We start from the raw sequence: 56,020 nt of genomic DNA, 5'->3' as shown, positions 1-56,020 counted from the left end.
ATCGCTTGAAGAGGCGATCTGCTTGCGGGGTGACAGCGGCCGACCGAGTTGCTATTTCCCGCCCATTCGTTACGGCGCTGCGCGCCGACCCTCCCCATCAAGGGGAGGGTAGGGAACCAATCAATGCCCGACTTGCTGCTCGAACTTCGCTCCGAGGAAATTCCCGCCCGCATGCAGCGCAAGGCTGCCGGCGACCTCAGGAAGATGCTGACCGACGGTCTGGTCGAGGCGGGCCTGACTTATGAGGCGGCGCGCGAATACTGGACACCGCGGCGCCTGGCCCTCGACATCCGTGGCTTGACTGCGCGCTCCAAGGATATCCACGAAGAGATCAAGGGGCCCTCGACCACGGCCCCCGAGCAGGCCGTGCAGGGCTTCCTGCGCAAGGCCGGTCTTTCGTCGATCGCGGACGCCCATGTCCATTCCGACCCGAAGAAGGGCGACTTCTACGTCGCCGATATCGTGAAGCCGGGTAGGGCAGCGGAAGAGATCATTGCCGAGCTGGTGCCGGGCATCATCAGGAACTTCCCTTGGCCGAAATCGATGCGCTGGGGGCCGGCCTCGGCGAAACCCGGCTCGCTGCGCTGGGTGCGGCCGCTGCAGTCGATCGTCTGCACCTTCGGCCCGGAGACCGAGGAGCCGGTGGTGGTCGATTTCGAGATCGACGGCATCCGCTCAGGCAACGTCACCTATGGCCATCGCTTCCACGCGCCGGGCCCGATCGCCGTGCGCCGCTTCGACGACTATGTGGCGAAGCTCGAAGCGGCCAAGGTCGTGCTCGATGCCGACCGCCGCAAGGAGATCATCCTGGCCGACGCCCGCAACACCGCCTTCGCCAACGGCCTCGACCTCGTCGAGGACGAGGGCCTGCTGGAGGAAGTCTCTGGCCTGGTCGAATGGCCGGTCGTGCTGATGGGCGAGTTCGAGCAGGATTTCCTCACCATTCCAGGCGAGGTCATCCGCCTCACCATCCGCGCCAACCAGAAGTGTTTCGTCACCCGGCCGCAGGCCGCGGGCGAAAACCTGTCGAACCGCTTCGTCCTGGTCGCCAACATCGAAGCGACCGACGGCGGCAAGGAAATCGCCTACGGCAACGGCAAGGTGGTGCGCGCCCGCCTGTCCGATGCGCTCTATTTCTGGAAGACCGACCAGGGCGATCTGCCCGACCTCGACCAGCTGAAGGAATCGGCGGCGAAGTTTGACCTGGATTTGAAGAAGCCGCTCGATCAGCGCATGGCGCGCCTCGATCATCTCAACGTCACCTTCCATGCCAAGCTGGGCACGCAAGGCGCGCGGGTCGCGCGTATCAAGCGGCTGGCTGAAGAGCTTGCGGCTGTGGTGGCGAAGTCGATCTCCCCCCTCGAGGGGGAGATGGCCGGCAGGCCAGAGGGGGTCGCCGCGCCTGAAGCGCCGACATCTTCTGCGGCGAGAGGCAGCGTCGGCGCTCTACGCGAGGCGACCCCCTCTGTCGCCTTCGGCGACATCTCCCCCTCGAGGGGGGAGATTACCGCGCTCGCAAGCCGGGCTGCCGTCTTAGCCAAGGCCGATCTGCAAACCGAAGTGGTCGGCGAGTTCCCCGAATTGCAGGGCGCCATGGGCCGCAAATACGCGCTGCTGCAAGGCGAGCACCCATCGGTCGCGGCGGCGGCCGAGGAGCATTACAAGCCGCAGGGTCCTTCCGACTGCGTGCCGACCGATCCGGTCTCGGTTGCGGTCGCGCTCGCCGACAAGCTCGACACGCTGACCGGCTTTTGGGCGATCGACGAGAAGCCGACCGGCAGCAAGGACCCCTTTGCGCTGCGGCGAGCCGCGCTTGGCGTTGTCAGAATCCTCATCGAGAACCGCATTCGTCTGGCGCTGAAGGCTATTTTCGGCAAGGCCTTTGGAAACTTCAAGAACGACGCGGATCAGTCGTCCGACCTCCTCGCCTTCTTCCACGACCGCTTGAAAGTCTACCTCCGCGACCAGGGCGCGCGGCACGACCTGATCGATGCCGTCATCACGCCGCAGTCCGACGACCTGCTGCAGATCGTTCGCCGCGTCGAGGCGCTGGGTTCCTTGCTCGACACTGACGAGGGCAAGAACCTGCTTGCCGGAACCAAGCGCGCCGCCAACATCCTTGCCGCCGAAGAGAAGAAGAAAACGCTCATCGCCGAAACCGTTGAGCCGGCTCTGTTCCGCGAGGGCGCGGAAAAGAAGCTCTATGCCGCGGTGAATCAGGCCGAGAAGGAAGCCGGCCAAGCAATTCAAAATGAAGATTTTTCCGCTGCCATGCTGGCGCTTAGCGTATTGCGCGAACCGGTTGATTCATTCTTTGAGGGCGTTCTCGTGAATGATGAGGACCAGGCCGTGCGCGCCAACCGTCTGGCGCTGCTCGCCCGCATCCGCGCCGCCACCGATCAGGTCGCGGATTTTTCAAAAATCGTCGGCTGACCGCGCGGAAATCGCGTCTCACATCGAGGCGGTATCCAGTGCCTACATCGCCTTGCCGACGCGCGGCAGCGGCTGGGCATTCGGCGGCTGCGCGCCGCCCGACGCATTGGCTGTCGCGGCCGGCTGGCTGCCGGTTTTGCTGGTGCCGTTCGAAGCGGTTGCGGTGCCGTTCGCGGGCACTGCCGGCGACGAGCCGTTCGCCGGCGCGGTGGCTGCCGGTGCGGTCGTCGGTGTTGCGGGCTTGGCCGCCGCGGTCGCCGCGGGTGTTGCGAAAGCGCCGCCGACGATGCCGCCGCGAATGATCATCGGGGCTTGCTGGTGCCCGGACTTCTCGGGAATTGCCGCGACCTTTTCGTCGGTGACGGCGGGCATGGGATCGCCAAGCGCTATGATCGACGGCGCCGAGGCCGCGGACAGCTTGGTCGGGTCGATCGCATTCAGCCTGATAACCGAAGGCGTCGAGGTCGAGGGTGCCACCACGACGATTGATGAAGCATGTGCCGCGCCGTTCATCGCCAGAAGGCTGATACCGAACGCTCCGAGCAAACGCATTACAAACTCCCAAGCCCGCAACCGCATTGAACCCGCACCCTAGGGCCGTCCGATTGAAGCCGGCTTGCATGGAAACTTAACATTTTAGGGATTGATAAATCGCCAATGCCCGCACTTGCCCGATGGAAGCGGCCGTATTACGGGACCGGCATGTTCAGGATTGGTGGCGGATTTGGCTGAGATACTGGCGATCGGCGAGGCTATGGAGCAGGCATTGGCGCTGCTCGAAGGCGGTGACGTCGTCGCCATCCCGACCGAAACAGTTTATGGCCTGGCGGGCGACGCCAGCAACGGCGTTGCCGTAGCGCGTATTTTCGAGGTCAAGGGCCGGCCGCGCTTCAATCCGCTGATCGCCCATGTCGCTGATCGCGCGATGGCGGACCGTATCGCCAGCTTCGACCCGCTGTCGGCAAAACTGGCCGAAGCCTTCTGGCCCGGTCCGCTGACGCTGGTGCTGCCGCAGCGCGCCGGCAACGGTATCCATCCGCTGGTCACCGCGGGGCTGGACACGATCGCGCTGCGCATGCCGCGTGGTTTCGGTGGCGAACTGATCTCGCGCCTCGGCAGGCCGCTCGCCGCCCCAAGCGCCAATTCCTCCGGAAAGATCAGCGGCACGACAGCGCAGGCGGTCGCCGCCGATCTCGGCGACAGGATCAGGCTGGTCGTTGATGGCGGCGCGACGCCGGTCGGCCTGGAATCGACTATTCTCAAGGTCGAGAACGGCAAGTTGCGGCTGCTGCGGCCCGGCGGCATCGGCGCGGAGGAGATCGAGACGGTGGCTGGCGCGAAATTGTCGCGCGGCGCCGGCGGCATCGAGGCGCCGGGCATGCTCGCCTCGCATTACGCGCCGGGCGCTGCGATGCGGCTCAACGTCGGGAAAATTGCCGAAGGCGAGGCGTTGCTTGCGTTCGGCGGCAACCGCGCCGAGGGCTGGGAACGGGCCGTTGCGCTGCGCAACCTATCCGAAAGGGGCGACCTGCGCGAAGCGGCAAGCAACCTCTTCGCCTATATGCAGGCGCTCGACCGTGTCGGCGCCGCGGCCATCGCCGTCGAGCCGATCCCGTTCGAGGGCCTGGGCGAGGCGATCAATGACCGGCTCGCCCGCGCCGCCGCGCCACGTGACAAGACCGCTGAGTCTATCTCTTTGTTTTGACGCAATTCCGGACGGAAACCGCTTCGCACTTTTCCTGGAATTGCTCTAGGTTCTCGCCATGAACGATCAGCCCTTCGATCTCGATCCCGCCATCATCAACCGTTTCGCGGCCATCGTCGGCGACAAATATGCATTGCGCGACCAGGCCGACATCGCGCCTTACATCACCGAGCGGCGCGGCCTATGGCACGGCCGGACATCGCTGGTGCTGCGCCCCGGCAGCGTCGAGGAAGTGAGCCGTATCATGCGCCTTGCGACCGAGACCGGAACGCCGATTGTGCCGCAAAGCGGCAACACCGGATTGGTCGGCGCCCAGGTGCCGGACAAATCCGGCCGCGACATCGTGCTCTCGCTATCGCGGCTGAACCGCATCCGCGAGATCGACGTTCTGTCGAACACGGTGACGGTCGAGGCCGGCGTCATCCTGCAGACGCTGCAGGAGGCGGCCGACGCCGCCGATCGGCTGTTTCCGCTCTCGCTCGCTGCCCAGGGCTCCTGCCAGATCGGCGGCAATCTCTCCTCCAACGCCGGCGGCACCGGTGTGCTTGCCTATGGCAATGCGCGCGAGCTCTGCCTCGGCGTTGAAGTGGTGCTGCCGACCGGCGAGGTGTTCGACGATTTGCGCAAGCTGAAGAAGGACAACACCGGCTACGATCTGAAGAACCTCTTCGTCGGTGCCGAAGGCACGCTCGGCATCATCACCGCCGCGGTGCTGAAACTCTTTCCGAAGCCGAAGGGCAGGGAGGTAGCCTTTGCCGGCCTGCCATCGTCGCCAAAAGACGCGCTGTCGCTGTTCACCCTGGCGATGGACAGGGCCGGCGCGTCGTTGACCGCTTTCGAGCTGATCGGCAAAAGGCCATACGATTTCACGCTCAAGCACGGGCAAGGCATCACGCGGCCGCTGGCCGACGACTGGCCGTGGTATGTGCTGATGCAGATCTCGTCCGGCCGCTCCGAGGAAGACGGCAGGGCGCTGATCGAAGAAATCCTGGCCGAGGCTCTCGAGCAGGGCATCGTCGGCGACGCGGTGGTGTCGGCAAGCCTTGCCCAGGGCGACGCCTTCTGGAATTTCCGCGAGACGCTTCCCGAGTGCCAGAAGCCCGAGGGCGCTTCGATCAAGCACGACATTTCGGTGCCGACCGCCTCGATCCCCGAGTTCATCGAAAAGGCGGCCGGCGTGGTGGAGGGGGTCTGCCCCGGCGCGCGCGTGGTCTGCTTCGGTCACATGGGCGACGGCAATCTGCACTACAACATCTCGCGTCCCGTGGATTGGCAGGACGAGGCGTTCCTCGAACTCTACCACCCTATGAACCACGCCGTGCACGATGTCGTGCGCTCCGTCCATGGCTCGATCTCGGCCGAGCACGGCATCGGCCAATTGAAGCGCGACGAGCTGATAGCCACGGCCCCGCCGATGGCGATCGACCTGATGCGCCGCGTGAAGGCGGCCTTCGATCCGGCCGGCATCATGAATCCCGGTAAGGTTATCTGATCCTTCCTGGATCCGGTGGCCGGTCGCATTCCGATAACCATCGGCTCAGATCAGCAAAATTTAACCGACTTTCTTAAGCGCGCCGGTAAGAAGCGAGCGCTAATATTTCTTCCCATAACGAGGCCGGAAAAACCGGCCCTGAGAGAACCGGAAAACGGCCCTCAGGACTAACAGGGAAGACATCGATGAACACTGGACTGAAGCCAGTCTGGGCCGGGCGCAACATGCGTCTCGACCCGTTTCGCCTGCCGCAGATGGTGAGCTACGCCACCCGCGACGACTATGGCGATGTGACCTTCACCATCGACCAGCGCGGCGCGGTCATCCGCCGTGTGCTGGAGATGAGCGGCGTGCCAGCGATCATCGCGCTGCCCCCCAATGCGTTCCGCGGCGTCGCCGCCCGCGCCATGGAGGATCCGGACGGCAATGTCACCGTGACGCTCGAACTCCTGCACAATGATCCGATGCTGTCGGTGCCGCTGCTTGTCGCCGACGATCTCGAGGACGTCGCCGCCGACTGGCGCGCCTGGGCCGACGCCTATCGCCTGCCGATGCTGCTGATCGAGGCCGATGGCATCGCCCGCACGCTGGAAGAATCGCTCGGCGCTGCCATCAAGGCGCTGCCGCCGCAGGAGCGCCGCAAGGGCCGCGCCTCCACCATGCGCCGCCCGCGCTTCCTCGCCCGCCGCAAGGCCGGCAATCTGGGGCTGAGACTGGTTATCGACGGCCAGGAGATTATCGCAAGGGAGTAGCGCGATTCTCCCTTCTCCCCTTGCGGGAGAAGGTGTCGCCGAAGGCGACGGATAAGGGGTGCTCCAGGGAATGCCAACGCCTCACTCCGCTGGAACACCCCTCATCCGTCTCGGCGCTGCGCGCCGATCCACCTTCTCCCACAACAAGGGGAGAAGGGAAAGCGGCGCCGCTACACCAGCGGCTTCAGCCATATCCACACCGAGCCGCCGATCAGGCCGAGGAAGATCAGCCAGCCGACCTGGTTGTTCGACTTGAACAATTTCAGGCACTGGTCCGGATTGTTGATGTCGAGCCGGATGATCTGGCGCGCCATATGTGCGCCGGCGGCGATCAGCCCGGCCAGCGCCACCACCGGCACCTGCGCCGAGGCAAAGGCGAGGGCGAAGCAGATCAGCGCGCCGCCATAGAGCCCGGTGAGCCAGGTCTTGGTGTTGTCGCCGAACAGCCGCGCCGTGGAGCGCACGCCGACGATGGCGTCATCTTCTTTGTCCTGATGAGCGTAGATCGTATCGTAGCCGATCACCCACAGGATCGAGCCGATATAGAGCATGATCGCCGGATCATCGATGTCGCCGAACTCGACCGCCCAGCCCATCAGCGCGCCCCAGGAGAAGGCCAGCCCCAGCACGAGTTGCGGCCAGTTGGTGATGCGCTTCATGAACGGGTAGACGGCGACGATCGCCAGCGAGGCGATGCCGAGCGGAATGGCGAAGCTGTTGAACTGCAACAGCACGGCAAGCCCGATGAGCGCCTGGATGATGACGAATGCCCAAGCCTGGCGGCGGGTCACCTTGCCGGCGGGCAGCGGCCGCGAGCGCGTGCGCTCGACCTGGTTGTCGATGTCCTCGTCTGCGAGGTCGTTATAGGTGCAGCCGGCGCCGCGCATGGCGACCGCGCCGATGAAGAACAACAGCAGATACCAAGGCGCCGGAAGCAACGTCAGCAGCGGGTCGGTCGGGCGCGGATAGGCGCCCGCGGCGAGCGCCGCCGACCACCAGCAGGGCCACAACAGCAGCTGCCAGCCGATAGGCCTGTCCCAGCGCGCAAGCTGCGCATAGGGCCACAGCCAGCGCGGCAGCACCCGATAGACCCAATGGCCGCTCGGCGCATCGGCGACGCGGCCCTGGATCGCTTTCGACTGGACGGTTTCCATCATGTTGAAGTGACAGTCGCGAGTGGCGCCGTCAAGCGGGACGCTGTGTCGCTTAACCAGTGAAAACATCGTGACCGGCAAACCATGCCTTGGCGACTTCGATGAAGGCAAGGGCCGCCTTCGACAGGCGCTGGCGCGTGTCGTGGGTGAGGATGATGCGCTGCATCGGCAGCGGATCGGAGAGCGGCTTGCAGACCAGCGGCAGGCCGTCATAGCTGCGGTCGCCATGGGGCCTCGTGTAGCTGACCGCGACGCCGAAGCCGTTGGCCACCATGGAGCGCTGCAGCTCGAACGAACTCGTCGTCGCCCGCGCGACCGGCGACAGGCCGCGGCTGAGGAAGAGGTCGAGCATATGCTGCCAGCTATGCGGCTGGTCGGTGGTGATCAGAGGATGCTGCGCGAGTTCTGCCAGGCTGACCGCGTGCTTGTCCGCCAGCTCATGGCCGGCCGGCAAAAGCGCGTGCGGCCGCAGCTCGTGCAGGAGAATGCGCTTGAAATGCCCGGGCAGGCCGAGATCGTAGGTGAGGCCGAGATCGACGGCGCTGTCGGCCAGGCGCCGCCCCAGCGTATCGAAGGTTTCATCGCCGATGACGACGGTGACAGCCGGGCAGCGCTCGGCGAAGGCGCGCATCAGCGCCGGCGCGAAATAGGGCGCCAGATCCTCGAAGCAGCCGCGCACCAGTTCGCCGCCGACATCGGCGTTGCGCGAACCGAGCGCCGCCAGTTCGTCCGCCTCGCCCAACACCTGCCTTGCCTTGGCCACAGCCCTGCGGCCGAAGGATGTCAGCGAAACGCCACTGCCGCGCTGGCGCACGAACAGTTTCTGGCCAAGGTCGGCCTCGACATTGTCGATCGCCACCGAGATCGACGGCTGCGACACGTTCAGCGCCTGGGCTGCCGCGGTCACGCTGCCATAGCGGGCGACGGCAACGACATAGCGCAACTGGGTGAGGGTCAGCCTCATAGGCACAAACTATAAATCAGATGACAAGTTATTATTTTACGCGATGTCGGGCGCTTGCGATAGTCGCGTCGCCCACGAGCAATTCCGGGAAATGTGCAGCCGTTTTCCGTCCGGATTACGTCAACAAAGAGATCGAGCGCCATGGCCAGCCCAAAGATCGATGCTTCGACGATTGCCGATTATCAGCGCGACGGCGCGGTCTGCATTCGCGGCGCCTTCAAGGACTGGGTCGACGTGATCGCCGACGGCATCGAGCGCAATATGCGCAACAGCAGCGCCACCGCTTCCGACATCGCCGGCGGCAAGGGCAGCTTCTTCGACGATTATTGCAACTGGGAGCGCATCCCGGAATTCGTCAGGATCGTCAGGGAATCGCCGGCCGCCGAGCTCGCGGCCGCGGTCATGCAGTCGCGCAGCGCCCAATTCTTTCACGACCACGTCCTAGTCAAGGAGCCCGGCACGCAGAAGCCGACGCCCTGGCACCAGGACATCCCCTATTACTTCGTCGACGGCAGCCAGACGGTTAGCTTCTGGATCCCGATCGATCCGGTGAAGGAAGCGACGCTGAGGCTGATCGCCGGCTCGCACAAATGGGAAAAGATGGTGCTGCCGGTGCGCTGGCTGAACGACGCCAATTTCTACGCTGGCGAGGGCGACTACCTGCCGGTGCCCGATCCCGACAACGACCCGTCGATGAAGGTTCTGGAATGGGAGATGGAGCCGGGCGACGCCATCCTCTTCGACTTCCGCACCGCGCATGGCGCGCGCGGCAACCTGACCGCGGCGCGGCGCCGGGCGCTGTCGCTGCGCTGGGTCGGCGACGACGCGCATTATGTCGAGCGTCCCGGCCGCACCTCGCCGCCCTATCCCGGCCACGACATGAAGCCCGGCCAGAAACTGCGCGAGGATTGGTTTCCCATCGTTTTCCAAAGCTGAGGCATTTTCCAGAGCTGAGCCGCTCTCCGAAGCTTCCGTTTTCCCCGACCGGTCAAATTCGGCACCTGTCTCATTGGCCTTGATGAGGCCCCTGTTCTCGTGCGCAATTGCCGCCAAAATGCCAAGACGCCTTGACCCGTCGCCCGCGGACCAATAGCGGGTTCAGGGAGACGATCAGCAAGAGGTGGCCATGAACGTTCTTCTTCTCGGTTCGGGTGGCCGCGAACATGCGGTGGCCTGGAAGATGTCCGCCTCGCCGCTGTTGACGAAGCTCTACGCCTTGCCCGGCAATCCGGGCATCGGCCGCATCGCCGAACCGGTGAAGCTCGACGTCGCCGACCATTCCACTGTGGCCGCCTTCTGCCAGGAAAAGAAGATCGATCTGGTGGTGGTCGGTCCGGAAGGGCCGCTGGTCGCCGGCATTGCCGATGATCTGCGCGCCTGGGGCATCCGCGTCTTCGGTCCGTCAAAGGCCGCGGCAAGGCTCGAAGGCTCGAAGGGCTTCACCAAGGATCTTTGCGCCAAGTTCAACATTCCGACCGCCGCCTATGGCCGTTTCAGCGACCTCGCCTCGGCGAAAGCCTATGTCAAGAAGACCGGGGCGCCGATCGTCATCAAGGCCGACGGGCTCGCCGCCGGCAAGGGCGTTACCATCGCCATGACGCTCGATGAGGCGAACGCCGCGCTGGAAGCCTGTTTCGACGGCGCCTTCGGCGCGGCCGGCGCCGAGGTCGTGGTCGAGGAATATCTGACCGGCGAGGAGGCGAGCTTCTTCTGCCTGTGCGACGGCGCCACCGCGCTGCCCTTCGGCACCGCGCAGGACCACAAGCGCGTCGGCGACGGCGATACCGGGCCGAACACCGGCGGCATGGGCGCCTATTCGCCGGCGCCGGTGATGACACCGGAAATGACCGAGCGCACCATGCGCGAGATCATCGAGCCGACCATGCGCGGCATGGCCAATCTCGGCGCGCCTTTCGCCGGCATCCTCTTTGCCGGCCTTATGATCACCGACCACGGCCCCAAGCTGATCGAATACAACACCCGTTTCGGCGACCCTGAATGCCAGGTGCTGATGATGCGGCTGAAGGACGACCTGCTCGTCCTGCTCAACGCCGCCGTCGACGGCCAGCTCGCGCATATGTCTATCCGCTGGAGCGACGAGACGGCGTTGACCGTGGTGATGGCGGCGCGGGGCTATCCCGGCACGCCGGAAAAAGGTTCGGTCATCCGCGGCCTCGACGAAGCGGAAGGCGAGGGCGTCCAGGTCTTCCACGCCGGCACCGCCATCAATGGCGGCGCGCTGGTCGCCAATGGCGGCCGCGTGCTCAACGTCACCGCGCTCGGCAAGACCGTCGGCGAGGCGCAGGCCAAGGCCTACGCGGCGATCGAGCAAATAGACTGGCCGCAAGGCTTTTATCGCCACGACATCGGCTGGCGCGCCGTCGAGCGCGAGAAGGCCGGGGCGTAATCCCGGAGTTCAGGCGGCCGCGCTCTTGCGCCGGCCTCGCGCCCAGGCCGGCAGCCAGTCGCCATGTGCGGCAAGCAGGTCGTCGACCAACGACCAGATCTGATCGAGGTCGAGCTCGGCCGCCGTGTGCGGGTCCATCATCGCCGCGTGGTAGATGTGCTCGCGGTTTTCGCTCATCAGCGCTCGCACCGTCAGCTCCTGCACATTGATATTGGTGCGGATCAGCGCCGTCAGCTGCGGCGGCAATTCGCCGATGTAAGTGGGCTGGATGCCGGAGGCATCGACCAGGCACGGCACTTCCGCCGCGCAGTCGAAAGGCAGCGAGGTGATGCAGCCATTGTTGCGCACATTGCCGTAGATAACCGACGGCTCGCCGGTCCACACCGAATTCATGATCGAGGAAGCATACTCCCTGGATTGCTCGACTTCGATTCGGTCGGCCGAGCGATAGGCCTCCGCCTGGCCCTTCCAGCGCTCGATCTGCTCGATGCAGCGTTTCGGATATTCGTCGAGCGGAATGCCGTATTTCTCGATCAGGTCGGGTCGGCCGTCCTTGATGAAATAGGGCGTGTATTCGGCGAAATGCTCGGAGCTCTCGGTGACGAAATAGCCGAGCCTGGTCAGCATCTCGTAGCGCACCTTGTTCGGGCAGCGCGGGTTCCAGCCGGGTTTTGGCGCACGACCCTCGCGATAGGCGCGCACGAGGTCGGGGTAGAGGTCGCGGTAGGTGCCGTCCGGCTGGCGATGCTCGAACTTCAAATAGAAGGCCATGTGATTGATGCCGGCCGAGCGGTAGCGGATCTCCTCATAGGGAAGGTCGAGATCGTGCGCCAATTCCATCGCCGTGCCCTGCACCGAGTGGCAGAGCCCGACCTGCTTGATCTTGGGATATTTCTCGGCGATCGCCCAGGTGTTGATCGCCATCGGGTTGACATATTGCAGCATGATCGCTTCGGGGCAGACTGCGAGCATGTCCTCGCAGATCTTCCATAGATGCGGCACGGTCCTCAGGCCCCGCATGATGCCGCCGACGCCGAGCGTGTCGGCGATCGTCTGGCGCAGGCCGTATTTCTTCGGCACCTCGAAATCGGTCACGGTGCAGGGCTCGTAGCCGCCGATCTGGAAGGCGACGACGACGAAGTCGGCACCGGAAAGCGCCTTGCGCTGGTCGGAATAGGTCTCGGCCTTCGCCTTGACGCCGAGCGTCGCGATCAGCTTGTTGACGACGATGGCGCTCTCTTCCAGCCGCTGCGGGTTGATGTCCATCAATGCGATCGTCGCGCCCGACAGCGCCGGCCGCTGCAGCACGTCGCCGACGATGTTCTTCATGAACACCGTCGAGCCGGCGCCGATGAACGCGATCCTGGGATTTCTTGCCACTGTAAAAACCTCCGGCACTTCTAGGCCACGTCGAAAGCGGCCCTGACGAGCCGTTCCGTGTAGGCGGTCTTGGGATTGGAAAGGACCTCGTCGACGGGTCCCTGTTCGACGATCTTGCCGTGCTGCATGACGATGACGCGATGGCACAGCGCTCGCACCACCTTGAGATCGTGCGAGATGAAGAGATAGCTGAGACCCCGCTCGTCCTGCAGCTTGCGCAACAGGTCGATGATCTGCGCCTGCACGGAAAGGTCGAGCGCCGAAGTCGGCTCGTCGAGCAGGATGAATTCGGGCTCCAGCGCAATCGCCCGCGCGATCGCGATGCGCTGCCGCTGGCCGCCGGAGAATTCATGCGGGAAGCGCGACAGGATATTGCCGGGCATGCCGGCGCTGACCAGCGCCTCGCGCACCCGCTCGTTCCGCTCGCGCCGCGTCGCACCCAGCCTGTTGACGACCAGCCCTTCCTCGATGATCTGGCCGATCGTCATGCGCGGGTTGAGCGAGGAGAACGGATCCTGGAACACGATCTGCATGCGCGAGCGCAGCGGCCGCATCTCGGCCCGCGCGAGACCCTGGATCGGCTGGTCGTCGAAACGGATCTCCCCGCGCTTGGCGTCGAGCAACCGAAGCAGGGCTTGCCCGAAAGTGGTCTTGCCGGAGCCGGATTCGCCGACCAGACCAAGGGTCTCATGGCGGCAAAGTTTCAGGCCGAGATCGTCGACCGCGACCAGCTCGCGCCAGTCCGGCTTCATGAAAGAGCCGTGGCGCAGCATGAAACAGACGCGCACCCCATTCGCCTCGAGGATCGTGCGGGACTGGTCGGGCAGCACCTTCGGCCGTCCGTGCGGCTCGGAGGCGAGCAGCCGCTGCGTGTAGGGATGTTGGGGATTGGCAAAGAGCCGCTCGGTGACGTTATGCTCGCGCATCTCGCCATGCTGCATGACATAGACGTAGTCGGAGAACTTGCGCACCACGGTGAGATCGTGCGTGATCAGGATCACCGCCATCCGCAGCTCTTTCTGCAGGTTGCGGATCAGGTTCAGGATCTGCGCCTGCACGGTGACGTCGAGCGCGGTGGTCGGCTCGTCGGCGATCAGCACGTCGGGTTCGTTGGCCAAGGCCATGGCGATCATGACACGCTGCCGCTGGCCGCCCGAGAGCTGATGTGGATACTGCTTGAGCCTTGCCTCCGGCTCGGGAATCTGGACATGCCGCAAAAGCTCGAGCGCTCGCGCCCAGGCCTTCTTGCGGCCGACTCTGCGATGCACCCTGATCGCCTCGACGATCTGGCTGCCGACCGTATAGATCGGGTTCAGCGAGCTCATCGGCTCCTGGAAGATCATCGAGATGCGGTTGCCGCGCAGCTTGCGCCGGGCGCTCTCGGGGAATTTCAGGATGTTCTGCCCGCAATAGTCGACGCACGACCGCGGCGAAACCGTCGCCCGGCGCGATAAAAGCCCCATGACGGTGCGCGCCGTCACCGACTTGCCTGAGCCGGACTCGCCGACGATTGCGATCGTCTCGCCGCGATAAAGCTGGAACGAGACGTCCTTTACCGCCTCGACGGTGCCGTGCTCGACCTTGAAGGCAACCTCGATGTTGCGCGCGTCGATGATGGGCTGTTCATGGCGCGCGTCATGGTCGAGCCGGACGGCTGGCGCGAAATTGTCTGCGAGCGCGATCGTAGTCATCCGGCCACCTCAATAGGGATCGACGGCATCGCGCAGGCCGTCGCCCAGCGCGTTGAAGGCAAAGACGGTGATCAGCACGAAGCCGACCGGCGACAGGATCCAGGGATAGGTGCCGATGACCGAATAGGTCGCCGTGTCCTGCAGCATCAACCCCCAGGAAATCAGCGGCGGCTTCACCGCGAAGCCGAGGAAGCCGAGAAAGGATTCGAGCAGCACCACGGTCGGGATCGCCAGCGTCACCGCGACGATCACGTGGCTCATCACATTGGGGAAGATGTGCTGCATGATGATGCGCCGGTCTGTGGCGCCCACCGCCATGGCGGCGCGCACATAGTCGATCCGCGCCAGCGCCAGTGTCTTGCCGCGCACTTCGCGCGACATCTGCGCCCAGCCCAGCGCCGACATGACGACGATGACGAAGGCGAGGAAGACATTCGTCGGTGCTGTCACGGGGATCAGCGTCGTCAGCGCGAGATAGAGCGGCAGTTGCGGGAAGGCGAGCACCAGCTCGACGAAGCGCTGCATCCAGACATCGAACTTGCCGCCGAAATAGCCGGAGACCATGCCGACGGTGGTGCCGATCACGGTGATGATGAAGACCACCGTCAGCGCGATCATCAGCGATACGCGCGAGCCGTGGATGGCGCGCGACAGCACGTCGCGGCCGAACTTGTCGGTGCCGAGGAAATGCACCGGCTGACCGTCCATCGAGCCGAAGAAGTGCCGGTTCGCAGGGATGAGCCCAAAGAGCTTGTAGGGCGCACCCTCGACGAAGAATCCGAGCAGCCGCGGATGGTCGTAGTCAGGCCCGACGATCGGCTGGAAGGTGACCGGATCGAGGTCGGTCGAATCGGCCAAGGCATAGATTCTCGGCCGCGCGACGAAATTGCCGTTCTTGTCGTGCAAGACGGGCAGTTGCGGCGGCGCGAAGGCCACATCGGTCGCCTTCGGATCGGAGGGCGCCAGGAAATCCGCGAATACCGCCATGACAAGCAGGAGCACGACCAGGCACAGCCCGGCCATTCCTGTCCAGGAACGCTTCAGGCGGCGCCAGACAAGGGCGATATAGCTCTCATTGCCTTGGGCGGGTTCTGCTACTGTGCCTTCGGCCGGCGGCGGGGGAGACGGGTCGCGCGCCAGCATCTAGCGCTCCCCGAACTGGCGGATGCGGGGATCGAGCAGCACGAGCAGCATGTCGGCAACGATGTTGCCGACGATCAGCGTCGCCGACAGCACCATCATGAAGGTCGCCGTGACATAGACGTCGCCTACCGCCATCGAGCCGACGATCGCCGGCCCGACGGTAGGCAGCGCGAAGATGATCGCCGTCTCGATCTCGCCGGTCAGCATGTAGGGCAGCACCACGCCCTGGTACATGACGAGAGGATGCAACGCGTTGGGCACGGCGTGCCGCATCACCACAGCGCCGCCGGTCAGGCCTTTGGCCTTGGCCGTCTCGACATATTGCGCGTTGAGCGTGTCGAGCAGATTGCCGCGCATCACGCGCATATTGTAGGCGAGCCCGCCGAAGGTCGCGATCGCCACAACCGGCCAGACGTGCTTGACCAGATCGACGAACTTCGCCCACGACCAGGGCGCGCCGCCATATTGCGGCGAGAAGAACGAGCCGATCTCAGAGACGTTGAACTGGAAGACCAGCAGATAGACGATGATCAGCGCCATCAGGAAGCGCGGCACCGTCATGCCGAGGAACGAGATCGCCGAAAGTGTCGAGTCGATCCAGCTATACTGCCTTGTCGCCGCCCATATGCCGAAGGTGATGCCGAGCACCGAGGCGAGCAGATGGCAGACCAGCGCCAGAAGCAAGGTGCGCGGCAGGCGCTCGCCCACCACATCGGCCACCGGCTTGTTGTAATAGAGGCTGTAGCCGAAATCGCCGCGCGTGACGATGTCGCCGATCCAGTTGAGATACTGGACGGGCAGCGGCTTATCGAGGCCGTGTTCGACACGGTAAGCCTGGGCTTGCGCATCCGCTTCGGCATAGGACGCGCCGCCCTGGTTGATCAGCTGCGATTTGATGTAGTCGGCATAGTCGCCAGGCGGCGCCTGGATGATGGCGAAGGTGACGAGGCTCAAGATTGCGAGGACGGGAAGCGCCGACGCTATGCGCATAAGCAGGAATCGCAACATCCGATGGTCCACTTCCCTTCTTCCCGGCCGCTTCTGGGGCGCCTCCGAGATTTGGTTATGTCCCGCCGCGCCAGCGGCGCGACCGGAGTTCTCTTCGTCAGGGGAGGTTAACTAGTTCATCGGGCCCTTGTCTCCGGGCTTGCCGGGAAGCTCCTCGGGGAAGAGCTCATACTTCGCTTCCTTGTCGGCGGCGACGAAGACGCGTTCGCGGATGATCGAATCCTCGGCCCAGTTGAACATGTAGATCGGCGTGCCCTGCGGGATGTTGGAGAAGCGCTTGTTGACGATCAGCGCTCCAGGATATTCCGTCAGGCCGACATTGTAGACGTTTTCCGTCGATATCTTCTGGAACTTTCGCATCAGGTCGGCGCGCTCGTCATTGTCCTGCGTCGCGACGAACTTGTTGACGATGTCGACAAGGTCCTTCTCGAACGGCATCAGGTCGACCTCCCCGCTTTCCGGCGCGCGATGGTTCCAGCTGGTCTTCGGACCGACGGGAGCGAGCTGCTCGGTGTTCTGCACCACGGAAGTCAGTTCGGTCTCATTGCGCCGGATCAGCCAGTCGAAGCGGCCGGAATATTGGGTTGCATCGCGCTGCGTGCCGTTGACGCCGTTGATGACCACCCTCAGCCCAAGCTTTTCCATTTGGGCGACGACGCCCTCGGCAAGGCTCTTGTCGGTCGTGTAGTCGTTGTTGACCAGCATCACGATCTCGACATTCTTGCCGCCGGCCGTACCGGCCGGGAAGTTCACGAAACCGTCGCCATCAGTGTCCTTGAGACCGGCCTTGGCAAGTTCGGCTTTGGCGCCTTTGAGATCGAAGGAATAGTAGACGGTCGATTTGCGGTCATAGAAGCTGGTGCCCGAGGAGAAGCCGCCCGGATAGATGGCGGTGAACGGGCCCTTGACCAGCGAGTCGCCGAGTGCCTTGCGGTCGAGCGCCATGGTGACCGCCTTGCGGAAATCCTCGTTGCGGTTGAGCTCACGCAGCGCTTGGCCGCGCTCGTCCGGGTTGCCCCAGCCATTGGCGGAAAAATTCATGCGCAGATTGTAACCGATGAGGCGGGGACCGAAGGCAAGCCGTGCCGGCGCGTTCTTCTCGGCGGCACGCTTCAGCGAGGCGACGAAGTTCTCCGGCTGCTCCAGGTTGGAGAAGTCGCCCGAGCCCGCCACCGCTTGGACGTCGCGATCGGCCCAGGTCGAGAGCTTGTATTGCAGCTCGTTGAGGTAGGGCAGTTGGTTGCCCTTCTCGTCGACCTTCCAATAGTAGGGATTGCGGCGCAGGACGATGATGTCGTCCGGCCGGTATGCTACCGGCACCCAGGCGCCCATCACCGGCATGTTCATGAATTCCGGCGGGAAGGCGTTCTTGAACTGGTCGTAGGTGTTCTTCGAATATTTCGGATGCTGCGGCTTCAATATGTGCGACGGGCCGGGGCAGAAAGTGCCATAGGCCATCGCAAAGAGATATTGCTTCGGGAACGCCGCCTTGAAGGTCCATTCCACGGTGTAGTCGTCGATCTTCTTAAGCGTCGTGCCGACGCCGAAGGTTTCCTGCGTCGCGCCGTTCAGCGGCGAGACGTTGGGATCGAGCACTTCGTCCTCCCAATAGAACATAACGTCGTCGGCGTTGAAGGGTGCGCCGTCCGACCATTTGGCGCCTTCGATCAGATGCATGGTGAGCTTGTGGCCGTCCTTCGACCATTCCCAGCTCTTGGCGAGGTTGGGCAGCGGCTCGATGTCCTTGGCTTCGACCTGGAACAGCGGCGCCGTGCGCGTCAGGCATTCGGACAGGCCGATGTCGATGCCGCCCCAGCCTTGCGTCTGGCCGGCGCCATAGTTCCAGCCTTCCGGCCTTCCGCCGATGACGTGGCGCATCGTGTCGCCATAGACGCCGATGCCGTCCGGCATGTTGCCCGTCCTGAAGACCAGGGGCTCCTTGGGCAGCCTGTCCTTGACCGGCGGCAGCTTGCCGGCCTTGACGTATTTCTCGGTCACCCAGCCCGGCTCGTGATATTCGGGCAGCGCCTTGAACTCCAGGATGGAGTCGCGCGCCACATAGTGGATCTTGCCCTCGGCCGGAAACGTCGCCGGTTCCGGCGGGATCGTCGGCTCGGATGCGAAAGCGTGTGCCGGAATGGCAGCGCTCACCGCCAGTCCGGCGGCAAAGCCAATTCTGCGTAAGGTCCTCATCGTCTCCTCCCAGTTGTTTTGGACGCCTGCTGCTGCCCGCCTCTTGTTCTGGACGGCTGATCTGGCGGACGCGCCTCCTGCATGTCCGCCTGCCTGCCCGTATCTCAGCCGGCCTGTTTGAGTGCCGCCTTTTCGGCGCGCAGTTCCTCGATCGAGCGCACGTTGCGCCTGGCCGCGCCGGCCCATTCGCGGGTCTTGACCTTGGCTTTCGAAAGCCGCTCCTTTGCCGCCGGAACGGCATCGGCATATTGCGGCAGCCAGGCGGCCTGGGCGACGACCATCTCGTCCACCATCTGCCAGACCTCTTCCGGCGTCGACACCGCGCCGACCAGCGGGTCATGCAGGACGGCGAGCTTCAACAGGTCGATGTCGCCGGCGATCGCGGCATGCACCGACATGCGCTGCACATTGATCGCGGCCATGCAGGTGGCCGCGCAGGCCTCCGGCAGCGTGATGCCGGCCGCCATGTTGATGCCGAAGCGGTCGACGAAACCGGGTGACTCGATGATGGCGTCCTGCGGCAGGTTGGTGATCACGCCGTTGTTCTTGACATTGAAGTGGCCGCGATAGACGCGGTTCGTCTCAAGCGCTTCGAGAATGTGGCTGGCATGCTCGTTGGAGCGCTTTGCCGGGTCGATCGGCTTCGACGCCGCTTCGAGGAATTGCGGATATTCCGTCTCGAACCAGTTGCGGGTCTCGGTCGAGTAGCGCAGATAACCGCCGGTCTCGCCATGAATCCAGTCCGACATGTCGATCCAGCGCGTGATCTCGTCGGGGCGCTTGCGATACCAAGGCAGATATTCGGAGAGATGCCCGTTGCTTTCGGTCGAATAGACGCCGAAGCGCTTCAAAACGTCGATGCGCAGCTTCTCCTGCTTCGAATAGACGGGGTGGGCCTCGAAGGCGGCGACCAGCTCGTCCTTGCCGATCGGCCGGCCGTTCAGCCTGAGCTCGATAAACCAGGTCTGATGGTTGATGCCGGAGCAGACATAGTCGAGCTCCTTGGGCGACTTTGCGCCGAGCACTTCGGCGATCTGCTCGGCGCCGTGCTGCACGCCGTGGCACAGGCCGACCGTGTCCACTTTGCCGTACTCAATCGCGGCCCAGGTGTTCATGGCCATAGGGTTGGCATAGTTCAGGAACTTGGCGCCGGTGTCGGCGACCTCGCGGATGTCCCGGCAGAAGTCGAGGATCACCGGAATGTTGCGCTGGCCGTAGAGGATGCCGCCGGCGCAGATCGTGTCGCCGACGCACTGGTCGATGCCATATTTGAGCGGGATGCGGATGTCGTCCGCATAGGCCTCCAGTCCGCCGACGCGCACGCAGCTGATGATGTAGCGCGCGCCCTCCAGCGCCTTGCGGCGGTCGGTCGTTGCCGTCACCTTGGTCGGCAGCTTGTTCGCTTCCACGATCCTGTCGAGGATCGCCTTGATCATCCCGAGATTGTGCTCGCTGATGTCGGTCAGCGCGCATTCGATGTCCTTGAATTCCGGCACGCACAGGATGTCGGTGAACAGCTTCTTGGTGAAGCCGACGCTGCCGGCGCCGATAATAGCGATTTTGAAACTCATCACCTTCACCTCGATCCAATCGAATGCTAGGCAAGGAGCAACGGAGGAGAACATGGCCGCACGCAACAGCGCGCATGCCAGTCAAGGCCGGAAATCCGGCTTTTCTCCTCCCACCCGCTCCTCGACCGCGGGTCTTTCGCGTTCTGAGAGGCCGGATTATGCGCTTATTCGCCGGCGCGACCAGAGAAGGATTATGCTTTCGAGGGTAATTTTGTGCTGCATGACCTGATCGCCAACGGAAAGCTGATGCGGACGATCTCGCTGCCGCGCGGCCGCCAGCGCCTGCACGCCATGCCGACCAGCACCGGCTATGAAGTGCGCGAGGCCGAGACCTACGACTGGGACGGGCGAAAGCGCGGCCAGACCCCGTTCACGGTTCTCCAGCATACGATCAGCGGCACCGGTCAGCTGCGTTACGAGAGCCGCAACTATCGTCTGCAGGCGAACGATACGCTGCTGGTTCTGGTGCCGCACAACCATCGCTACTGGTTGGCCAAGGGCGACCGCTGGGAATATTTCTGGATATCGATGAACGGCGAGGAGGCGCTTCGCGTCCACAAATCTATCCTCAGCGTCTCGGGCCCGGTGTTCCGGCTGCAGCCGGCGACCATCGATCACCTTGCCGATTGCAGCCTGCGGCTGATCAAGGGCGCCGCGTCGCCAGGCGCGGCCTCCGCGATCGCCTATGAGGCGGCGATGGCCCTCTATGACGATGTCTTCGGCTCGCATGCCTTCGCGGAGAAGCAGAGCGCCATGCAGCCTGTCATCGACCACATCAACGCCAATCTCGACAAGCCGCTGCCGGTGGCGGAGCTGGTCGAAATCAGCGGCCTCAGCCGCGCCCATTTCTCGCGCTGCTTCGCCGAGAGCGAAGGGCTGCCGCCGGCCGAATTCGTCTTGCAGCAGCGCCTGCAGCGCGCGGCGAAACTCCTGACCAAGGCGGATTTCCTGCCGGTGAAGGAGGTCGCGGTGCTGTGCGGCTTCGAGGATGCGAACTATTTTTCGAAGGTCTTTCGCCGCTGCTATGGCATCAACCCGACACAGTTTCGCACCACCGGCATGTATGCGAGCCTCGGCAGCCATCGCTGATGTCCCCCTGGGCTCTTGGAAGAATTCGGGCTTTGGAAGAAGTCAGCGCTTGGCGCTGTCGAGCGCCGTCGAGGCGGTGCTGACTGGATCGGCCGCGGAGGCGAAAGCCGCGTCGATCTGCTCGGGCGTGCGCTGTCCGGAGCGTTTCCAGGCGACATATTGCACGATGCCGAAGCTGGCACGCCGCGGCACCGTCTTCACCACCGGCATGCGGAACCCGTCGCGGAATTTCTGCCAGCGCGCGCCGAGGACCGCGACCATTTCCTCGACCGTCGGCGGCGTCGCCACGTCGGCATAGGTGATGGTGACCTTGCCGGCGAGGGCTCTTTCGCGCGAGAGTGGCACCGGGATCGAGGCGAGGTAATCGGCCGGCACGTCGAGCAGGCCGCCAAAGGCCCATTGCCGGCGCAGCTCATCGGCGCTCATCGGCGCGACGCTGACATCGATGTCATTGGGCGTGCCGGGCACGCGGTAGGGACAACGGAAGCGGCCGCAATTGGTGTGCGCCGAGAATTGCCAGAGCGCGTAGCCCTGCCAGTTGCCCATCGGGAAATGCACGTCGATGTCGGGCTTGTATCGCGCATACCAGAGCGGCAGCCGCGACAGGAGGCGATACTGGTAGCGGTTGTCGGCGATATACTGGGCGGTCTTGCCGTTGACATAGAGCACCGGGAAGCGGCCGAGGCGGCGATGCAGCTGGCGCACGAATTCCTCGGCGTCTTCCAGCGACATCCATTGCGTTGGATCGATGCCTTCGATGTCGAGGGCCATCAGCTCGTCCGGCGCCGGCTCGGCGAAATCGATGAAATTATTCGCCTGCTCGACCGGATTGCCGGGCCGCGCCATGTGATAGGCGCCCCATTTCAAGCCAAGCGCCTTGGCCACGACCTTGCGCGTCTGGAACAATTCGCGCGTCACCGCATAGCGCTTCCACTGCGCCTTGCAGAGTTTGACGTCGGCTTCGGCGCCGAAACAGACATAGGGCGGCGGCAATCCGTCGGACGCCTTGTTGATGAAGCCGGCGATGCGCTTGTCGGTGACGAGCTGCTGCCAGTCGATCGAATTGTATTCGTAGGCGTCGATCACCAGCGGGCGGTCGGCATTCTTCCACGGCTCGGAGAAATCCGAGGCCTTTGCCGCCGTGCCCAGCGCAACCGCCGCCGCGAGAAGCGCCAGGCGGCGAAGAGGGCGCGCCGGCTTTTTCAATCAGGGTGTCCCCACTGACCAGGAAACGATCCTGAACCGCTATGGTTAAGGAAGTGCTTCAGAACATCGGCTGCTTCGACCTCCTCCAAAACGTCAAAAAAGTATCAGTGGGGTGGACAAGCCGTGGTGGCAGGCGTTTCAATTGCCGCCTAAGCTTTCAATCACGGCGGCCAGTGGGAATACACGAGCCTGCCTGACGAAGCGCAGCAACCGGTCCCAAGACCGGACCCGCGCGGGGAGGAAATGAAGATGAATCCGGACCTGGAAGTCGTCCAGATCAGACAGGGAGAGTCGTTCAAGGCTTGGGCCCACGGCTACCCTTTCCGCACTGTCCGCTGGCACTTCCATCCCGAGTACGAGCTGCATCTGGTCGTGGCCACCACCGGCCGCTATTTCGTCGGCGACTTCATCGGCGAGTTCGAGCCGGGCAATCTGGTGCTCACCGGGCCCAACCTGCCGCACAACTGGGTCAGCGACGTGCCGCCGGGCGAGACCGTGCCGCTGCGCGGCCGAGTCGTGCAGTTCTCGGAAGAATTCATCGCCGGCGCCTCCGCTGCCTTGCCCGAACTTGCCGCCTGCGCCGGCATCCTCGAAACCAGCCGCCGCGGCGCGCTGTTCTCGCCGGCGACGGCTGAGCTCGTGGCGCCCCTGCTGGCGGAACTGACCGAGGCGCAGGGCGTGCGCCGCCTGTCGCTGTTCATGGCCGTGCTCGATATATTGAACCGCGCCGGCGACGTCCGCACGCTGGCCAGCGCGGGCTATCTGCCCGACCCTTCGGGCTTCATGTCGGCCGGCATCAACCAGGCGCTCGCTTACATCAACTGCCACCTGACCGAGCCGTTCAGCGAAGGCACTCTGGCCGAGATCGCCGGGCGCAGCCCGAGCGCCTTCTCGCGCAGCTTCCGCCGCCACACCGGGATGGCGCTGGTGCAGTATGTCAACCGTCTGCGCATCAACCTTGCCTGCCAGCTCTTGATGAGCGAGGCGCAGATGTCGATCACCGAAATCTGCTATGCCGCCGGCTACAACAACATCTCGAATTTCAATCGCCAGTTCCTGGCGCAAAAAGGCATGTCGCCTTCGCGCTTCAGGGCCTTGCTGGCTGAGAACGTCAACGCGGAGATTGCCGCCTAACAGGGAGGAGCGGGAGGAGCCTAAAGCGGTTCCGGTCAGAAAGATCTTTCGTCCGGAATTGCATCGACAAAGAAACATTCAGGGAAGGAAAGAGGCGGGGTGCAGGGCACCCTGTGCTGGGGTTCGTTTGCCCGAAATCCAGCACGTTCAGGAGGATGTCTGCGTGGTTAATCGGGATCCATCGATCCTCAGCCGCGATCATACTCCTTTCAACAGTTCGACATGCAGTCAAGGCCTGGCGCATGGTTCACCGCGCAGGTCCTCGTGAAACCATTTCTCGAAACGGAGACATTCGAATGACCAGACATGCTAGGAAATCGCCGTTTGCCTTGAAGTCGACAATCGCGGCCGTTTTCGCGGTCTCGCTGCTCGGCAGCACCGCGGCATTTGCCGACACCGTCACCGACGCCACGGTTGCCTTCCTGATGCCCGACCAGGCGTCGACCCGCTACGAGCAGCACGACTATCCCGGCTTCGTCGCCGAGATGAAGAAGCTCTGCCCTGGATGCAAGGTGATCTACCAGAACGCTGACGCCGATGCGGCGCGCCAGCAGCAGCAGTTCAATTCGGTGATCTCGCAGGGCGCCAAGGCCATCGTGCTCGACCCGGTCGATTCGACCGCCGCCGCCTCGCTGGTGAAGCTCGCGCAGAGCCAGGGCGTCAAGGTGATCGCCTATGACCGGCCCATCCCGACGGCGCCCGCCGATTTCTACGTGTCCTTCAACAATGAAGGCATCGGCAAGGCCATCGCCGACTCGCTGGTCGAGCACCTCAAGGCTTTGAAAGTCGATCCGGCCGGCGGCGGTCTGCTGCAGATCAACGGCTCGCCGACCGATGCTGCCGCCGGCCTGATCAAGAAGGGCATCCATGAGGGTCTCGACAACAGCGGCTATCCGATCCTGGCCGAGTTCGACACGCCGGAATGGGCGCCGCCGAAGGCGCAGCAATGGGCGAGCGGACAGATCACCCGCTTCGGCGCCAAGATCCTCGGCGTCGTCGCCGCCAATGACGGCACTGGCGGCGGCGCGATCGCCGCCTTCAAGGCGGCCGGCGTCGATCCGGTTCCGCCGGTGACCGGCAACGACGCGACGATCGCCGCGCTGCAGCTGATCATTGCCGGCGACCAGTACAACACCATCTCCAAGCCGAGCGAGATCGTTGCGGCCGCCGCGGCCAACGTGGCCGTCAAGCTCTTGTCGGGCGAGAAGCCGAAGGCCGAGATGACGCTTTACGACACACCCTCGCAGCTCTTCACGCCGGCGGTGGTGACGCAGGAGAACCTCAAGGCCGAGATCATCGACAAGAAGATCAACACGGCCGCCGAGCTCTGCGTCGACCGTTATGCCGAGGGCTGCAAGAAGCTCGGCATCACCAAGTGATCATAGGGCATCCGGCCGCCCCGTCGGCGGCCGGATGCCCAGGGAACGACAGTCAGAAAGGCGGCGCATGAGTGAGAGTCTTGAAGAGTCGGCTTCCGTCGGCGAGCTGGTGCTCAGCCTGCGCGGCATATCGAAGAATTTCGGCGCCGTTTCGGCGCTGACCGATATCGATTTCGACGTCCATGCCGGCGAAGTCGTCGCGCTGGTCGGCGACAACGGCGCCGGAAAGTCGACGCTGGTCAAGATCCTCGCCGGCGTGCACCAGCCGAGCTCGGGAACGATCAATTTCCGGGGCAAGTCGGTCACGCTGCCCGACCCGCGCGCAGCGCTGACGCTCGGCATCGCCACGGTATTCCAGGATCTCGCCCTCTGCGAGAATCTCGACGTCGTCGCCAACATTTTCCTCGGCAACGAGCTCAGCCCGCTGCGGCTGGACGAGGTGGCGATGGAGATGCGTGCCTGGACGCTGCTCAACGAATTGTCGGCGCGCATCCCGAGCGTGCGCGAGGCGGTCGCCTCGCTGTCGGGTGGCCAGCGCCAGACGGTCGCGATCGCGCGCTCGCTGTTGCTCGAGCCGAAACTCATCCTGCTCGATGAGCCGACCGCGGCGCTCGGCGTCGCCCAGACGGCGGAGGTGCTCAACCTGATCGACCGCGTCCGCTCGCGCGGCCTCGGCGTCGTAATGATCAGTCACAACATGGAGGATGTCCGCACCGTCGCCGACCGCATCGTGGTGCTGCGGCTGGGGCGCAACAACGGCGTCTTCGAGCCCGACGCCTCGAACCAGGATCTGGTGAGCGCCATTACGGGCGCCTCCAACAACGCGGTGTCGCGTCGCGCCGAGCGCTTGCGCATGGAGCGCGATCACACCGGCAGCGCACAGGCGGGGGAGCAGCGCCCATGACGGCAGAGAAAAGCCCCTCCGCCCCGCTGGCGCTCGACCGCGCCGACGCGCGAGTGAAGCATGAAGCAGGAGTCAGCGGAGCGGTTCGCGCCTTCCTCGACCGCGTGCGCAGCGGCGACCTCGGTTCGTTGCCGGTCATCGTCGGGCTCGTGGTCATCTGGACCGTCTTCACCAGTCTCAACCCGGTGTTCGTTTCCAGCAGTAATCTGGTCAATCTCTTGTTCGACTGCTCGACCGTCGGCGTCATCGCGCTCGGCATTGTCTGCGTGCTGATGGTCGGCGAGATCGATCTTTCCGTCGGCTCGATCAGCGGCTTCGCCTCGGCGATGGTCGGCACGCTCTGGGTCAACCAAGGCTGGCCGGTCGCGCTCGCCATCCTCGCCGCGTTGGCCTTCGGCGCTCTGATCGGCTCGCTCTATGCCCTTTTGTTCAACCGTCTGGGCATGCCGAGCTTCGTTTCGACGCTTGCCGGCCTGCTCGCGGTGCTGGGCATGCAGCTCTACATCCTCGGCTCCACCGGCTCGATCAACCTGCCATACGGATCGGCGCTGGTGGATTTCGGCCAACTGATGGTGATGCCGAAATGGATCTCGTACACGCTGGCGGCGATCCCGGGCCTGGCGATGCTGGTCAGCGGGCTTCGCACCTTTGCGCGCCGCCGCGCGGCCAACCTGTCGGCACCGTCCGTGACCGGGCTAATCGTCCGCGTCGCCATCATAACCGTCGGCCTCGAGCTGATCGTCGCCTACCTCAACCAGTCGCGCGGCATTCCGTGGATGTTCGGCCTCTTCGTCGGCCTCGTCGTGGCGATGAACTATGCGCTGACCCGGACCAAGTGGGGGCGTTCGATGACCGCCGTCGGCGGCAACCGCGAGGCGGCGCGGCGCGCCGGCATCAAGGTGCGCGCCATCTATCTCAGCGCCTTCGCGCTGTGCTCGCTCTTTGCCGCGCTGGGCGGCGTGCTGGCCGCCGCGCGACTCGCTTCCGCCAGCCAGCAGGCCGGCACCGGCGACGTCAACCTGAACGCCATCGCGGCCGCGGTCATCGGCGGCACCAGCCTGTTCGGCGGCCGCGGTAGCGCCTATTCGGCGCTGCTCGGAATCATTGTCATCCAGTCGATCGCCAGCGGCCTGACGCTGCTCGATCTGTCCTCGTCGCTTCGTTACATGATCACCGGTGCCGTTCTGGCCATCGCCGTGATCGTCGACTCCCTCGCGCGCCGCTCCCGTGCCTCGCACGGCCGCGCCTGAACAGTTCAAACGAGAAGGGTACACATGGCTCACAATCTTTCGGGAAAAGTCGCCGCGGTCACCGGCGCGGCATCGGGCATCGGTCTCGAATGCGCCAGGGCGATGCTTGCCGCCGGCGCCCGCGTCGTGCTGGTCGACCTCGCGGAGGACAGGCTGAAGGAGGTGGTCGCCGAGCTCGGCGACGGCGCGATCCCGCTGGTGGTCGATCTCACCAACCCGGCAAGCGTGGCGACCATGATGCCCGGCATCCTCGAAAAGGCTGGCCAGCTCGACATCTTCCACGCCAATGCCGGCTCCTATGTGGGCGGCGAGATCCTCAACGGCGATCCGGATGCCTGGGATCGCATGCTGAACCTCAACATCAACTCGGTGTTCCGCTCGGTGCACGCGGTGCTGCCGCATATGGTCGAACGCAAGACCGGCGACATCATTGTCACAAGTTCGATTGCGGGCCTCGTCCCCGTCGTCTGGGAGCCGGTCTACACGGCCTCGAAACACGCCATACAGGCCTTCGTCCATACGCTGCGCCGGCAGGTGGCCAAGCATGGCCTGCGCGTCGGCGCGGTGGCGCCCGGACCGGTGGTGACGGCGCTGATCAGCGATTGGCCGAAGCAGAAGCTCGAGGACGAGCTGGCGGCCGGCGGACTGATGCAGCCCACGGAGGTCGCGGACGCCGTCCTGTTCATGCTGACGCGGCCGAGAAACGTCACCATTCGGGATCTGGTGATCCTGCCGCAGAGCAATGATTTGTAGGCAATAGGAATTAGGCAGTAGGGAATAGGGAAAGAGGCGGTTGCCTCCGGCCATCCAACACGGACCATCTCCTACTGCCTACTGCCTACTGCCTACTGCCTACTGCCTTTGAGGTTCCCATGCCTTCCCACTTCCTCGGCATCGATGTCGGCACCGGCAGCGCGCGCGCCGGCGTCTTTGACGAGCGCGGCCAGCTGCTCGCTTCCGCCAAGCGCGACATCGCGCTCTTCGTCGAGCCCGGCGAGATCGCTGAGCAGTCCAGCCGGGACATCTGGCAGGCTGTATGCGCCAGCGTGCGCGAGGCGGTCGGGAAGGCGGGCGTCGATCCCCGGGAAATCGGCGGCATCGGCTTCGACGCGACCTGTTCGCTGGTGGTGGTCGGCGACGAGGGCGAACCTTTGCCGGTCGGCCGCGCGGGAGATAGCGACAGAAACATCATCGTCTGGATGGACCACCGCGCCCTCGACCAGACCAGGCGCATCAACGCCCTCAGGCACCCGGTCCTCGACTACGTCGGTGGCGTCATTTCGCCGGAAATGGAGACGCCGAAGCTTTTGTGGCTGAAGGAGAACCTGCCGGAGACCTTTGCCCAAGCGAGGCATTTCTTCGACCTCGCCGATTACCTCACCTGGCGCGCCACGGGCAGCCTTGCGCGTTCGGTCTGCACGCTCGCCTGCAAATGGACCTATCTCGGCCACGAGCGGCGCTGGGACGAAAGCTATTTCCATGCCGTGGGCCTCGGTGAACTTGCCGACGAGGGTTTTGCCCGCATCGGTACCGACGTGGTCGATCCCGGCACGGCGCTGGGCGCCGGCCTGACGGAAGCGGCCGCCGTTGAATTGGGATTGGTCGCGGGCACCGTGGTCGCTGCCGGGCTGATCGACGCCCATGCCGGCGGCGTCGGCACCGTGGGGGCCGCGGGCGAAGCCGGCACCATCTCGTCGCGCATGGCCTATGTGCTCGGCACCTCTGCCTGCACCATGGCAAGCAGCGAAGGTCCTGCTTTCGTGCCGGGCGTGTGGGGACCCTATTATTCCGCCATGGTGCCCGGGCTCTGGCTGAGCGAGGGCGGCCAGTCGGCGGCCGGCGCGGCCATCGATCTGCTGGTGCATTTCCACCCGGCCGAAGCCGAGGCCTCCGCGCGTGCCGCGGCCGAAGGCAAATCGCTGGTCGATTGGCTGGCCGCGGCAGCCACGGCGGGTTCGCCCGACCTGTCGGCCGCCGCCACGCTCGCGGGAAGCATCCATGTCGTCCCCGAATTCCTCGGCAATCGCTCACCCTTGGCCGATCCGGACGCGCGCGGCCTGATTGCCGGACTCGGCACCGACCGTTCCGTCGAAAGTCTCGTCGGCCTCTACGTGGCCGGGCTTTGCGGGCTCGGCTATGGCGTGCGCCAGATCGTGGCGGCGATGGCGTCATCCGGTCTTGCCGTCGATACCATCGTCATCAGCGGCGGCGCCGGGCAGTCGCCGCTGGTGCGGCAATTGCTTGCCGACGCCGCCGGCTTGGCGGTCGCCGCGTCGCAATCGCCCGAACCGGTGCTGCTGGGCGCTGCGATGCTCGGAGCTGTCGCGGCTGGCCGGTATGCGGACCTTTCGACCGCCATGCCTGCCATGTCCCGGCTAGGCGATGTCTTTACACCTGCGTCGGGTGACATGCGCGCTTGGCACGACAGACGTTACGAAGCCTTCCTGGCGCTGCAGGCGGTGGGCCGCAGCATACGTTGAGAGACCGTTTTGTTTCTGCGCAATTCCGGACGCTTGGACCAAGCGCGAAGGTTCAGGACGCTTGCCCCAACGAAGCAATCGCAGCCTCCGGAAATCAGCCGCAGCGTCCGAGCTTCGTCATCCACGGGCACGGAGCGGGAGCGCAGCGGACGCGTAGACCCGAGGATCCATTCCGTGACCTTTGCAGGCCACGGCCAATCTCAAGGTTGCAATTACCACTCAAAATTCTACGGCGAATTACATCCGGCTGGTAATCCAGGAAAAGTGGCACGCGGTTTTCCGATTGTCAGGCCCATCCTCGGGTCTGCGCGTCCGCTCCGCCCGTGAATGACGACGTCCACGCAAAATCCGCGTGACAAAATTTGACGTTTACGTAAAAAGAAGGCGCGAAATCGACGCGTGGTTTCGCTTCGGCCATGCGCTAGGATTGGCTGGAACGGAGGAGGAGCAGACATGTATCGCGCGCCGGTCGAGGACATCGCCTTCACGCTGAAGCAAGTGGCGGGGCTGAAGGCGGCGCTTGACGCGGGCATTTTCGGCGATCTCGGCGAGCACCTTGTCGACGCGATCCTGGCCGAGGCGGGTCGCTTCGCCAGCGAGGAGGTCGCTCCGCTCTACAAGATCGGCGACGAGCAAGGTGCTGTGCTGAAGGACGCCGCGGTCACCACGCCCCCCGGCTGGAAGGAGCTCTACCGGCGCTGGATCGAAGGCGGTTGGAACGCGCTGTCGGGTCCGGAAGAATTCGGCGGACAGGGCCTGCCGACCATGCTCGGCGTCGCCGCGCTCGAAATGTGGAACTCCGCCGCCATGGCCTTCGGCATCGGCCCAACGCTGACCATGGGCGCCGTCGAGGCGCTCGACAAACACGCCTCGGAGGACCTCAAGGCCAAATACCTCGCAAAACTCGTCTCCGGCGAGTGGATGGGCACGATGAACCTGACCGAGCCGCAGGCGGGCTCCGACCTCGCGGCCTTGCGCAGCCGCGCCGAGCCCGTCGGCGACGGCACCTACCGCATCTTCGGCCAGAAAATCTTCATCACCTATGGCGAGCATGATTTCACCGACAACATCGTGCATCTGGTGCTGGCCAGGCTGCCCGACGCGCCGGCCGGCACGCGCGGCATCTCGCTGTTTTTGGTGCCGAAGTTCTTCGTCAACGACGACGGCTCGCTCGGCGCCCGCAACGACGTCTTCTGTTCCGGCCTCGAGCACAAGCTCGGCATCCATGCCTCGCCTACCTGCACCATGATCTATGGCGACGGTTTTCGAGGCTCCGCACCGGGCGCCGTCGGCTGGCTGATCGGCGAGGAGAACAAGGGGCTGGCCTGCATGTTCACCATGATGAACAACGCCCGCCTTGCCGTCGGCATGCAGGGCGTGGCCGTGGCCGAGACCGCCACGCAGAAGGCGATCGCTTATGCCAATGAGCGCCGCCAGGGCAAGGCTTCGGCCTATTCGGGCTCCGGCATGGCGCCGATCGTCCATCACCCGGACGTGCAGCGCAATCTCTTGACCATGAAGGCGCTAACCCAGATCGCGCGCTCGATCAGCTATTCCTGCGCGCATGCGCTCGACCGCGCGCGTGTCGGCCATGGGGAGGCCGCCGCCAAATGGCATGACCGTGCCAGCCTGCTGACGCCGCTCGCAAAAGCCTTTTCCACCGATATCGGCGTCGAAGTCGCCTCCCTCGGCGTCCAAGTGCATGGCGGCGTGGGCTTTATCGAGGAGACGGGTGCCGCGGCGCTCTATCGCGATGCCCGCATCGCGCCGATCTATGAAGGCACCAACGGCATCCAGGCGATCGATCTTGTGGCGCGAAAGCTGCCGCTCGGCGGTGGCGAGCATGTGCATTCCTATATCGGCGAATTGAAAGCGGTGGCCGATGCGGTGCGCACCTCCAAGATCGACGGTTTCGGCCGCACCGCCGACAATCTCGACCGTGCGCTGGCCGATCTCGACGAGGCGACGCGCTTCCTGCAGAAGCTCACGGCCGATGGCAAAGCCGACGCAGCCATGGCCGGCGCCACGCCCTATCTGCGCCTGATCTCGCTCGCTGCCGGCGGCGCCTATCTGGCGCAAGGCGGGCTGGCCGACCGCGACCGCATCGCCCTTTGCCGCTTCTTCGCCGAAAACCTGCTCGGCGAGACGCGCGCGCTCAAGGATCGCGTCATCGGTGGCGCCGAAAGCCTCGCCGTCGCCGGCAAGGCGCTGATTTCCGCTTAAGCATCCTGACGTTCAAAGGACCAACCGTGACAGACCACATCCTCGTCGAGCGCCAAGGCGCCGTGCAGATCATCCGCATCAACCGCCCGGACAAAAAGAACGCGCTGACGCGCGCCATGTATGCGAAAATGTCGGCGGCGCTCGCCGAAGGCGACGCCGATCCGGCGGTCCGCGTCCATGCCTTCCTCGGCGTTCCGGGCGCCTTCTCCTCCGGCAACGACCTTGCCGATTTCCTGGTCATCGCCGAAGGTGGCGAGGGCGGCAACGAGGTCTGGGATTTCCTGATGGCGCTGGCCAAGGCCGAAAAGCCGATGGTGTCGGGCGTCGACGGCATTGCGGTGGGCATCGGCACCACGCTCAATTTGCATTGCGACTTGACTTTCGCCACCCCGCGCACGCTGTTCCGCACGCCCTTCGTCGATCTCGGCCTGGTACCTGAAGCCGGCTCCAGCCTGATCGCGCCGCGGCTGCTTGGCCGGCAAGGCGCCTTCGCGCTGCTCGGCCTCGGCGAAGGCTTTTCGGCCGAGCGCGCCAAGGCCGCGGGGCTGATCTACGATGTCGTCGCGGAAGACTCCCTCGAAAGCGCGGTGTTGGCCGCCGCCAACGGCATCGCCGCCAAGCCGCCGCAGGCGCTGAAGATCGCGCGCGATCTGATGCGCGAGCCGCGCGAAGAATTGATCGCCCGCATCAAGGTCGAAAGCGAGCATTTCCGCGAGCGGCTGACCTCCGAAGAGGCGCGCGCTGCGCTCACCGCTTTCATGACCAGGAAGAAATAGGTCGCGCAGGCGGCCCTGTAGGGCGGATCACCCGCTCACCGGTGTTCGGTCGCGATGCGTATGCCGAGGCCGATCAGCACCATTCCGGTCAGGCCTTCGATGGTACGGCGAATCGACGGGCGGCGCAGGAAATCCCCAGCCTTGGCGACTGCGGTCGCATAGAGCGCGAGCCAGGTGAACGTCATGACGGCGAAGACCGCGCCCCGAGCAGCGCCGAAAAGCTCTCTCCGCCGGGCGGCACGAACTGTGGCAGCAAGCTGGCAAAAAATACCGCCATCTTCGGATTGCCAAGATCGCTGAGCAGCCCCTGGCGATAGGCGCTTGCCGCCGTCAGACGGCGCGCGGGCCTGGCCACGGTTTCCGTGTCCTGGCGATGAGGCGGCCGCAGCGCTTCCTGCAGGGCCTTGAAGCCGAGATAGATGAGATAGGCCGCGCCCGCATATTTGACGGCAAGGAACAGCGGTTCCGATGCGACAAGCAGCGCGACGATGCCGGCGCTGGTGGCCAGCGCCCAGATCGTCTGGCCGCTGGAGATGCCGAGCGCGGTGAACACGCCCGCCATGCGCCCGCCAAGCAGCGTGTTGCGGATGGTGATGGCAGTGTCCGGCCCAGGCGTGGCAAGCACGACGAACGAGACGCCGAGAAAGGCTAGGAAAAGGCTCATGCGTCTTTCCTTCCTACCCCAAAGGCAGCTTCAATCGCACACGCCATCCTCATAACGTCAAGGATATAGCCGCGTCTTGTCCCAGCCGCCGGTGGCGTTACGTGAGAAGAGGATGCGGTCATGCAGGCGGAACGGCCTGTCATGCCAGAACTCGATCGTCTGCGGCAGGATGCGGAAGCCCGACCAGTGTTTTGGCCGCGGGATATCGCCGATGGCGTAACGCGCCGTGTATTCAGCCACCGCCTTTTCCAGCGCGAAGCGGCTCTCCAGCGGCCGCGACTGTTTCGAGGCCCAGGCGCCGATGCGGCTGCCGCGCGGGCGCGTGGCATAATAGACGTCGGCCTCGGCGTCGCCGACGATCTCGACCGGCCCGCGCACCCGCACCTGGCGGCGCAGCGATTTCCAGTGGAAGCACATCGCCGCCTTCATGCTGCCAAGAATTTCGCGGCCCTTGACGCTCTCGAAATTCGTGTAGAAGACAAATCCCTTTTCGTCGAAGCCCTTGAGCAGCACCATCCGCACATCGGGCATGCCGTCGGCGTCGACGGTTGCCAGCGCCACTGCGTTGGGATCGTTGGGCTCGCTTTTCGTGGCATCCTCCAGCCATGCGGCAAAGAGCTTGAAAGGCTCCGCGGCCTCGGTGAAGTCACCGCTTGTTAACTCAGTTTCGTTCATAGTTTTCCGAATTTTTACCGTTCCGGGAGGAGTTCGCCGATTGTTGCGTATCGCGCAAGCTTTTGACAGCGGGCAATGGGGCGTTATCGCTTCGGCCAGCGTCAAGGCTGTGGTCGTGACGGCGGCCCTTTCCCTTGCCGGCTGCGGTGCGGGCGGCTTCAGCCTGGAAAAGGTGGACGTCGACCGCTCGATCATCACTTCCAGCGCGCCGTCCTCGCCTGCCGCTCCGGCGATCGCCGACAAGGACTCCGACCAGACCACCATCGGCAACGCCGTTTCTTCCGCGGATATCAAGGAACTTGGCGGCCAGGCCGTGCCATGGGCCAACACCGGCACCGGCTCGCGCGGCGCCATCACCGAATTGGTCGAGCTGAAGGATGGTGGTGTGACCTGCCGCCGCTTCAGCGCCACGCGCGAGAGCTTCGACGGCGTCGCGCTCTACAAGGGCGAGTTGTGCCTCGCCGGCGCCGGTGGCTGGCGCATGCAGGAATTCAAGGCGCTTTGATTTCGGCGGCGCCCTGAATTTGCGACGCTCTGAGTTTCAGGCGCTAAATGCCCTTGCGCCACTGGAATTTCTTCCTATGCGAGCGCATATAGGGGGCGACTACAAATCCATTCTCTCTTGCAGGCAGGAAGCATGCGCGACCCCTATGAGGTGCTGGGCGTTGCCAAGAACGCATCGGCCAAGGACATAAAATCGGCTTACCGCAAGCTCGCCAAGAAGTATCATCCGGACCAGAATCCGAATGATCCCAAGGCGAAGGACCGTTTTGCGGCCGCCAACCAGGCTTACGAGATCGTCGGCGACGAGAAGACGCGCGCCGCCTATGATCGCGGCGAGATCGACGCCGAGGGCAAGCCGAAATTCCAGGGTTTTGAGGGCGCGGCCGGCGGCGATCCGTTCGCCGGTTTCCGCCGCCAGCAGGGCCCGGGCGGTGCGCATTTCGAATTCCGTACCGGGCGCCCGGGCGGCGATCCGTTCGACGGCAACAGCGACATCTTCAGCCAGATATTCGGCGAAGCGTTTTCCGGTGCCCGCGGCGCCGGCCGGGCAGACCGCCGCCAGCCGGTCCAGGCGGCCGATCTCAACGTTACCATGGACATCAGCGTCGAGGAGGCAGCCACCGCCGATAAGGTGACGGCGATGTTCCCCGACGGCCGCAAGGTCGCGGTCAAGCTGCCGGCCTATGTCGAGGACGGCCAGACGATCCGCCTGAAGGGCCAGGGCGAGCAAGGTCCGGGCCAGCCGGGCGACGCGCTGGTCAAGATCCACATTCGCCGCCATCCGCGCTACCGCATCGAGGGGCGCGACCTGCATGTCGATCTGCCCGTCGATCTGGCCGATGCCGTGCTCGGCGCCAAGGTGGCGGTCGAGACGCCGACCGGCAAGCTCGCGGTTAACGTTCCGGCATGGTCGAGCTCGGACAAGGTGCTGCGCCTGAAGGGCAGGGGCCTGCCGGAAAAGGCCGGCGGCCATGGCGATCTCTATGCCCATGTGCGGCTGATGCTGCCAGAGGGCGGCGATGCCGAGCTTGAGGCCCTGATGCGCCGCAGAAAAGGGTGATTGAGGGAATTTTGTTCCTGTTGCAGTGTCTTTTGAGCGCTTGAAGGGGCTTTGTGCCTGTGCGATAGGCTCTCCACAAAGCAGATATTCTTGCGGAGAGCTTGCACATGGCGGGTGGACAGGGCCTGATGGCCGGTAAGCGGGGCCTGATCCTGGGCGTCGCCAACAATCGGTCGATCGCTTTCGGCATCGCCAAGGCTTGCGTCGATCACGGCGCCGAAATCGCGCTGACCTATCAGGGCGAGGCCTTCAAGAAGCGCGTCGAGCCGCTCGCGGCCGAACTCAACGCGCATGTCGCCGGCCATTGCGACGTCACCGACCCGGAAAGCCTCGACGCCGTCTTCGCCGACATTGCCAAGCACTGGGGCAAGCTCGACTTCCTCGTCCACGCCATCGCCTTCTCCGACAAGGATGAGCTCACCGGCCGCTATGTCGAGACGACGCGGGACAATTTCCTGCGCACCATGGACATCTCGGTGTTTTCCTTCACCACCATCGCCAAGCGCGCCGAGCCGCTGATGACCGATGGCGGCTCGCTTTTGACGCTGACCTATTACGGCGCCGAGAAGGTAATGCCGCATTACAACGTCATGGGCGTCGCCAAGGCGGCACTCGAGGCCAGCGTACGCTATCTCGCGGTCGATCTCGGGGCCAAGAAGATCCGCGTCAACGCGATCTCCGCCGGTCCGATCAAGACGCTGGCCGCCTCCGGCATCGGCGATTTCCGCTATATCCTGAAGTGGAACGAGTACAATTCGCCGCTGAAGCAGACGGTCACCCAGGAAGAAGTCGGCGATTCCGGCGTCTATTTCCTGTCGGACCTGTCGCGCGGCGTGACCGGCGAGGTTCATCATGTCGATTCCGGCTACCATGTCGTCGGCATGAAGGCGGTCGATGCGCCGGATATCTCGACCGTCAAGGACTGATCCTTACCTTCGCCTATCATTCGTCCAGGCCCTGGCCCGACCTTGGAAGACCTGATGTATCCGCTCGTCTACATCGCGCGCCACGGCCAGACCGAGTGGAATGCCGAGCGCCGCCTGCAGGGCCAGGCCGACACGGACATCAATGCGTTTGGCCGCAAGCAGGCGACGCGAAATGGCCTACGGTTGGCGGAGCTCGTCAGAAATCCTGCGGATTTCGACTTTGTCGCCAGCCCGATGCGGCGCACGCGTGAGACGATGGAGCTGATGCGCGAAGCTATGGGGCTCGATCCCTCCGGCTACCGCACCGATCCGCGCCTGGTCGAGATAAGTTTCGGCGACTGGCAGGGCTTCACCTTCGCCGAACTGGAGAGGCGTGCCCCCGGTTCAACCGACGGCCGCCGCCACGCCAAGTGGGATTTCCAGCCGCCCGGCGAGGGCGCGGAAAGCTACGAGATGCTGCTCGAGCGGATAAAGCCGTGGTTCGACGCGCTGCGTCAGCCGACCGTCTGCGTCACCCATGGCGGCGTCATGCGCTGCTTCTTCCGCTTGGTCACCGGCATTTCCAAGCAGGAGGCCGCCAGCCTCGAAATCCCCCAGGATCGTCTGCTGCGGCTGGAGGGCCGGAGCTTGGAGTGGCTTTAACAAATCGCGCCCTGCAAATTCAGGTCAGGCCGAGTCGAGAAGGGTGGATTCCGAGAACCGGAGCGGAGCGTACTTTCAGTACGTGAGCACCGGAAGCGCAGGAAGCCGCCCTTCGCAGGCCGGCCTCACCTGAATTTAGTTCTGGTCGCTGTCGGGCAACTGCATATCCGTTACGACATTCTCGCCATTGGTCACGTCATAGGCGATGACGATGTCCATGCCGGGCTTCAGCGAGTCGATATCGGTCTCGGCGTTGAGCTTGTAGGCCTTGCCGTCGTCGAGCGTCAGCGTCAGCGTGTCTTTGTCGACCTTCTTGATCAGGCCTTCGGTCTGGCCGGCGAACGCAGCGGCGGTGGAAATCAGCAACATGGCGCAAGCCGCGCCAATCAGGGTACGCATCGTCGTCCTCTTTTAAGTCATTGCGCCGGCTGGTAGCGGCGGATCCTCAACGGCGGATGGGAAGAGAGCAGAAACCAACCGAATGTGTCAAAACTAAATCCGCCAGATCACAGTTTGATGCAGCCGTTTGACCACTGTGGAAAACGCCAATAGAAGGCAGCCTTAACCGGGTTACCTCACCGGGCAGGGCGTATTCTAATGTCGCACAACACATTCGGCCATCTCTTTCGCGTCACCACCTGGGGTGAAAGCCATGGCGCCGCCCTCGGCTGCGTCGTCGACGGCTGTCCCCCTGGCATCCGCTTCAAGCGCGAGGACATCCAGGCCGAGCTCGACCGCCGCCGCCCCGGCCAGTCGCGCTTCGTCACCCAGCGCCGCGAGCCGGACGAGGTCAAGATACTGTCCGGCTTCATCCTCGACGAAGACGGCGAGACGATGATCACCACCGGCACGCCGGTGTCGATGCTGATCGAGAATGTCGACCAGCGCTCCAAGGACTATGGCGAGATCGCCCGCCAATACCGGCCAGGCCATGCCGACTATACCTACGACGTCAAATACGGGCTGCGTGACCACCGCGGCGGCGGCCGCTCCTCGGCGCGCGAGACGGCAGCGCGGGTTGCGGCCGGCGCCCTGGCGCGCCGGATAGTGCCCGGCGTGACGGTGCGCGGCGCGCTGGTCTCGATGGGCGAAAAGTCGATCGACCGCGCCAACTGGAACTGGAATTTCGTTGGCGACGCCGAGAACCCGTTCTTCACCCCGGATCCGGCCTCGGTCCCGGTCTTCACCGCCTATCTCGACGGCATCCGCAAGGCCGGCTCATCGGTCGGCGCGGTGATCGAGATCGTCGCCGACGGCGTGCCGGCCGGCCTCGGCGCGCCGATCTATGCCAAGCTCGACCAGGACATCGCGTCCGGCCTGATGTCGATCAACGCTGTCAAGGGCGTCGAGATCGGCAATGGCTTCGAGGCGGCCCGCATCACCGGCGAACAGAACGCCGACGAGATGCGGATGGGCAATGACGGCAAGCCGGTGTTCCTGTCCAACAATGCCGGCGGCATCCTCGGCGGCATCACGACCGGGCAGGCGATCGTCGCCCGCTTCGCCGTCAAGCCGACCTCGTCGATCCTGACCCCGCGCCAGTCGATCGACAAGGACGGCAAGGATGTCGAGGTGATGACCAAGGGCCGCCACGACCCGTGCGTCGGCATCCGCGCCGTGCCGATCGGCGAAGCCATGGTTGCCTGCGCGATCGCCGATCATTATCTGCGGCACAGAGGACAGACAGGGAGGGGAGTAGGGGAGTAAGGCAATAGGGAGCATGCTAACGCTTGCCCGGTGGCCAAAACTTTTTCCTTTCCCCTATTCCCTTACTGCCCTATTCCCCTACTCCCTTGCGAGCGAAGCGAGCGCCGATGCCATACGACCAGAAGAAGATCGTCGAAGCGATCCGTGCCTTCGAGCGCGGCGAGATCGTCGTCGTCATGGACGATGACGGGCGCGAGAACGAGGGCGACCTGATCGTCGCCGCCGTCCATTGCACGCCGGAGAAGATGGCCTTCATCGTCCGCAACACCTCCGGCATCGTCTGCACGCCGATGCTGCGCGAGGACGCGAGGCGGCTGAACCTCGCGCCGATGGTGGCGGATAATGATTCCGCCCACACCACCGCCTTCACCGTCAGCGTCGATTTCAAGCACGGCACCACGACCGGCATTTCCGCCGACGACCGCACGCTCACCGTGCGCAACCTTGCCAACGGCAATGTCGGCCCCTCGGATTTCGTGCGCCCCGGTCACATCTTCCCGCTGATCGCGCGCGAAGGCGGCGTCTTGATGCGCTCGGGCCATACCGAGGCCGCGGTCGATCTCTGCAAGCTCGCCGGCCTGCCGCCGGTCGGCGTCATTTCCGAGCTGGTCAACGACGACGGCACCGTCAAGCGCGGCCCGCAAGTTCAGGCCTTCGCCGAGGAACATGGGCTGAAGCAGGTCTCGGTCGCCGACCTCATCGCCTATCGGCAGCGCAAGGAGACGCTGGTAGAACGCGTCGCCTGCTCCGATATCGAGACGCCCGGTGGCAAGGCTCAGGTCTTTACCTACACGCTGCCCTGGGATTCCATGCACCACGTCGCGGTCGTCTTCGGCGATATCCGTGATGGCGAAGAGGTGCCGGTGCGCCTGCATTCGGAAGATGTCGTCACCGACGTCTTCGGCACCAGCCACAGGCTCGACGGCATCATGAAGGCGATGGGCGAGCGCAGGCGCGGCGTCATCGTCTATCTGCGCGAAGGCTCGGTCGGCGTCGCCCATCAGGAGCGCAAGCGGCCCGCGAGTGGCGAGCGCGAGGACCATGAGGAAGCCCGCCGCCGCGAGAACGAATGGCGCGAGATCGGCCTTGGCGCCCAGATTCTCAGGGATCTGGGCATCTCCTCGATCAACCTGATCGCCTCGCGCGAGCGCCACTATGTCGGTCTTGAAGGGTTTGGCATCCATATCGCCAAAACGGAGATCCTCTAAGGTCCCGGATCGCCGGCCAGGATGATGAGCAAGTCTCTTCCGTCCAATCAGAACAGCAAAAGGCTGTCGCTGCGCCGGCCGACGGCTGCCGATCTCGATTTCCTGGTCGATCTCTTCTCGCGGCCCGAGCTGGTCGCGCATCGCCCCGACCCGACACCCGACACGCCGCAGCAGAGCTCGGCAAGGCTTGCCCGCGACATCGACCATTGGGACAAATACGGTTTCGGTCGCTGGGCGGCCGAGGCGAAAGGCAGGCTGGTCGGCTTCGGCGGCGTCACCGTTTCCAACGATTTCGAAGGACTGAACCTTTCTTACCACCTCCATCCCGACAGTTGGGGTCGCGGCTATGCCAGCGAACTGGTCATGGAAGCGTTGTGTGCAGCATTCCTGACGTTGGAAGCCCAGCGGGTGATCGCCTTGGCGCGGCCGGCAAATCCGGCCTCGCGCCGCGTGTTGGAGAAATGCGGCTTCACCTTTGACAGGGACGTGGTGCTGCATGGCGCGCCAACGGGGCTCTTCGTCGTCTCGGCAGCCAGCTATTCGGAGCGTCAACGGGGCTGACGCCCGGCCCTTCGCCAGCGTGTTCGTTCATTCCGCGGGCATTACCGCTTCGCCTCTGTCCACATTGCAATCGTCAATCGCCAGCCGGCATTGGCCGGCAAGCACGGTGACCAGCGCGATCGCGCCCGCCGCGACCGAAACCCAGAACCCGTTCTGCGGACCGAAACTGTCGACCATCCAGCCGGCGGCGAAGGAGCCCAGCGCCATGCCGATGCCGATGCCGGTTGTCACCCAGGTGACACCTTCAGTGAGCATCGCCGGCGGCACGTGGCGCTCGATCAGGCCGAAGGCGGTGATGAAGGTCGGCGAGATCGCGACGCCGCTGACGAACACAGCCAGCGCCAGCGTCGGCACGGTGTCAGCGAAGAGCAGCGGTAAGGTGGTGAGCGCGATCACGGTGACCGCGAGTGCCAATTGCCGCTGCAGCGGCGCCTCGAGGCTGAGCGCGCCGACGATGATGCCGAGCACGAAGGATCCCAGCGCATAGACGCCGATGACGAGGCTCGCTGCCTCAGGCTGGCCGAGCTCTTTGGTGATCGCCACCGTCGTCACTTCCGTGGTAGCGAAGGTCGCGCCGACGAAGATCAGCGCGAAGGTGATGATCTGCACCGGCCGCAGGCGGATCGCCGAGCCGGCCGCGCCATGTTCGGCCGGGCGGACCGGCGGCTCGGACGAGCGCTGCAGCAGGAATGCCGCCGAGCCGAGCGCAAGCAGCAATGTGCTGACCACCATCCCGGCTTCGGGAAACAGCGCCGCGCTCAAGCCCACCGACAGCGAGGCGCCGGCGACATAGACCAGTTCGTCGGCGGCCGATTCGAAGGCAAACGCCGTGTTGAGCTCCAGCCGGTCGCGGAAGATCTCGGTCCAGCGCGCCCTGACCAGCGCCGGGATGCTGGGCATGGGGGCCGCAAGCAGCGCCGACAGGAACAACGTCCAGATCGGCCAGTGCTGGTTGGCCGCAACGATCAATGTCGCGAAGGAAAGCACCGAAACGAGCGTCATCGGCGCGGCGATCGCCGTCTGGCCGCGCCGGTCCACCAGCCGAGACACCTGCGGCGACAGGAAGGCGTTGACCAGCGCATAGGTCGCGGAGACCGCGCCGGCCAGCCAATATTCGCCATGCGTCTGTGACAGCATCGCCACGATGCCGATGGGCGCCATGGCGATCGGCAATCGCGCGATGAAAGCCGCCGCGGCAAAGCCTTTCGTGCCGGGAGCCCGAAAGATGTCCGAATAAGGGTTTCGCATGGTCCTGCTCCTCGACAAGGGTGAATGTCGCAACTACATACGCAGCGTATGAAAGTCAGATAGTTCATACGTCGCGTATGTCAATTGGCATACGAGACGTATGTTAATAGGTCCAGGGCCATGCGCAAACCGCGCAAGGAGATGATCGCCGAGACACGCGCCAAGCTGATCGCGGCCGCCCGCCATGCCTTTGGCACGATCGGCTATGCTGAGGCCTCGATGGACGATTTCACCGCTTCGGCCGGCCTGACGCGCGGCGCGCTCTACCACCACTTCGGCGACAAGAAGGGGCTGCTGCAGGCGGTGATCGCCGAAATCGACGGCGAGATGGCCTTGCGGGTCAACGAGGTGGCTTCCAAGGCGCCGACCCGCTGGCAGCATTTCGTCGACGAATGCACCACCTATATCGAGATGGCGCTGGAGCCGGAAATCCAGCGCATCATGTTCCGCGACGGCCCGGCGGTGCTCGGCGACCCGGCACAGTGGCCGAACGCCAATGCCTGCACCGCCTCGATGACCGAGCATCTGACCAGGCTGCAGGAAGAGGGCGTGGTCGTTCCGGAGCTTGATCCCGAGACGACCTCACGGCTGATCAATGGCGCCAGCAGTCAGGCTGCGCAGCGAATCGCCAATTCCAAGGACCCCGAAGCGACGTCGAAGAAGGCGATTGCGGCGTTCAAGCAATTGCTCGAAGGCTTGCGCAAGAAGCCTTGACGGTTCGCTTGGGTAATCAAGCCACCGGGTTGTGCACCGGTTTCGGGCCGGCGCAACCCTGCCGCGATTGACAATCGCCGGGGCGAGCGCATGCTCCCCGGCCATTCTCTTAAGGGTGGGAGAGTCGGGGAATGTGGGACTTCAGCATTGGTCAGTCTGTGTTGATCATGATGCGGACATGGCCGTTCATCGTCTTTCGCATGATCGTCTATTTCGGCATCACGGCCGCCTACATCATGGCGACCGGGACCGGCGCCAGCGTCGGTTATGGCGTCGGGCACATCTCGACCGATCCAGACGGTCCGATGTCCTTTGCGCTGTGGGGCGGCGTGGTCGGCTTCGGCGTCGTCTCGATCGCCGTCTACTGGATCCGCGAATACATCCTCTATGTGCTGAAAGCGGGCCATATTGCCGTCATGGTGCATCTGATCGACGGCCATGACGTTCCCGATGGCCAGGGCCAGATCGCCTATGCGAAGGAAGTGGTCACCCAGCGCTTCGCCGAGGCCAACATCCTTTTCGTCGTCGACCAGCTGGTCAAGGGCGCCATCCGCGCCATCACCGGCCTGATCGGCGGCATCGCCGCTTTCCTGCCCATTCCGGGCCTGAGCGGCATCGTCAGCTTCATGAACACGGTGATCCGCCTGTCGCTGACCTATGTCGACGAGATCATCCTCGGCTACAACATCCGCATCAATTCGAACTCGCCATTCGAGACGGCGAGGCAAGGCGTGGTGCTCTACGCGCAGAACGGCAAGCACATGGTCAAGAACGCAGTCTGGCTGGCGGTGATCATGTGGGGCGTGTCCTTCGTCATCTTCCTGTTGATGCTGGCACCCGCCGCCGCGATCCTTTGGGTCATGCCTGGGCAGTTGGCCGGATGGGCCTTCGTGCTCGCCATCGTCTTTGCTTGGGCCTTCAAGGCGGCCTTCATCGAGCCTTTCGCCATCGCCTCGCTGATGCAGGTTTATTTCGAAGCGATCGAGGGACAGGCGCCCAATCCCGAATGGGACCGGCGGCTCGCCGAGACCTCGTCCAAATTCAGGGAACTGCGCGACAAGGCGCTGGGCTCTTTTGGCGGCGGCTCGCGCTGGGATGCCCCGAGAGCCGCCTGATCATGGCTTTGATGGGCCGCCAAGGTTTGCGATTGCCGATTTAAGCGGCGCCTCGCCGGCGCCGCGAAATGTCTCACTCATGACCAGTTCGGGCAATGGCAGGCGCTTGCCCCAGCCATGCGCCTCGAGGTCCGGCTTCGGCGCGAATTCCGAGACGCGGCCGACGCAGAGATAGGCGATCGGCGTGACATGCTCGGGGATCGCGAGAAGCCGCTTCAAAGCCTCGGTTTCGATGATGCTCACCCAGCCGACGCCGACACCTTCGGCCCGCGCCGCCAGCCAGAAATTCTGCACTGCGCAGACGGTGCTGTAGAGATCCATCTCCGGGTTGTGCCAACGCCCGAGAGGCGAGTCCTTCGAGCGATGCCGGTCGCAGGTGATGCATAGATTGAGCGCGCTTTCGCAGATGCCCTCGAGCTTCAGCTTGCGGTAAAGCGCCTGCCGCTCCGCCTCGATCGCCGGCAGCTCCTGCTCGCGAGCCGCGAGGAACAGGTCGCGCACTTGTGTGCGCCGCTCGGCATCGCGGATGACGATGAAATTCCACGGCTGCATATAGCCGACAGATGGCGCATGGTGCGCGGCGGTGATGAGCCGCGCCAGCACGCTGTCATCGAGATCGTCGGGGACAAAATGGCTGCGCACGTCGCGCCTGGTGAACATGGCCCGGTAGACCGCGTCGCGCGCCAATTGGTCAAAGTCGCCGCCACTCGCGGCGATCGCTGCTGCTGTCATCGCTTTTCCCCTTGCGACAAACAGTCCCCCGCCTGACCAAGCGGAAGACCATGTCTGCCGGGCCGGTCTTCTGGCTCGGGATCGTCCCGCATCCGGCGCCTTCCCGTCTTCGACAGTGGCGTTTGCCGGCGCGGTCCCCCTTACAGTGTTGGGCACGCCACGGAGTTCAACCGTGTTCCCGATTCTCCCGCGTCGCGGGCACCAGGCAGCGAGGAGACCTTACAGCGAAGCCCGGCACCCGCCAATGGCATTAGCGACACGGCAAGACGCGATTTTCCCCAGCCATTCGGCCTGCCAAACATGGTCATTGCGGTCATAGGTCCCTAGATTAGGCGCCATGGCCACCCGTCTCTACACGCATCCGATCTTCCTCGAACACCTCACGCCGCCCGGTCATCCCGAGCGGCCCGACCGCCTGCGCGCCATCGAGCGGGTGCTGGACGACGAGGCTTTTTCGGCGCTCGACCGCGTCAAGGCGCCGGAAGGCGACCAGAAAACGATCCTCTACGCGCACCCGGAGGATTTCGTCGAGCGTGTCCGCGCCGCGATCCCTGAGAGCGGCATCGCCTCGATCGACGCCGACACCAGCGCCAGCCCGAAAAGCTGGCAGGCCGTGGTCACCGCGATCGGCGGTGCCAACGCGGCAGTAGACGACGTCTTCGAGGGCCGTGCGGCAAACGTCTTTGTCGCCGCCCGTCCGCCTGGCCATCATGCCGAAAAGACCACCGCGATGGGCTTTTGTCTGTTCAACACGGCGGCGATCGCCGCCCGCTACGCACAAAAGAGGCATCAGGCTGAGCGCGTCGCCATCGTCGACTGGGACGTTCACCACGGCAACGGTACCCAGGACATCTTCTGGGACGACCCGTCGGTGCTCTATTGTTCGACGCATCAGATGCCGCTTTATCCCGGCACCGGCGCGAAAAGCGAGACCGGCGCCGGCAACATCGTCAATGCGCCGCTGGCGCCGCAGACCGGCAGCGATCTCTTCCGCGACGCCTTCCTGTCGCGCGTGCTGCCGTCGATCGACGCGTTCGCGCCGGACCTGATCATCATTTCCGCGGGCTTCGACGCGCACCATCGCGACCCGTTGGCCGAGATCAACCTGACCGAGGACGATTTCGACTGGGCGACCGGGCAATTGATGGAACGCGCCGGCCGCCACAGCTCCAACAGACTCGTCAGCCTGCTGGAAGGCGGCTACGATCTGCAGGGACTGGCATTTTCAGTCGCCGCCCATGTCGGGCGGCTGATGAAGGGATAGAGTATGGCGTTGGAAGGCAATGAGGACGTCAAGGCGATGAGCTTCGAACAGGCGCTCGACGCGCTTGAGAAGATTGTCGATGATCTTGAGCGCGGCGACGTCCCGCTCGACCAGTCGATCAAGATCTATGAACGTGGCGAAGCGCTGAAGGCGCATTGCGACCGGCTGCTGAAAGCGGCCGAGGACAAGGTCGAGAAGATCAGGCTGTCGCGCGATGGCAAGCCAGTGGGAACTGAACCGCTGGACGCCGACTGAGGTGTTGATATTCAGGTGAGGTCGGCCTGCAAATGGCAACTTCCTGCGCTTCCGGTGCTCACGTACTTCAAGTACGCTCCGCTCCGGTTCTCGGAAACCACCATTTTCGGCTCGGCCTGAGCTGAATCTCAACACCTCAGCGGATGATCTCAGACCGGGTAAGGGCAGAGAAAGCAGGTAAGGAGTTCAAGCCATGTGCCGCAACATCAAGACCCTGGCCAATTTCGAGCCGCCGGCGACCAATGACGAAGTGCATGACGCAGCGCTGCAATTCGTGCGTAAGCTGAGCGGCTCGACCAAGCCCTCCAAGCGCAACGAGCACGCTTTTTACCATGCAGTGGAAGCGATCGCGGCCGCTGCGCGCGAATTGATCGACTCGCTCGAAACCAACCAGGAGCCGCGCAATCGCGAGGAAGAGGCTGCCAAGGCGAAGGCCAGGTCGGCGCTGCGTTTCGCCTGAGGGAACCAACATGAGCTTCTTTCCGGGAAACGACCCTGAACCCGGCGATGCCTTCGCCTGCGACCAGATCGAAATGATGGTCGTTCCGAATGCCAAGGACATCGGCGGTTTCGAGGTGCGCCGCGCTCTGCCGACGGCAAAGCGTCGCCTGGTCGGGCCGTTCATCTTCTTCGACCGCATGGGCCCTGCGATCCTGCGCGCCGGCCATCCGCTCGACGTGCGTCCGCATCCGCATATCGGCCTGTCCACCGTCACCTACCTGTTCGATGGCAGGATCAGGCACCGGGATTCGCTCGGCACCGAAATGGTGATCGCGCCGGGCGACGTGAATTTGATGACCGCCGGGCGCGGTATCGTCCATTCCGAGCGCACGCCGGAAGAACTGCGCGGCGCGCCGATGTCGGTTTCCGGCCTGCAGACCTGGCTGGCGCTGCCGGACGGCAAGGAGGAGATCGCTCCGGTGTTCGCGAACACGTCGGTGGCTCGCTTGCCGCAGATCGATGCCGAGGGTGTCAGCGGCCGCGTCGTCATTGGCGCGTTCTCAGGCCTGCGCTCGCCCGTGGCGACCGCCTCGGACACGCTTTACGCCGATCTCAGGCTGGCCGCCGGCGCCAGCGTGAAAATTCCGGCCGATGCCGAGGAGCGCGCCATCTACACGCTGGAGGGCAACGTCTCGCTCGGCGGCGATGTTTTCCCGGCCGAACGGCTTCTGGTGTGCAAGCCGGGCGAGGAGATCGTCGTTTCCTCCGAGCGCGGTGCGCATTTCATGCTGTTCGGCGGCGCTTCGCTGGGCTCCAAGCGCTATATCTGGTGGAATTTCGTCTCGTCCTCGAAAGAACGCATCGAGCAGGCCAAGCAGGAATGGAAGACGGGCCGCTTCGATATGGTTCCTGGCGACGAGGAAGAGTTCATCCCGCTGCCCGAGAGCTAAGGGACCACCCGCGCGTCACTGGCGCGCATTTACATCCGCCCGCCGGCGGCCTATTGCCGCGCATGATTATGGCGCAATCTGCTGGTAGCGCCGTGTTCGGTCAATTTGAAGGGTCAATTTGAAGCAGGACGCGCCCGAGTGAAGCCAGATACGCCGCTGCTCGACAAGGTCCGCATTCCGGCGGATTTGCGGACGCTTGATGAGAGCGCGCTGCCGCAGCTTGCCGCGGAACTCCGCGCCGAGCTCATTGACGCCGTGTCGCAGACCGGCGGCCATCTCGGCGCCGGCCTCGGCGTTGTCGAACTGACCGTCGCGCTGCACTATGTCTTCAACACGCCGCAGGACCGGCTGATCTGGGACGTTGGCCACCAGGCCTATCCGCATAAGATCCTAACCGGCCGCCGCGACCGCATCCGCACGCTGCGCCAGGAAGGCGGTCTCTCCGGGTTCACCCGGCGCGCCGAGAGCGAATACGACCCGTTCGGCGCCGCGCATTCCTCGACCTCGATTTCGGCCGGTCTCGGCATGGCCATGGCGCGCGACCTGGCAGGTGGCCGCAACAATGTCATTTCCGTCATCGGCGACGGCTCGATGTCGGCCGGCATGGCCTTCGAGGCGCTGAACAATGCCGGCGCGCTCGACGCCCGGCTGACCGTCATCCTCAACGACAACGACATGTCGATCGCGCCGCCGACCGGCGCCATGAGCGCGTATTTGGCCAGGCTCGCTTCCGGCAAGGCCTATCTGGGCCTACGTGATTTCGGCAAGAAGCTGACGTCGTATCTCGGCAAGCGCGCCGACCGCGCCATCACCCGTGCCGTCGAGCATGCGCGCGGCTATGTTACCGGCGGCACCTTGTTCGAGGAGCTTGGCTTCTACCACATCGGCCCCATTGACGGTCACAATCTCGAACATCTGATCCCGGTGCTGAAGAACGTCCGCGACAATGGCAAAGGCCCGGTGCTGATCCATGTCGTGACCCAGAAGGGCAAGGGCTACGCGCCGGCGGAGGCCGCGGCCGACAAATATCACGGCGTCAACAAATTCGACGTCATCACCGGTGCGCAGGCCAAGGCGCCGGCCAACGCGCCCGCCTACACCAAGGTCTTCGCCGAAAGCCTGATCCAGGAAGCGCGTGAGGACGACCGCATCGTCGCCATCACCGCCGCCATGCCGAGCGGCACCGGCCTCGATCTCTTCGGCGAGGTGTTTCCGCAGCGAACCTTCGATGTCGGCATTGCCGAGCAGCATGCGGTGACCTTCGCCGCGGGGCTCGCCACCGAAGGCTACAAGCCTTTCGCGGCCATCTATTCGACCTTCCTGCAGCGCGCCTACGACCAGGTCGTCCATGACGTGGCGATCCAGAAACTGCCGGTGCGTTTTCCCATCGACCGCGCCGGTTTCGTCGGTGCCGACGGCGCCACCCACTGCGGCGCTTTCGATACGACCTTTCTGGCCACGCTGCCGGGCTTCGTCGTCATGGCCGCCGCCGACGAGGCGGAACTGCGCCATATGGTGCACACCGCGGCCGCTTATGATGACGGCCCGGTCGCCTTCCGCTATCCGCGCGGCAACGGCGTCGGCGTCGACATGCCGGAGCGCGGCTCGCTGCTCGACATCGGCAGGGGCCGCATCCTCAAGGAAGGGACCAAGGTCGCGCTGCTTTCCTTCGGCACGCGGCTGCAGGATTGCTTGTTGGCGGCAGAGGAACTTGGCGCTGCAGGCCTTTCCACCACGGTTGCCGACGCCCGCTTCGCCAAGCCGCTGGACGAGGATCTGATCCGGCGGCTCGCCCGTTCGCATGAGGTGCTGGTGACCGTGGAAGAGGGAGCCGTCGGCGGCTTCGCCAGCCAGGTGCTGCATTTCCTCGCCCATGAAGGCCTGCTGGAAAGCGGCCTCAAAGTGCGCCCGCTGGTGCTGCCGGATGTGTTCACAGACCATGCCAAGCCGGAAAAGATGTATGCCGACGCCGGGCTGGATTCGGCCGGCATCGTGCGCACTGTCTTCGCCGCGCTCGGTCGCGGCATGCAGGCGCAGCGCGCCTGAATCAGAACGTCAAGACGCTGAATCGATTTGCCGGCTTCCTGAACCAAGCTTTTGTTAACGCTCCTGTTTTTCGGTTCGCTTACCCTGTCTCTTGGCCGATTTTCAACGGCGCCCTGCTAAGACCTTGGCCCGAGGCAGGGGATAAGAACAATGAAGTCGTTCCTTTGCGGCATGGCCTTGTTGGCTGCAATGGCCGCGTCGGCGGCAGCCGAAACGCGTTACGACCGCAACCTTGAAAAAGCGGTGCTGGATATCGTCGCCGGCAAGATGGGCAACATCCGCGGCGGCTTCTCTTACAAGCAGGTTCCTCAACTCGTCGTGCTACCGGAAGCGGTGCGCGCCGCGCCCACTGCAGTTGAGCCGCCGCGCAAGGAAGCGTCTGGCAATGAGGGCCTGATGCCCGCCGTCGAGCGCCAGGTTTCGCGCACTGTTTTTTAGAACCACATATCGCGTACGCAGCGGCCGTCGCGCGGCAGGTCATCGAAACTATTCAGGCCGTCGAAATGGTCGATCGGCAGGTCGGCGACCTCCTCGGGCGGCGCAAGCCTGACATTGACAGCGATACGCGTGCGGCCGCTTTCGCCGGAGCGCAGGCCGCGCCAGGCGACCACGCAGGCGCAGGTCGGACAGAACAGGATTTCCAGCGCGGGCTCCGCCACCTTGGCGCGTGTGTACGACTTCAGCGGTCCGGCGACGCGGATGCGTTCATCGACATAGTCATAGGCCCAGAGCGCACCGTAGCGGCGGCAAAGCGTGCAATTGCATGCGGTGATTCCACCGGGATCACCCTCCAGCGTCCAATGAACAGCGCCGCAATGACAGGTACCTTTCAGCATTGCCACCTCCACCGGCTGACGAACCGCCTGCTGTCGGCATTCTGCAGCCTCTTGCGCCATATTCAACCATTGCGTTCGCGCCCGGCTTTCGCCAATGAAGTCCGATGAGTTCCCCTTTGCTAGCCAGCCGGCGCCAGCGGCTTGACGAATTGCTCGTCGGGCGTGGCCTGTTTGCCAGCCGTTCACGCGCCCGCGATGCGATCGAGCGCGGCACGGTGACCGTTGATGGCGCCGTCGCCCGCAAGCCGGGCCAACCTGTCGCGCCGGACTGCCTGGTCGCCATCGACGATCCGGCGCAGGCCTATGTGTCGCGCGCCGCACTGAAGCTGATCGCGGGCCTCGACTGTTTCGGCCTCGATCCTTCCGGCAGCGAGGCGCTCGATATTGGCGCCTCGACCGGCGGCTTCACCCAGGTGCTGCTCGAGCGCCGCGCGGCCCATGTCACGGCGATCGATGTCGGCCACGGCCAGATCCACCCCGACATTGCCGGCGACCCGCGCGTCACGGTGATCGAAGGGCTGAACGCGCGCGATCTGACGGCAGCCGATCTCGGCGGCCGCGTTCCCGGTTTCCTTGTCTGCGACGTTAGCTTCATCTCGCTGAAGCTTGCGCTGCCGCCGGCGCTGGAATTGGCGGGCGAGGGCGCCAAGGCAATCCTTCTGGTCAAGCCGCAGTTCGAGGCCGGGCGCGAGGCCATCGGCAAGGGCGGCCTGCTCAAGGGCGATGCCGAACGGATTGCCGCAAATTTGCGCGACTGGCTGGCCGGCGTTCGCGGCTGGCGCGTGCTGGGACTCCAGCCATCGCCGATCGAAGGCGGCGACGGCAACCGCGAGTTCCTGCTCGCCGCCAGGAAGGACGGGCGATGAGCGCACGCTTCACCATCGCCAGGCTCGGTTCGCAGGGCGACGGCATCGCCAATGCCGAAGGCGGGGAGCTCTTCATCCCGTTCACGCTGCCGGGCGAAACGATCACGGCCGCGCGCCAGAAAGACCGCGCCGCGCTGATGTCTGTATTGGAAGCCTCGCCGCTCAGGATCGGCCCGGCCTGCCGCCATTTCACCGAATGCGGCGGCTGCGCGCTGCAGCATTACGAGGCCGCAGCCTACCAGCAATGGAAGCGTGAGAAGGTCGTGCAGGCGCTGAAGGCCAAGGGCATCGTATGCGACATCGCTGCGCTGGTGCCCTGCGCGCCGCACAGCCGCCGCCGCGTCACCTTCAGCGCGAGGCGCACCGAGGCCGGCATGCTGCTCGGCTTCGTGCGCGCGCTGTCTTCCGAGATCATCCCGATCGAGGAATGCCCGATCTCGCTGCCGGCGATCGTCTCGGCGCTCGACAAATTGCGTGCCCTCGCCGGATTGGTCTGCGCCACCCCGAAGGCGTTTCATATGACGGTGACCGTCACCGCTTCAGGCCTCGACACGGCCGTGCACGATGCCGGCAAGCTTGGCGACCATCAGCGCCGTATTGCGTCGAATTTCGTCATGGCCGAAGGTCTGGCGCGGCTTTCCGTCGACGGCGAGATCATCGTCGAGCCGAAGAAGCCGGTCGTGCAGTTCGGGTCGGTCGCGGTCGCCGTGCCGCCCGGCGCCTTTCTGCAGGCGACGGAGGCCGCCGAGCAGGCGATGGCGGACCTTGTCGGCCGGCATCTGTCGCGTGCCAGGAAGGTCGCGGACCTGTTTGCCGGCTGCGGCAGCTTCGCGCTCAGGCTCGCGGCGAAATCAGAGGTTCACGCTGTGGAGGGCGATGCGCCGGCGCTCGCCGCGCTCTACCGCGCCTTCCGCTTCGCCGGCGGCCTGAAGCGGGTGACCAGCGAACGCCGCGACCTGTTCCGCCGGCCGCTGACCTTCAAGGAGTTGAACCTCTTCGATGGCCTGGTCTTCGATCCGCCGCGCGCCGGCGCCGAGGATCAGTCGAAGCAGATCGCCCGCTCCGACGTGCCGCTGGTCGCCGCGGTGTCCTGCAATCCGGTCACGCTGGCGCGCGATCTGCGCATCCTGATCGATGGCGGCTACACGCTGAAGAGCGTCACGCCGATCGACCAGTTCCTGTGGTCGCCGCATGTCGAGGCCGTGGCGCTTTTGGAGAAGCCGAAGCGGCGGCGGTAGCTAGCGGCCTGACCATCGCATAAAATTGTGAAGCCTCTGTTCTTTCGACGAAATTGCGCCCTAAAGCCGCCTTCATGCGGGCTCTTAATTCTGCTGTTAGGGAAACATTCCTGCCTCTCCGGCGTTATCGCGTTGGACGAATGGCGGACAAGGATGGCGGATTGCAATGCGCTCGCTTCGGAACGTCATCGGTCTTGTCGTCGTTCTCATCGCGTTCGCCGTCGCGTCCACGACGGGCGCGCTCGCCCAACAGCAGAAACGTCTCGCATTCGTCATCGGCAACGCCGCCTATCCGTCGGATGCGCTGGTCACCTCCGCGAATGACGCCGGCCTGATCGCGCAGACCCTGCAGGCAGCAGGATTCGATGTGGTTGGCGCACGCGACGTCGACCAGGAATCGTTGCGCAGCGCGCTGCGCGATTTCCTTGGAAAGGTTTCCGCCGCCGGTCCGGACGCGACCGTTTTCGTATACCTCGCCGGCCGCGGCGTGCAGTTCGAAGGTGAGAACTATTTCTTGCCGGTTGACGCCCAGATCGCCAATCCGGCCGACGTGCCGCTGCAGGCCATGCGGCTCTCCGATATCACCAAATCCCTGGCCGGACTGCCGGCGAAGGTCAATATCGTCGTTCTCGACGCGGCTCGGCCGAATGCCCTTCCGAAAATGAGCCAGCCGCTGGCCAGCGGTCTCGCGCTGGTCGACCCCGATCCCAACATGCTGATTGCGTTCAACGCGGCGCCTGGAACGGTTGCGCCGGAAGGCAAAGGCCCATACGGCGCCTATGCTCAGGCGCTCGCCGAGATGATGCGCGAAGGCGGCTTGTCACTTGACGATGTTTTCGACCGCACGCGGCTACGCGTCAACGAGGTGACGCAAGGCGCCGAAATCCCCTGGGACGCCTCGAAGATCAACGCGCCTTTCGTCTTCTTCGAACGCGCTCCGGACGCGCCGCCGCCGAAGGTTTCGGAGGCCGAAGAACGGGCCAACAGGACCAGGCCGATCCGCGACTTCAATGCGCATGACGCTTATGTCGCGGCACTCGATCGCGATACCATGCGCGGCTACGAGGAATTCCTCGTCGCCTATCCGCACGATTCGATGGCCAAGCGTGTGCGGGCCATCATCGCGGCGCGGCGCGAGGCGATCACCTGGCGCGAAACATGGCTGCGGGATACGCCGCAGGCTTATTGGTCCTACCTCGAGCGCTATCCGCACGGGCTGCATGCCTGGGACGCGCGCCGCCGGCTGGAGCATTTCGACGCCGAGCTCGAGCCACCGACGAGCTTCACTGTCATCGTCTACGACGTGCCGCCGCCGCCGCCGGAGGAAATCGTCTATGTCGATCGTCCGGTGCTCTATTTCGACGATCCCGATTTCGATTTTGAGCCGCCGCCCCCGATCGACGTGATATTCCTGCCGCCGCCGCCGCCGGATTTCGTCGTGCTGCCGCCGCCCCCGCCGCCGGTCGATGTCTACGTCCTGCCGACGCCGGTCTTCGTCCCCGTGCCGGTCTGGGTCAGGCCGCCGCGTGACATCGTGCCGCCGCCGAACGACATTATCTTCAACAACATTCACAACACGACCGTCATCAACAACATCAACAACACGACGATCAACAACGAGCCGGCCAATCAGGCCGGACAGCCAAACGCCAACGCACCGAGCGGCCTCACCACACGGCAGAAGATGGCGGTTGGTGCGGGCGCGACCGCGCTGGCGGCCAAGGTGGCGTTGCCGCCGTTGCTGCAGAAAAGGGCGGCGCTGTTCAAGCAAAATCAGGGCGGCCAGCCGCTGAAGCCGGGCCAGGCTGCCACGCAGGGCCAGCAGCCTGGTGCGACGCCGCAATCCCTGGAGCCGGGCCAGGCTATCACGCAAGGCCAGCAGCCGGGTGGGACGCCGCAGGCGAGGACGATGGGCAAACTCTCGACCGATCACGCCTTGCCGGGAGCTGACGGCAAAGCGCTGCCGCTCGTCAATGGCAAACCGGTGCAGAACGCGCCCAATAGGAAGGTGCTGGGCAAGCAAGGCACGGCGAGTGGCAACGAGCAGGCAACCGGGAATGCCGGCGCCCCCGTTACGGGCAACGGCCAGCAGAACGGAGTTGTCGACGATCAGGGCAAGAAGCGCAAGTTCCGCAAGCTGCCGACCGTCAATGGCGCGCCGGGCGAGAGCGGGCAGAACGTCCAGCAGAGGTTCGGGAAGAACAATCCGAATGCGTTGTCCGGCCAGAACGAGGGCAGGCCGAGGAAGCTGACCCGCAAAGATCTGTCGGCAGGCCAGACAGCTGTCGGTCCGAGCGATCAAGGCTCGGACAACGGAGGCGATAAGGGCAAGAAATTCCGCAAGCTGCCGGCGGTCAACGGCGCGCCGGACGAGAACGGGCAGAACGCCCGGCAGAGGTTCGGGAAGAACAATCCGAATGCGTTGTCCGGCCAGAACGAGGGCAGGCCGAGGAAGCTGACACGCAAGGATCTGTCGGCAGGCCAGACAGTTGTCGGCCCGAGCGATCAAGATTTGGCCATCGGAGGCCACAGAAGCAAGAAGTTCCGCAAGCTGCCGACCGTCAACGGTGCGCCGGCCGACAACCGGCCGAGCGTGCAGGAGCGGCTCAGGAGAAACAATCCGAGTGTGTTCTCCGACCAGAATCAGGGCTCGGCCAATGCAAACAGGAAGTTCCGCAGGCCGCCGAGCGACGAAGAAGGTTCCGCCGGCGCAGGCACCAACGTCCAGCGCAACTTCAAGCAGGAAAGGCCGAACGTGCAGGTGCTCAGGCCGCAAAGGCCGCAGTTCCAGGCGCAGCCAAGGCCTCAGATGCAAGAGAGACGCCTGCAGCAGTTGAGGCCTGAGCCTCAGATGCAAGAAAGACGCTTGCAGCAGCAGCGGCCTCAGCCTCAGATACAGGAGCGGCGCCTGCCGCAGCAGCCCAAGGAGCAGCCGCCGCAGGGAAACAAGAAGCCGACCTGCGGGCGTCCTGGCGAGCCGCCCTGCCAGCAGTAGGCCAGCAATGCTTGCCTGGCCGCGGGCGGCAACGTCCCGTTCGTGGGCCGGATTTTACGGCCCGCGAATTTGCGAGGTAGAGAATGTGACGGGTCAGGGCCGTCAAAAGCAGACCAGGCCGCTCTGGTTACGCCGAGCGATTGCGGAAAAAGGTGAAAGGGTCGGCTCGGCGACTTCACCGTAGCCTTCTGTCCGGAATTGCGTCCCAGGGAGATAGCGGCTCGCCGTTTCCGTGAAACGGCAAAACGCTCTGGCTTTTACGAGCTTGGAGACAGCCGTTTCGCCGTGCCGCCGCGCTGGTTGAGCGAAACCCAGACATTCGGGTTCTGCTGCGATTGGCGTTTCAGGAAATAATAGCCGGTGGCGTTCCACGGCCGGATTTCGTCCACCAGATTGTCCAGCACGAGATCGCCCTTGTCGGTCTTCACCGTCAGGATGGTGTGGCCCTCATTGTGAAGATCGCGCACCACCGTCATCAGCAGCGCCTGCCGGGGAAATCCCGCTTCCTGGAGAAGCTTGCGCTTGTAAAGCGCGTAGATCTTGCAATCGCCCTTGCCATCCGTCGGATAGTCCCAGTGGTCCATCATCGTGCCCCAGTGGTCGTAATTGCTGACCGGCTTAATGGAACGGTTCGCCTTCCGGTTTATCCGCTTGAGGATGCTCATGTTCTGCGCCGTCAGCCTGATGCTGGTGGCGGGCAGGCTAGGGACCTTGCACTCTTTCGGCCGGCGATGACAGAAATCGAGCCAGCCATATGGGACGCTGGTGCTGCTGCCGACTGCGGCGGAGCTTGCAGCAGGTCGTGCCGACGTTAGCTTGAACAGCGACGATTGCGCCGCTGCAGGGCCGACTTGCAGCGGTGAGGCGCCAACCAACGAAACAAGGCCAAGGAGGAAGGAAGAGGTCAGAACGCCAGGGGAACGCTGCATTGCCGACACCACCGCAACGAGAAGACTGGCGAGAAGCTAATGCGCAAACGCCCGCCCCGCCAATTAAACAATTAATAATGTCCTAACACGATTGTGTTCACTTCAAGGTG

The 56,020-nt window shown here is 64.4% G+C and carries 51 protein-coding genes and 1 riboswitch; of the genes, 33 read left to right on the top strand and 18 right to left on the bottom strand.

Translation table 11 applies throughout. The features are described from left to right. Positions 1-123: 123 nt before the first annotated feature. The gene (glyS, locus tag O7A05_RS19315; RefSeq protein ID WP_337094585.1) at positions 124-2,433 is read left to right on the top strand and encodes a glycine--tRNA ligase subunit beta; all 2,310 of its coding nucleotides are present in this window, start codon (positions 124-126) and stop codon (positions 2,431-2,433) included. Positions 2,434-2,475: 42 nt separating this feature from the next. On the opposite strand, the gene O7A05_RS19310 is transcribed toward glyS, so the two are convergent. Next, entirely contained in the window at positions 2,476-2,985 is a 510-nt protein-coding gene (locus O7A05_RS19310) for a hypothetical protein (protein ID WP_337094584.1), read from the bottom strand. A gap of 172 nt (positions 2,986-3,157) precedes the next feature. Here O7A05_RS19310 and O7A05_RS19305 point away from each other — a divergent pair, with 172 nt between their 5' ends. From O7A05_RS19305 to O7A05_RS19295, 3 genes are all read left to right on the top strand, one after another. After that, positions 3,158-4,138, top strand: coding sequence for an L-threonylcarbamoyladenylate synthase (locus O7A05_RS19305; RefSeq protein ID WP_337094583.1), 981 nt, complete (start codon positions 3,158-3,160; stop codon positions 4,136-4,138). Between the two features lie 58 nt (positions 4,139-4,196). Continuing rightward, on the top strand, positions 4,197-5,630 hold the full coding sequence (locus O7A05_RS19300; RefSeq protein WP_337094582.1) for an FAD-binding oxidoreductase: 1,434 nt from the start codon (positions 4,197-4,199) through the stop codon (positions 5,628-5,630). Positions 5,631-5,815: 185 nt separating this feature from the next. Beyond that, positions 5,816-6,382 carry a DUF6101 family protein gene (locus O7A05_RS19295; RefSeq protein WP_337094581.1) on the top strand — a complete coding sequence of 189 codons (567 nt, stop codon included), beginning with the start codon at positions 5,816-5,818 and terminating at the stop codon, positions 6,380-6,382. 170 nt (positions 6,383-6,552) lie between these two features. Here the strand turns inward: O7A05_RS19295 and ubiA are convergent, their stop codons facing one another. Continuing rightward, the gene (ubiA, locus tag O7A05_RS19290; RefSeq protein WP_337094602.1) at positions 6,553-7,536 is read right to left on the bottom strand and encodes a 4-hydroxybenzoate octaprenyltransferase; all 984 of its coding nucleotides are present in this window, start codon (positions 7,534-7,536) and stop codon (positions 6,553-6,555) included. A gap of 52 nt (positions 7,537-7,588) precedes the next feature. Further along, complete coding sequence (locus O7A05_RS19285; RefSeq protein WP_337094580.1) at positions 7,589-8,500, bottom strand: LysR family transcriptional regulator; 912 nt, start codon at positions 8,498-8,500, stop codon at positions 7,589-7,591. A 141-nt stretch (positions 8,501-8,641) separates the two neighbouring features. On the opposite strand from O7A05_RS19285, the gene O7A05_RS19280 reads away from it, so the two are divergent. Together O7A05_RS19280 and purD are read left to right on the top strand one after the other, a co-directional pair. After that, positions 8,642-9,436: a phytanoyl-CoA dioxygenase family protein gene (locus O7A05_RS19280; RefSeq protein WP_337094579.1), complete on the top strand. Its 795-nt coding sequence runs from the start codon at positions 8,642-8,644 to the stop codon at positions 9,434-9,436. A 190-nt stretch (positions 9,437-9,626) separates the two neighbouring features. Beyond that, positions 9,627-10,907, top strand: a complete 1,281-nt coding sequence (purD, locus tag O7A05_RS19275; RefSeq protein WP_337094578.1) for a phosphoribosylamine--glycine ligase — start codon at positions 9,627-9,629, stop codon at positions 10,905-10,907. 9 nt (positions 10,908-10,916) lie between these two features. On the opposite strand, the gene melA (O7A05_RS19270) is transcribed toward purD, so the two are convergent. The 6 genes from melA (O7A05_RS19270) to melA (O7A05_RS19245) form a co-directional block, all read right to left on the bottom strand. Next, the gene (gene melA, locus O7A05_RS19270) at positions 10,917-12,287 is read right to left on the bottom strand and encodes an alpha-glucosidase/alpha-galactosidase (protein WP_337094577.1); all 1,371 of its coding nucleotides are present in this window, start codon (positions 12,285-12,287) and stop codon (positions 10,917-10,919) included. Positions 12,288-12,307: 20 nt separating this feature from the next. Beyond that, complete coding sequence (locus tag O7A05_RS19265; RefSeq protein WP_337094576.1) at positions 12,308-13,978, bottom strand: ABC transporter ATP-binding protein; 1,671 nt, start codon at positions 13,976-13,978, stop codon at positions 12,308-12,310. Positions 13,979-13,987: 9 nt separating this feature from the next. Beyond that, positions 13,988-15,121 carry an ABC transporter permease gene (locus O7A05_RS19260; RefSeq protein ID WP_337094575.1) on the bottom strand — a complete coding sequence of 378 codons (1,134 nt, stop codon included), beginning with the start codon at positions 15,119-15,121 and terminating at the stop codon, positions 13,988-13,990. Beyond that, complete coding sequence (locus O7A05_RS19255) at positions 15,122-16,129, bottom strand: ABC transporter permease (RefSeq protein ID WP_337094574.1); 1,008 nt, start codon at positions 16,127-16,129, stop codon at positions 15,122-15,124. 111 nt (positions 16,130-16,240) lie between these two features. After that, a complete protein-coding gene (locus O7A05_RS19250) occupies positions 16,241-18,322 on the bottom strand; it encodes an ABC transporter substrate-binding protein (protein ID WP_337094573.1) in 2,082 nt (693 codons plus the stop codon). Between the two features lie 104 nt (positions 18,323-18,426). Continuing rightward, entirely contained in the window at positions 18,427-19,893 is a 1,467-nt protein-coding gene (gene melA / locus O7A05_RS19245) for an alpha-glucosidase/alpha-galactosidase (protein ID WP_337094572.1), read from the bottom strand. 246 nt (positions 19,894-20,139) lie between these two features. Here melA (O7A05_RS19245) and O7A05_RS19240 point away from each other — a divergent pair, with 246 nt between their 5' ends. Next, positions 20,140-20,982: an AraC family transcriptional regulator gene (locus O7A05_RS19240; protein WP_415927027.1), complete on the top strand. Its 843-nt coding sequence runs from the start codon at positions 20,140-20,142 to the stop codon at positions 20,980-20,982. A gap of 42 nt (positions 20,983-21,024) precedes the next feature. Here the strand turns inward: O7A05_RS19240 and O7A05_RS19235 are convergent, their stop codons facing one another. Further along, complete coding sequence (locus O7A05_RS19235) at positions 21,025-22,188, bottom strand: glycoside hydrolase family 25 protein (protein ID WP_337094569.1); 1,164 nt, start codon at positions 22,186-22,188, stop codon at positions 21,025-21,027. Between the two features lie 249 nt (positions 22,189-22,437). On the opposite strand from O7A05_RS19235, the gene O7A05_RS19230 reads away from it, so the two are divergent. From O7A05_RS19230 to O7A05_RS19195, 8 genes are all read left to right on the top strand, one after another. Continuing rightward, on the top strand, positions 22,438-23,322 hold the full coding sequence (locus O7A05_RS19230) for an AraC family transcriptional regulator (protein ID WP_337094568.1): 885 nt from the start codon (positions 22,438-22,440) through the stop codon (positions 23,320-23,322). A 296-nt stretch (positions 23,323-23,618) separates the two neighbouring features. After that, positions 23,619-24,701, top strand: coding sequence for an ABC transporter substrate-binding protein (locus tag O7A05_RS19225; RefSeq protein ID WP_337094566.1), 1,083 nt, complete (start codon positions 23,619-23,621; stop codon positions 24,699-24,701). 67 nt (positions 24,702-24,768) lie between these two features. Then, complete coding sequence (locus O7A05_RS19220; RefSeq protein ID WP_337094564.1) at positions 24,769-25,605, top strand: ATP-binding cassette domain-containing protein; 837 nt, start codon at positions 24,769-24,771, stop codon at positions 25,603-25,605. Then, positions 25,602-26,855 (top strand): sugar ABC transporter permease, encoded by a 1,254-nt coding sequence (locus tag O7A05_RS19215; protein WP_337094563.1) that lies wholly within the window; start codon positions 25,602-25,604, stop codon positions 26,853-26,855. Before O7A05_RS19220 ends, O7A05_RS19215 begins: the two co-directional genes overlap by 4 nt. Positions 26,856-26,879: 24 nt before the next feature. Next, positions 26,880-27,608, top strand: coding sequence for an SDR family oxidoreductase (locus O7A05_RS19210; protein ID WP_337094562.1), 729 nt, complete (start codon positions 26,880-26,882; stop codon positions 27,606-27,608). Positions 27,609-27,727: 119 nt separating this feature from the next. Continuing rightward, positions 27,728-29,335: an FGGY-family carbohydrate kinase gene (locus O7A05_RS19205; protein ID WP_337094561.1), complete on the top strand. Its 1,608-nt coding sequence runs from the start codon at positions 27,728-27,730 to the stop codon at positions 29,333-29,335. A 453-nt stretch (positions 29,336-29,788) separates the two neighbouring features. After that, complete coding sequence (locus O7A05_RS19200; RefSeq protein WP_337094560.1) at positions 29,789-31,558, top strand: acyl-CoA dehydrogenase family protein; 1,770 nt, start codon at positions 29,789-29,791, stop codon at positions 31,556-31,558. A gap of 26 nt (positions 31,559-31,584) precedes the next feature. Then, a complete protein-coding gene (locus tag O7A05_RS19195; RefSeq protein ID WP_337094559.1) occupies positions 31,585-32,334 on the top strand; it encodes a crotonase/enoyl-CoA hydratase family protein in 750 nt (249 codons plus the stop codon). A gap of 35 nt (positions 32,335-32,369) precedes the next feature. Here the strand turns inward: O7A05_RS19195 and O7A05_RS19190 are convergent, their stop codons facing one another. From O7A05_RS19190 to pdxH, 3 genes are read right to left on the bottom strand one after another with little or no spacing between them, the layout of a single operon-like run. Continuing rightward, positions 32,370-32,519: a hypothetical protein gene (locus tag O7A05_RS19190; RefSeq protein WP_337094558.1), complete on the bottom strand. Its 150-nt coding sequence runs from the start codon at positions 32,517-32,519 to the stop codon at positions 32,370-32,372. Beyond that, a complete protein-coding gene (locus O7A05_RS19185) occupies positions 32,516-32,998 on the bottom strand; it encodes a LysE family translocator (RefSeq protein ID WP_337094557.1) in 483 nt (160 codons plus the stop codon). Before O7A05_RS19185 ends, O7A05_RS19190 begins: the two co-directional genes overlap by 4 nt. 57 nt (positions 32,999-33,055) lie before the next feature. Further along, on the bottom strand, positions 33,056-33,673 hold the full coding sequence (gene pdxH, locus O7A05_RS19180; RefSeq protein WP_337094555.1) for a pyridoxamine 5'-phosphate oxidase: 618 nt from the start codon (positions 33,671-33,673) through the stop codon (positions 33,056-33,058). A gap of 40 nt (positions 33,674-33,713) precedes the next feature. On the opposite strand from pdxH, the gene O7A05_RS19175 reads away from it, so the two are divergent. From O7A05_RS19175 to O7A05_RS19160, 4 genes are all read left to right on the top strand, one after another. Then, on the top strand, positions 33,714-34,178 hold the full coding sequence (locus O7A05_RS19175; RefSeq protein ID WP_337094554.1) for an RT0821/Lpp0805 family surface protein: 465 nt from the start codon (positions 33,714-33,716) through the stop codon (positions 34,176-34,178). Positions 34,179-34,310: 132 nt separating this feature from the next. Next, the gene (locus O7A05_RS19170; RefSeq protein ID WP_140748306.1) at positions 34,311-35,237 is read left to right on the top strand and encodes a DnaJ C-terminal domain-containing protein; all 927 of its coding nucleotides are present in this window, start codon (positions 34,311-34,313) and stop codon (positions 35,235-35,237) included. Positions 35,238-35,344: 107 nt separating this feature from the next. After that, complete coding sequence (gene fabI / locus O7A05_RS19165) at positions 35,345-36,163, top strand: enoyl-ACP reductase FabI (RefSeq protein ID WP_042641715.1); 819 nt, start codon at positions 35,345-35,347, stop codon at positions 36,161-36,163. Positions 36,164-36,217: 54 nt separating this feature from the next. After that, positions 36,218-36,805 carry a histidine phosphatase family protein gene (locus tag O7A05_RS19160; RefSeq protein ID WP_337094553.1) on the top strand — a complete coding sequence of 196 codons (588 nt, stop codon included), beginning with the start codon at positions 36,218-36,220 and terminating at the stop codon, positions 36,803-36,805. Between the two features lie 135 nt (positions 36,806-36,940). On the opposite strand, the gene O7A05_RS19155 is transcribed toward O7A05_RS19160, so the two are convergent. Beyond that, positions 36,941-37,204, bottom strand: coding sequence for a DUF1344 domain-containing protein (locus tag O7A05_RS19155; protein ID WP_041002438.1), 264 nt, complete (start codon positions 37,202-37,204; stop codon positions 36,941-36,943). Positions 37,205-37,402: 198 nt separating this feature from the next. Between O7A05_RS19155 and aroC the strand changes: the two genes are divergently transcribed. The 3 genes from aroC (at position 37,403) to O7A05_RS19140 (ending at position 40,281) form a co-directional block, all read left to right on the top strand. Next, positions 37,403-38,512 carry a chorismate synthase gene (aroC, locus tag O7A05_RS19150; RefSeq protein ID WP_337094552.1) on the top strand — a complete coding sequence of 370 codons (1,110 nt, stop codon included), beginning with the start codon at positions 37,403-37,405 and terminating at the stop codon, positions 38,510-38,512. A gap of 107 nt (positions 38,513-38,619) precedes the next feature. After that, complete coding sequence (ribB, locus tag O7A05_RS19145; protein WP_337094551.1) at positions 38,620-39,720, top strand: 3,4-dihydroxy-2-butanone-4-phosphate synthase; 1,101 nt, start codon at positions 38,620-38,622, stop codon at positions 39,718-39,720. A gap of 24 nt (positions 39,721-39,744) precedes the next feature. Continuing rightward, complete coding sequence (locus O7A05_RS19140; RefSeq protein WP_337094550.1) at positions 39,745-40,281, top strand: GNAT family N-acetyltransferase; 537 nt, start codon at positions 39,745-39,747, stop codon at positions 40,279-40,281. Between the two features lie 27 nt (positions 40,282-40,308). On the opposite strand, the gene O7A05_RS19135 is transcribed toward O7A05_RS19140, so the two are convergent. After that, positions 40,309-41,529 carry an MFS transporter gene (locus O7A05_RS19135; RefSeq protein WP_337094549.1) on the bottom strand — a complete coding sequence of 407 codons (1,221 nt, stop codon included), beginning with the start codon at positions 41,527-41,529 and terminating at the stop codon, positions 40,309-40,311. Between the two features lie 120 nt (positions 41,530-41,649). On the opposite strand from O7A05_RS19135, the gene O7A05_RS19130 reads away from it, so the two are divergent. Then, positions 41,650-42,243 carry a TetR/AcrR family transcriptional regulator gene (locus O7A05_RS19130; RefSeq protein WP_337094548.1) on the top strand — a complete coding sequence of 198 codons (594 nt, stop codon included), beginning with the start codon at positions 41,650-41,652 and terminating at the stop codon, positions 42,241-42,243. Positions 42,244-42,374: 131 nt separating this feature from the next. After that, positions 42,375-43,358: a hypothetical protein gene (locus O7A05_RS19125; RefSeq protein ID WP_337094546.1), complete on the top strand. Its 984-nt coding sequence runs from the start codon at positions 42,375-42,377 to the stop codon at positions 43,356-43,358. Here the strand turns inward: O7A05_RS19125 and bluB are convergent, their stop codons facing one another. Next, complete coding sequence (bluB, locus tag O7A05_RS19120; RefSeq protein ID WP_337094545.1) at positions 43,359-44,090, bottom strand: 5,6-dimethylbenzimidazole synthase; 732 nt, start codon at positions 44,088-44,090, stop codon at positions 43,359-43,361. A gap of 42 nt (positions 44,091-44,132) precedes the next feature. Further along, a riboswitch (cobalamin riboswitch) is annotated at positions 44,133-44,312 on the bottom strand. A 115-nt stretch (positions 44,313-44,427) separates the two neighbouring features. On the opposite strand from bluB, the gene O7A05_RS19115 reads away from it, so the two are divergent. The 6 genes from O7A05_RS19115 to O7A05_RS19090 all read left to right on the top strand — a co-directional run bounded on the left by O7A05_RS19115 (position 44,428) and on the right by O7A05_RS19090 (position 49,484). Continuing rightward, on the top strand, positions 44,428-45,354 hold the full coding sequence (locus tag O7A05_RS19115; protein ID WP_337094543.1) for a histone deacetylase family protein: 927 nt from the start codon (positions 44,428-44,430) through the stop codon (positions 45,352-45,354). Positions 45,355-45,357: 3 nt separating this feature from the next. Further along, positions 45,358-45,609: an exodeoxyribonuclease VII small subunit gene (locus O7A05_RS19110; protein ID WP_095766752.1), complete on the top strand. Its 252-nt coding sequence runs from the start codon at positions 45,358-45,360 to the stop codon at positions 45,607-45,609. A 193-nt stretch (positions 45,610-45,802) separates the two neighbouring features. Further along, positions 45,803-46,069, top strand: coding sequence for a DUF2277 domain-containing protein (locus O7A05_RS19105; RefSeq protein ID WP_112125897.1), 267 nt, complete (start codon positions 45,803-45,805; stop codon positions 46,067-46,069). Between the two features lie 10 nt (positions 46,070-46,079). After that, positions 46,080-47,000 carry a pirin family protein gene (locus O7A05_RS19100; protein WP_337094542.1) on the top strand — a complete coding sequence of 307 codons (921 nt, stop codon included), beginning with the start codon at positions 46,080-46,082 and terminating at the stop codon, positions 46,998-47,000. Positions 47,001-47,138: 138 nt separating this feature from the next. Continuing rightward, positions 47,139-49,046: a 1-deoxy-D-xylulose-5-phosphate synthase gene (dxs, locus tag O7A05_RS19095; protein ID WP_337094541.1), complete on the top strand. Its 1,908-nt coding sequence runs from the start codon at positions 47,139-47,141 to the stop codon at positions 49,044-49,046. Between the two features lie 150 nt (positions 49,047-49,196). Then, complete coding sequence (locus tag O7A05_RS19090) at positions 49,197-49,484, top strand: hypothetical protein (protein ID WP_337094540.1); 288 nt, start codon at positions 49,197-49,199, stop codon at positions 49,482-49,484. On the opposite strand, the gene O7A05_RS19085 is transcribed toward O7A05_RS19090, so the two are convergent. Then, positions 49,481-49,882 carry a GFA family protein gene (locus O7A05_RS19085; protein ID WP_337094539.1) on the bottom strand — a complete coding sequence of 134 codons (402 nt, stop codon included), beginning with the start codon at positions 49,880-49,882 and terminating at the stop codon, positions 49,481-49,483. The two genes, O7A05_RS19090 and O7A05_RS19085, sit on opposite strands and share 4 nt — an antisense overlap. Positions 49,883-49,986: 104 nt before the next feature. On the opposite strand from O7A05_RS19085, the gene O7A05_RS19080 reads away from it, so the two are divergent. From O7A05_RS19080 to O7A05_RS19070, 3 genes are all read left to right on the top strand, one after another. After that, the gene (locus tag O7A05_RS19080) at positions 49,987-50,748 is read left to right on the top strand and encodes a TlyA family RNA methyltransferase (protein WP_337094538.1); all 762 of its coding nucleotides are present in this window, start codon (positions 49,987-49,989) and stop codon (positions 50,746-50,748) included. Then, entirely contained in the window at positions 50,745-51,986 is a 1,242-nt protein-coding gene (locus O7A05_RS19075; RefSeq protein ID WP_337094537.1) for a class I SAM-dependent RNA methyltransferase, read from the top strand. The genes O7A05_RS19080 and O7A05_RS19075 overlap by 4 nt, the downstream gene beginning before the upstream one ends. Before the next feature lie 166 nt (positions 51,987-52,152). Continuing rightward, a complete protein-coding gene (locus O7A05_RS19070; protein WP_337094536.1) occupies positions 52,153-54,981 on the top strand; it encodes a caspase family protein in 2,829 nt (942 codons plus the stop codon). A gap of 257 nt (positions 54,982-55,238) precedes the next feature. Here the strand turns inward: O7A05_RS19070 and O7A05_RS19065 are convergent, their stop codons facing one another. Further along, complete coding sequence (locus tag O7A05_RS19065; RefSeq protein WP_337094535.1) at positions 55,239-55,910, bottom strand: transglutaminase-like cysteine peptidase; 672 nt, start codon at positions 55,908-55,910, stop codon at positions 55,239-55,241. Between the last annotated feature and the right edge of the window lie 110 nt (positions 55,911-56,020).

This window comes from Mesorhizobium argentiipisi (SeqCode) (genome assembly GCF_037179585.1).
Taxonomy (GTDB): domain Bacteria; phylum Pseudomonadota; class Alphaproteobacteria; order Rhizobiales; family Rhizobiaceae; genus Mesorhizobium; species Mesorhizobium argentiipisi.
Note: the sequence above shows the minus strand (reverse complement) of the source record. Positions and strands in the feature narration are given on the sequence as shown.

Coding starts and splice junctions, on each gene's coding strand:
- O7A05_RS19090 (WP_337094540.1), top strand. CDS start 49,197: ATGAAGTCGTTCCTTTGCGGCATGGCCTTGTTGGCTGCAATGGCCGCG.
- O7A05_RS19310 (WP_337094584.1), bottom strand. CDS start 2,985: ATGCGTTTGCTCGGAGCGTTCGGTATCAGCCTTCTGGCGATGAACGGC.
- O7A05_RS19295 (WP_337094581.1), top strand. CDS start 5,816: ATGAACACTGGACTGAAGCCAGTCTGGGCCGGGCGCAACATGCGTCTC.
- O7A05_RS19250 (WP_337094573.1), bottom strand. CDS start 18,322: ATGAGGACCTTACGCAGAATTGGCTTTGCCGCCGGACTGGCGGTGAGC.
- O7A05_RS19240 (WP_415927027.1), top strand. CDS start 20,140: ATGCGGACGATCTCGCTGCCGCGCGGCCGCCAGCGCCTGCACGCCATG.
- O7A05_RS19065 (WP_337094535.1), bottom strand. CDS start 55,910: ATGCAGCGTTCCCCTGGCGTTCTGACCTCTTCCTTCCTCCTTGGCCTT.
- O7A05_RS19210 (WP_337094562.1), top strand. CDS start 26,880: ATGGCTCACAATCTTTCGGGAAAAGTCGCCGCGGTCACCGGCGCGGCA.
- O7A05_RS19140 (WP_337094550.1), top strand. CDS start 39,745: ATGAGCAAGTCTCTTCCGTCCAATCAGAACAGCAAAAGGCTGTCGCTG.
- O7A05_RS19170 (WP_140748306.1), top strand. CDS start 34,311: ATGCGCGACCCCTATGAGGTGCTGGGCGTTGCCAAGAACGCATCGGCC.
- O7A05_RS19115 (WP_337094543.1), top strand. CDS start 44,428: ATGGCCACCCGTCTCTACACGCATCCGATCTTCCTCGAACACCTCACG.
- O7A05_RS19125 (WP_337094546.1), top strand. CDS start 42,375: ATGTGGGACTTCAGCATTGGTCAGTCTGTGTTGATCATGATGCGGACA.
- O7A05_RS19160 (WP_337094553.1), top strand. CDS start 36,218: ATGTATCCGCTCGTCTACATCGCGCGCCACGGCCAGACCGAGTGGAAT.
- O7A05_RS19075 (WP_337094537.1), top strand. CDS start 50,745: ATGAGCGCACGCTTCACCATCGCCAGGCTCGGTTCGCAGGGCGACGGC.
- O7A05_RS19130 (WP_337094548.1), top strand. CDS start 41,650: ATGCGCAAACCGCGCAAGGAGATGATCGCCGAGACACGCGCCAAGCTG.
- O7A05_RS19105 (WP_112125897.1), top strand. CDS start 45,803: ATGTGCCGCAACATCAAGACCCTGGCCAATTTCGAGCCGCCGGCGACC.
- O7A05_RS19265 (WP_337094576.1), bottom strand. CDS start 13,978: ATGACTACGATCGCGCTCGCAGACAATTTCGCGCCAGCCGTCCGGCTC.
- O7A05_RS19220 (WP_337094564.1), top strand. CDS start 24,769: ATGAGTGAGAGTCTTGAAGAGTCGGCTTCCGTCGGCGAGCTGGTGCTC.
- O7A05_RS19230 (WP_337094568.1), top strand. CDS start 22,438: ATGAATCCGGACCTGGAAGTCGTCCAGATCAGACAGGGAGAGTCGTTC.
- purD (WP_337094578.1), top strand. CDS start 9,627: ATGAACGTTCTTCTTCTCGGTTCGGGTGGCCGCGAACATGCGGTGGCC.
- O7A05_RS19300 (WP_337094582.1), top strand. CDS start 4,197: ATGAACGATCAGCCCTTCGATCTCGATCCCGCCATCATCAACCGTTTC.
- O7A05_RS19100 (WP_337094542.1), top strand. CDS start 46,080: ATGAGCTTCTTTCCGGGAAACGACCCTGAACCCGGCGATGCCTTCGCC.
- O7A05_RS19190 (WP_337094558.1), bottom strand. CDS start 32,519: ATGACGTTCACCTGGCTCGCGCTCTATGCGACCGCAGTCGCCAAGGCT.
- O7A05_RS19225 (WP_337094566.1), top strand. CDS start 23,619: ATGACCAGACATGCTAGGAAATCGCCGTTTGCCTTGAAGTCGACAATC.
- O7A05_RS19200 (WP_337094560.1), top strand. CDS start 29,789: ATGTATCGCGCGCCGGTCGAGGACATCGCCTTCACGCTGAAGCAAGTG.
- fabI (WP_042641715.1), top strand. CDS start 35,345: ATGGCGGGTGGACAGGGCCTGATGGCCGGTAAGCGGGGCCTGATCCTG.
- O7A05_RS19080 (WP_337094538.1), top strand. CDS start 49,987: ATGAGTTCCCCTTTGCTAGCCAGCCGGCGCCAGCGGCTTGACGAATTG.
- O7A05_RS19110 (WP_095766752.1), top strand. CDS start 45,358: ATGGCGTTGGAAGGCAATGAGGACGTCAAGGCGATGAGCTTCGAACAG.
- pdxH (WP_337094555.1), bottom strand. CDS start 33,673: ATGAACGAAACTGAGTTAACAAGCGGTGACTTCACCGAGGCCGCGGAG.
- O7A05_RS19155 (WP_041002438.1), bottom strand. CDS start 37,204: ATGCGTACCCTGATTGGCGCGGCTTGCGCCATGTTGCTGATTTCCACC.
- O7A05_RS19070 (WP_337094536.1), top strand. CDS start 52,153: ATGCGCTCGCTTCGGAACGTCATCGGTCTTGTCGTCGTTCTCATCGCG.
- ubiA (WP_337094602.1), bottom strand. CDS start 7,536: ATGGAAACCGTCCAGTCGAAAGCGATCCAGGGCCGCGTCGCCGATGCG.
- O7A05_RS19280 (WP_337094579.1), top strand. CDS start 8,642: ATGGCCAGCCCAAAGATCGATGCTTCGACGATTGCCGATTATCAGCGC.
- O7A05_RS19205 (WP_337094561.1), top strand. CDS start 27,728: ATGCCTTCCCACTTCCTCGGCATCGATGTCGGCACCGGCAGCGCGCGC.
- O7A05_RS19215 (WP_337094563.1), top strand. CDS start 25,602: ATGACGGCAGAGAAAAGCCCCTCCGCCCCGCTGGCGCTCGACCGCGCC.
- melA (WP_337094572.1), bottom strand. CDS start 19,893: ATGAGTTTCAAAATCGCTATTATCGGCGCCGGCAGCGTCGGCTTCACC.
- O7A05_RS19285 (WP_337094580.1), bottom strand. CDS start 8,500: ATGAGGCTGACCCTCACCCAGTTGCGCTATGTCGTTGCCGTCGCCCGC.
- bluB (WP_337094545.1), bottom strand. CDS start 44,090: ATGACAGCAGCAGCGATCGCCGCGAGTGGCGGCGACTTTGACCAATTG.
- O7A05_RS19260 (WP_337094575.1), bottom strand. CDS start 15,121: ATGCTGGCGCGCGACCCGTCTCCCCCGCCGCCGGCCGAAGGCACAGTA.
- O7A05_RS19135 (WP_337094549.1), bottom strand. CDS start 41,529: ATGCGAAACCCTTATTCGGACATCTTTCGGGCTCCCGGCACGAAAGGC.
- O7A05_RS19085 (WP_337094539.1), bottom strand. CDS start 49,882: ATGCTGAAAGGTACCTGTCATTGCGGCGCTGTTCATTGGACGCTGGAG.
- aroC (WP_337094552.1), top strand. CDS start 37,403: ATGTCGCACAACACATTCGGCCATCTCTTTCGCGTCACCACCTGGGGT.
- glyS (WP_337094585.1), top strand. CDS start 124: ATGCCCGACTTGCTGCTCGAACTTCGCTCCGAGGAAATTCCCGCCCGC.
- O7A05_RS19185 (WP_337094557.1), bottom strand. CDS start 32,998: ATGAGCCTTTTCCTAGCCTTTCTCGGCGTCTCGTTCGTCGTGCTTGCC.
- ribB (WP_337094551.1), top strand. CDS start 38,620: ATGCCATACGACCAGAAGAAGATCGTCGAAGCGATCCGTGCCTTCGAG.
- O7A05_RS19255 (WP_337094574.1), bottom strand. CDS start 16,129: ATGTTGCGATTCCTGCTTATGCGCATAGCGTCGGCGCTTCCCGTCCTC.